This is a genomic window from Micromonospora sp. NPDC048907 (assembly GCF_055586885.1).
Genome location: NZ_JBVJHI010000001.1, coordinates 1 through 54,059 on the forward strand (window position 1 = coordinate 1; position 54,059 = coordinate 54,059).

The window sequence follows — 54,059 nt, forward strand, 5'->3', positions numbered from 1 at the left end:
AGCTGATCTGAGGCTTTGACGTAGAGTTCGGTCTTGCGCCGCTCGAGGGCGTCGTGCTCCGTTGCGTCCGCTGTTCGATCCTGATGTTTCTGATCTCTAAGGTCAGTACGCTCCTTAACGTACTGCCGTCGAATTGCGATCGCGAGCGCTGACAGGCCACCGACGCCCGCTGCGGCACCGAGAGAGTTGCGGATGATGTCCGCTCGGAGCTGAGCCTTTCTGACAGCAAGATCTGCCTCTTGCGCATCAGTCAAGGACGAGCGCGCGTCGACAGCAGGCACCTGCGCCGCAAACCACATCCAAGACGCAAGCCCTGCAATGCCCAGCACCGAAAGGATGACTGCAACGATTAGAGTGCGACGTTTAAGGGGCCGAAAGTCATGACTTTCACTGTTTCTGTCCGCAGGCATGGCGTTAGCATTTCCAGCGCTGACCACCATCGCCGCTCCTCTATCCTGGTATTTCATGGTCTGACAAGCTAATTCAGCTCGTCGTTTCGGCTTCAATCAAGCAGTTCAGCTTATGTTTGCACCGGTCATTGAGGCTCGTGTGGCAGACGAGAGGAAGGCTGGGTGAAGTAGATCTACTTCTTCTTCGCGTTCGCGGCCAGCCCAATCAGCAGAGTCACGACGAACCAAAACGGTACTTCAATCATATCGGCCACGTCCGGGTGTTCGGTCTTCAACGTCAACCACCAAGTGGTGATCAGGAAGAAGGCGAAGCTAATAGTGGCCCACTTTGGAACGGGCTCAACAACCCAATTCCGCAGATCTCGCAAGGAATCAACCCAAACAGCGCCGAGAGAAGTAGCCTCAACACCGCGATCAAGGCAAGCCCTATCTACCGCCTGTGCCAGATCAAGTAGAGATTCATCGATCGCGACTCCTGCCATGCTCGTGGTGCCACTGAGTGCCCCGGAGACCAGCGCTTCAGGTTCAAGCGCGACGAGCGAACTCCTGAGAAGCCGGTCGGTGTCGAGGCCGGCGAGGTTCCGGATCACCCGGTCGGTGGTGATGCTGAGGTTGCGGACCATCCGGTCGGTGTCGAGCTTGGCGAGGTTCCGGATCACCTGGTCGGTGGTGATGCTGAGGTTGCGGACCATCCGGTCGGTGTCGAGCTTGGCGAGGTTCCGCACCATCCGGTCGGTGTCGAGGTTGGTCAGGTTTGAGATCACCGGCTCCGAGTCCAAGACCTTCTGTCCGTCCTTCGTTAGGGTTCACCGACTACAGGGAAAAGCGGTCGCCTTCAGCCTCGGCGCCGGGACCGGGCGACAGGTAGGCATCCATCGCCCGGTCCCGGTCAGGGTTCTTACGCCGCCGCCTCGTCATCCTCCGCGCTGTGCAGCTGGTTACGCATCTCCTGAGGCGGCCTGAGCTTGGACGCCGAGGTCTTGTGGCGGGCGTCGATCACGATGGGCCGGATCTCGACCTTGTACCGATCCGACGCGATCCGGGCCGCCTTCGCGACCTTGTTGATCTGACTCTCCGACATCTCCTCGTCGGTGTAGGCGATCGCCACGAAGAAGGCGATGTGGACCTCCTCCGACATGGCGTACTGAGGGGTCTGGGCGAGGAGACCGTCCCAGAACTTCGAGTTGGACATCAGCTTCATCTCGACCACCGTTCGAGCGACCCAGCCCTGGGCGAACTGGAAGTCGACGGGGCCGCGGCCGGCGTTGGCCTCGCCGGTCATGCTGATGTCGTTCGCCTTGCAGTAGTGCTTGGCGCAGCTCCGGAAGAGAGCCTGAACCTTCTTCTCCGGCATGGACACGCCGCGGTGCCAGAGCATCTGCCACTCGTCCTGGTGCTCGATCCCGTGCCGGAACGCCTGGATCACCGCGTCAACGAAGTCGGGGAACTCCGACTGGTTGCGCGGCAGGTAGGACAGCGGCGAGCGGGCGGCGATCTGACCGCCGACCTCCCACCACCGGACTCGGAGCGCCGGGTCCCGGTCCACCGGGTAGGGCTCGTGATCCTTCTGCTCCAGGGCGGCGAGATAGGCGGCGACAACGTCCGGGTTCTGCCGGGCGAGCTTGGCCTTCTGGCGGCTGTCGACGTGCCGTGCGATGTCGTAGTTGAAGTTGCCCCGCAGCTCGTCGCTGTGGTTGCGCCAGGCGTAGCTCCAGAACCCGTTGGCTGTAACCACAGGAATGTCCTTGAGGAAGCGCTTCGGCGCCAGGAGGACGGGCCCGGGCTTGTCGACGAAGGGGTTGACCGGAAGCTCCACCTCTCGCGGGAGCCAGCAGGCGAACTCATCGCTCCACGCGGCGTTGCGGACGCGGAACGGCTGCATGGGCACGTTGTGGCGGCGGGCCACGTCCTGGGTGTAGCGGATGAAGAAGCTCTTCAGGATGTTGCAGACGGCGTCGCTGATCCGATCCAGCCCCATGCCGCCCTGGAAGAGGCCGAGCATCTCCATGTGAGGGACGTTGTCGATGCCGAGACCAAGAGCCGTCTTGACGCCCTCGAGCATGCCCTGCTGCAGCCCTCGGCCGGACCCCGAGCCGTTGGGGGTGCCGTCCGCCACGCCCAGGCAGAACTCAGCAGGCTCGGGGAACATCAGGAGCGTCTGGGCCTGCTTCCAGGCCAGGGACTTCTCGTCGCCCTTCGACTCGCGAACCAGCCGGAACACCAGACCGAAGAAGTCGAGGATGTGGTTGTGCGCCTCGAACCAGCGCTCGTCGGTGTCCGGGTAGATGAGGAACGGGTCCACGCACAGATTGGTGTCCGTGGGGAGGTAGGTGTCGAACCAGTCGTCCTGGTCCGTGAGCTGGATGCCGTAGTACTCGCTGAAACGCATGGCGCCTCCTCCGTGCCGAGCGGGTGTCCATCACCCGACTCCCGCGCACGCTGACGCCAGCCCAGAGAGAAATCCCACTCTCCTGTAGGTACACAGGGAGCGGAATCCTCTATTAGAGTTCCAACTTGAGACAGCCAATCTCTGCGGAACCCCGGCTTGGGCGAAGCGTCGACCTTCGACGGTTCGACCCGCCGGGGTTCTCGCGTTGCGCACCTTCAAGCCTACCAAACGTCACGTCACAGTCCGTGTGTCTGAATCGCTCTTCGGCAAAGTGTGACGCCTGTCACTGAACCCCAACATGTAGCAGCCCTTGGCGCTTAAGCGTCAACATCTTGTGGTGGCGGTTCTGTCGCAGGGGTGTGATAAGGTCTTCGGCTTTCGTTGGAAGACTACAGACAGTAGCGACTTAAAGGGGCTAAGCGGTCTTAAGGGTGCTTAATGCTCATTTCCTGTCGTCAGGTGTGATCACCTCTGAGGGCGGATGACCACCCAGCTGATTCCGGGCGCGACCTCACCCGCCGGTGTCAAGGGCTTCGAAGTACGACAACCGGTGACCTCGGCGACCGACTCCAGCCGAGATCGACATCGTTGAGGCGGCGCCTCCTCTAAGATCAACTAGTACATCGCCAGTACAGATCGGCACCGCAACAGGTGTAAGAAGTCGAGAGACGGTGACGGACTCGATCGAGTTCGGAGTATCTGTCGGCTCGCTTCTCTACGATGTGACGCAGGTCTGCGGGTTGGGGGTTCAAGTCCCCTGGGCTCCACCAGCACTTTCCTTGGTTGACCTCGGTTCCGAGTACAGCCATTCGTACGGCCAAGCCGTCGCGCCGTCTCCTCCTCGCCCAGTACCCGATCGATGGCCGAGGCCGCTTGACGAGCCCGCGCCGGCAGGACGTGCCCGTAGGTGTCGGCCGTCATCCGGATCGTGGAGTGCCCGAGCAGTTCCATTACCGTGCGCAGCTCCTCGCCCTGGTCGAGCAGGAACGTGGCGAACGCGTGCCGCAGGTCGTGCAGGTGCAGCCAATCCAGGCCGGCCGCCGCGCGGAGCTGCTCGAAGCGCCGTTGACGTTCCGCGGCTCCATCGCTGTGCCGATGGTGCTGGCGAAGACCAGGCCCAGATCCGACCACAGCTCCCCGGCCGCGAGCCGTTCCTTCGCCTGGCGCACCCGCTGCGACTCCTACGCCAGCAGCGAGCCATGCCCCATGTGCCTCATGGCCTGCTACTGGGCACGCATCCCCCGCCTAATCATCGAAGCCAGCAGCCACGACGTAGCCACCTACGGCATCGAAGACCTTCAGTTCTACCGCGAGGTCGCCCTGCCGGCCGACCGCCGGTCACTGCGCGAAGAGGTTGCCGAAGGAGCCCTACGCGACCAGGCCGTCGACGTACTACGCAAGTGGGCCGACATGCTGCCCTCATCGGTCGAGCCCAAGTTCTGACCAGGCGCGCGCTGCGGACCTCCGCTGCCGCCACTGGCCCGGACCGCCGACGGCATCCGGATCTGCCGATGAGCGGATGGCATTGGGCGCTGTTGCAGACCCTTGTCCCGCCGGGCACCGACCGAATGCATGATCCGCAATGCGGGAGACACCCCTACTCTGCACCGCTGTGCGGTTCTTCAAGAAGAAGCAGGAGCTCTCGGGCGGCGCCGACGAGTTAGCGATCGGCGGCTTCCTCGACGACGAGTCAGAACTTTTGAACGAGGCGCTGCTGGATCGGGAGTGGGGCGCGGCCCGCAGAATCCTCGCGGCGGCCGATAAAGAGCACTTCATGTACTACGTCCAGGTTGCTGCCGCTACCCACGGAGTCGAGGAGTGGATCGACGGACCAATACGGGCCCAGCCGGATGATCCGCTGCCGCTACTCATCGGCGGCGCCCGCGCGATCTCCTGGGCCGGCGAAGCCCGCGGAGATGGCCGGGCTAGCACCGTGCCCAAGGACGCCTGGCCCGTCTGGTTCCAGCGCTTGGAACTCGCCGAGAATCTCCTCGATCAGGCTCTGGACCGCCATCCGGCGCTGGCTGAGGCGTGGCACTACAAGATCTCCCTGAGCCGCAACCGTCAACTGCCAGCCGAGGAGCGTTGGCGGCGATTCAATCGACTTATCGAGATCGATCCGTCCCACTTGTTTGGGCACTTGACAATGCTCGACAGCCTGTTGCCCAAGTGGGGCGGCAGCTGGGACGAAGCCTTCCGGTTCGCCCGGGAGCGAACCGCGGCCTGCCCCGCCACCAATGTTCCCTTACTGATCATGAAGGTGCATCGCAACTTCCGCTGGGAGAGCGAGAACGGCGAAACCCGGTACTACCAGCGCCCGGACGTCGCCTCAGAGACCTACGACGCGGCCGAGCAGTCGTTCTGGCATGACGACTACGAGACCACAACCCTGACACCCATCCTCTGGAACCATTTCGCTTTTGCGCTGACCTACGGCCGGTACTTCAAGCAGGCCTGCACCCTCTACGACGCCATCGGCAGCGACTTCGTCCGCAAGGAACCGTGGCAGACCGTCGAGCGCTACCGCAATATGCGTGACTGGGCGCGCGAGGAAGCCGCCGACCCCCGCTACCACGACGAGTGAGCCCACTACCGGAACGCGTTCTCCCTGGCGGCAGTGTGATCGGCCCGGCCCCGAGAACGCCCGACAGAATCCCTGCGGAGCATGATCTAGTGCGCACATCCGCCGCGATCCGCGCGCCTGTTGCAGTTGACAGACGTGTGTCGCACATCAGCCGGCGGAGGACAACCGCTGGGGCCCGCGCACTGCCGAATTGACCTCTTGAGGATCAAGGCGGCCCGCAAGCGGGCCGCGCCGGCCGATTGCAGACTGCGCCAAGGACCGGATCCGATGCCTCCGGCGGGGATCTTCGACAGAGATGGGGCCGTCCACCTCCACCGTGATCCCGGGCGGAGCCGTTCGCACGATGTGCGGACTCACGGCGGAGATGGGCTTGAGGGGGAGGAGCGGTACGCGCAGCGAGGGGTCCTCAGTGATCTTCCGGCCAGTTCAAAGCAGCGAGATCTGACCGGGCAGTTCGGGCGGTCCGGACAGCACTGCGCGGAGCTTGTTAATCTGCGGAAACTCACTCGCTCCTCCCTCGCCCCATAGGCTTCGCCACTCCGAGTCGTCGCCGAGGACCCGGTCAAGTGCCTCGACTGCCAGCTGCGGCAGGTCGTCGTCCAGGTCAAGGGATTCGCCAGCAAGCAGGAAGTCCGGTGCGTAGGGCGAGGTTATCGGCTCTCCGCCGGGCATCTGAGATGCCACGATCGCGGCCGCAGCGATGGCCGATGCGGCATCGTCATGGTCGAGATAACCGGTGTTGAGTGCTGCCATTGTCAGGGCACCACGAACCACTCCCGCCCGTGCAGACGGATCGGCATCGTGGAGGTCGCCGCACCAGTCGGCGGCGCTGTCGTTGTCAAACGGACCGTCATCCCAGGCGCCCATGTGCTCCTCCAATTTCGCGGTGAGCGGATCATGTAGCCAGACCGTGGGCGGACGCAAGGCCGCGAGAGCGCTTGGCTGTACAGCCATCGGTACAGCCAAGCCGGCCGACAGGCGTGGGTGACGAGCGACAGCGACCGACAAGGCGAGCAGGTCAACGGCGCTCATCGACACCGGCCGACAGCAGTCTTGATCTTTGCAAGGCAGGGGTTAGGGGTTCACGTCCCCTGGGCTCCACCCATACGGTCCCCGACCTGCGGCGGACACACCGCAAGGTCTTTGATCTACGCGTATCCCATGGCCGGGATGACAGCGCCGAGTGTTCGTTCGACGAGCTCGCGGGTGCCGGGGTCGAACTGGTCGTTGCGATTGGCCACCCTGTGTGACTCGAACGCCGACGGGGTCGCGAAGTCGTCGACACCGAGCCGTTCGAACAGGGCGCGCCGCTGCCCGGGCCAGTCGGCCGCGAGATCCTCGGCTTTCACCTCGACATACCGCTTGTCCGTCAGATCCACCGTGGCCTTCCAGTCGAGCCATCGGTCGTAGACGGGTTTGAGCCACGCGAGCGCGCCGTCGACCGTGGGTGGTGCCCATGGCTGGTCGACGTGGGACGCGACCACCGCGACCGGGTGGCGTTTGATGTGGACGATGGTCGCCTCCGGGACGAGTTCCCAGAGGAAGTCCATGCACAGAAGGTTGAACGGCGTCTTCTCGCACCAGGCCGGCTTACCCGCATCGGCGGCGGCTCCGCCGAACATCGTGTCGACCGTGCGGCGGAGGATCCCGAGCAGTTCACGCCGGTCGCTGAAATACCTCGGGATCACCCGCCGGCGACTTCGCAACTCGAACGGCCCGGCCTGCCCGGCCCCTGCCTCGGGCACGGACTCGTCGAACGTGCACGCGACGAGCTGCGGCCACAGCCGTCGCACCGCGTCCCAGTAGTGCCGTTCGCCGACGACCTCGGGAACGGTCTTGCCGCGGTCGTCGCGCCGGCCGGGCACTCGCACGGTCAGGAAGTCGCTCAGCCTGCGCAGGGCGTCCTCGCCGACAATCGGGTCATACCGAATCGTGAGGGCGTCCGTCAGGTCCCGTAAGCCACCCGGATCGACGATGAACCGCGTCTCCATCGGGATCCGGTGGATCTGCGGGTGCTCGCCGAGAATGTCCGCGAGCTGCGAGGTTCCCGAACGACCCGTACCCGCTACGAAGATCGGTGAGGGTGCAGACATGACGGTTAGCCAAGTCCCGGCATCGCGCCCCCGCAACCGAATTGGGGTCCCCCGCCCGCAGTCCGGGCCCCGCCCCCTCCGTTCTCAACCCGCGGGCGCCGGCTCGCTGGGTCGCCGGGTGAAGAAGCGGATGATGTCGTCCGCCGCGGTGGGAGACAGCATCATGGCCTGGACCCGCGCGGACATCTCGGCGATCGCGTGGGTCCTTGTGAACATCGCCTCCTCGTACGCCCGGATGGCCGAGTCGGGGTCGGCGGCGTTGGCGGCGAGTTCGCCGGCGAGTTCGGCGGCGTCGAGCATCGCCTGATTGGCGCCCTCGCCGACCGGCGGCATGAGGTGTGCGGCGTCACCGATGAGGGTGATGCCCGGCCGGTGGGCCCAGCGCGTGCCGATGGGCATCGCTTCGATCCGGCGAGGTGTCGGCGCGCCGTCGCCGGCTTCGATGAGTGCGGTGAGGCCTGGGTCCCAGCCTTCGAACAGGTCCAGCAGAGCCCGCTTGCTGCGGTAGGTGTCGAGGCCGCGGTCTTCCGCGCGCAGGGAGATCCCGACTCGGATGGTGCCGTCGCCGAGGCGTTGCGCGGCAAGGATCTGGTTCACGCCGATGCACCACAGGTTGCCGGGGCCGACCAGCTCGGCGAGATCCGGGTGGCGCCGGTCGGCGTCGCTGATGCTCAGCTCGACCAGGGTCGCCACGTAGGAAAGCTGTGCGTCGGTCAGCAGCGACCGGACGACCGAACGCGCGCCGTCCGCGCCGATGAGGATGTCGCAGTCGGCGCGGTGGCCGCCGTCGAACGTCAGCTCGAAGCCCCCGTCCGGTCGTGGGGTCGCCGCGACGAGCCGGTGCTGCCACGCGACCGCGTCGCCCGGAAGCGAATCGAGCAGCAGGTCACGCAGCGCCCTCCGGTCGATCTCGGGCCGTCCGGAGAACGAGCCGGGTTGTGGCGTGTGGTGCACGAGGGTGCGTCCGGCCGGGTCGAGGATGCGATGTTCCTCGCCCTCCGGCCGCGCCTCGGTGCGGAACCGGCCGGCGAGACCCGCCTCGGCCAGGGCCTGTTGCCCGGACTCCGGGTGCAGGTCGAGCGATCCGCCCTGTGTTCGCGCGGTTCGGCTGGCCTCGCGCTCGTACACCGCCGCGTCGATGCCGTGCCGGTGCAGGATCCGGGCCAGCGTCAGGCCGCCGAGGCCACCGCCGGCGATCGCGATTCGCATCGTCATCCCCTTTGCCGTACGCTGTATCTCATGGATACGCCGTACGGTAGCGCACCCGTGCCCGTCTGGGAACGGCCCGAGCCTCGACCCCGGGCGGCGCCGGTGCCGCTGAGCCGCGAGAAGATCGCCGCCACGGCGATCCGGCTCGCGGACGCGGACGGCCTCGACGGGCTGTCGGTACGCAAGATCGCGAAGGAGCTCGGCGTCGGTCCGATGCGGCTCTACGACTACGTGGTCAACAGATCCGAGCTGCTCGACCTGATGGTCGACGCCGTCTACGCCGAGATCGCCGAGGCCGGCCAGCACTCCGGGTGGCGCGCCACGGTCCTGGCCATCGTCCACCGCACCCGGGACGCCGCCCTTGCGCACGAGTGGTTCGCCGACCTGCACGGCGCCAGGCCACATCTGGGACCTCACGCGCTCGCCGTGGGCGAATCCACCGCGGCGGCGCTCAGCCAGGCCCCCGGGGTACGCGACATCGACGACCTCCAGCGAGCCCTGGGCGCCCTCAACGCCTTCATCACCGGAGCGCTCCGCAGGGAGGTCACCGAGCGACGCACGGCCCGTTCCACCGGCACCGACCTGACCGCCTGGCAGACCAGCCTCGGGCCCTACCTGAACCGGATGCTCGAAACGGGTCGCTATCCGACTGTCGCCCGGCTCGTCGTCGACGGCGCCCACCTCAGCGCCGAGGAAACCTTCCACCACAACCTGACCACCATCCTGGACGGCATCACCAGCCGTCCCCACCCGTGATCGGCTGAGCCGAGAGACGTCGATCAGGCAGCCGGCGGGTGCGGGTGCGGAGCGGGACCAGGGGCTAGCTGGGCCAGCGAATCGCGTCGAGGAACTCCTCCACGGCGACCACGACCCGACCGAGCACCGCGATCGACTCGGTCAGCGGCCCGGGTACGTACATGCCGTGATCCGCGCCCTCGACCTCCAGCACATGGGGCGTCAACCGGCGGGCGATGTCACCGTCCCATACTTTGTCGCCAGTGCCACCCACGAGCAGGAACGGCGCGGTCGCGCGGCCCAGCGCGTCAGCCACCCACGGCAGGGTGAGCAGGGGCGTGAGCCACACGGCGGGCAACGATCTTTCGGCGGCGATCGCTGCCGCATTCGTGCCCAGCGACTTGCCGATCAGCAGTGGTCGACCGCCGACGGTGTCGATCAGCGGGGCGATCTCACCGCCGACCCAGCCTTCGATCTCTGGCTGGTCGAGCTGAGGGAACTCCCGCGACCACGAGTGTCGACGTACCGTCGCGCCCCGCCGTTCCGCCACGTCGCCGGCGTACATCAGCAGGGGAGCGCCCGGACCGAACCGGGCGCCGGGAATCACGACAGCGTCAGCCATGCGGACGACCTTACCGAGCTGCGGTGGGGACCGGCGGAGTGCGACTCTGCCGGTCGATGTCGCCAGCCCGCTCCGCCTCCGCTGCGAGTGTGTGCAGAAGGGCCAGGTCGGCGCGGTCGATGTCGCGCGGCTCGTACCCGCTGTGGAAGAGCAGTTGCTGCTCCACCGAGATGCAGTTGGCCGGGCGACCGGCGATGGTGCCGGTGGTGAAGCACTCCCTCGGCCAGCGGAAGCTGCTGCCATCCAGGCCGGCCTGGTGGCCGTGGCCAACCTCGTCGAACGTGAGCGGATGAAGATCCACCCGGCCTCGTCCCTCGGCGACGACCTCGACGCGTACCGGGCGCCAGTCGGTGTCGATGACGTAACCCAGCCGGCCGAGAGCAAGCAGGGCCGCTGCTTCCTGCTCCGCGGGAATCGCCAGGTCCAGGTCCCGGTGTGGACGACTCTGCTGTCCGGACAACGCGTCCACACCCCATCCGCCGCTGATCCACGCGGTGCAGCCGGCGGCGGTGAGAGCGTCCAGAACCGTGTGGACCTCGTCGGCATTCATGTCGGCAGTGGTGACCATGCTCGCTGCTCCGGCGTGACTGGTCAGTTCCGCCGGACGCGGAACTCGTTGCCGTCGGGATCGGCCAGCTCGACGGCGCCGTCCTCACCGACGTCGAGTCGGGTGGCTCCGAGGGAGACCAGCCTGTCGACCTCCGCCTGCTGGTCGCCGCCGGCCGGGGCGAGGTCGAAGCGCTGCCGGTTCCTCGCCTTCTTCGGGGTCACGGGCGGGCCTCCCCACGCGACCTTCGTGCCGCCGTGCGGTGACTGGATCGCGGTCTCCTCGTCCTGGTCCCACACCAGCGGCCAGTCCAGCGCCGCGCTCCAGAAGAGGCCCACCTCCCGGGTGCCGTCGCAGGCGAGTTCCCCGAGCAGGCCGCACCCGGCGAGGAAGCCGTTGCCCGCTTCGATCACGCAGAACTCGTTGTCCTCGGGGTCGGCGAGGACGATGTGCCCCTCCTCGGGGCGCTGCCCGACGTCGAGGTGGCCGCCGCCGAGCTCCAGCGCCGTCGCCACCGTGTGCTCCTGATCGCCGGGCCGGGCGCTGGTCAGGTGGAGGTGGATGCGGTTCCGCCCCGCCTTTTTCGTGTTGCTCGGGACGAACCGGAGGCCGACCTGCGTGTCATCGCCCGGCAGGAGCACAGCGCCGGCGTCCTCGACGACCTCCCGGTCGAGCAGCCCGGCCCAGAACCGCGCCAGGCGGGCCGGGTCGTGTGCGTCGAAGGTCACCGTCAGCGTTCGCGAGAGCATCCCTGCACCGTAGAGACGGGCCCGCAGGCCGACAAGGCGGTTTCGGCGCAGCCGGTGCGGCTGCGCCGCTCGCCGGGGTTCGTGGTGAACGTGGCGGTGCTGTGCCGCTGACGGGTCAGCCCAGCCGGCCGAGGAACTCCCGCGAGCGCCGCACCACGAGCGCCGTCGCGTCGGCATCGTAGGTGGGCAGCGAGCTGTCGGTGAACAGGTGCGCCTCGCCCGGGTAGACGTACAGCTCGCCCCGCTCGGGCCCGACGATGCCGACCAGCTCGCGGGCGGAGTCGATGTCGCCCTCCAGCGCGAAGAACGGGTCCTTGTCCATGCCGTGGATCTGCACGGGGACACCGTCGGGCCACGGCCCGACGGCCCATTCGCCGGTGACCGGCAGGCACGACTCGTAGAGCAGGGCGCCGCGGGCGCCGGCCCGGGTCTGGGCGAGCCGTTGCGCGGTGGCGGCGCCCCACGAGATGCCGGCGTAGACGAGCTCCTTCGGCAGCTCGGCCACGACCCGGTCGGCGCGCTCGTCGAGCACCGCGCCGCCGATGCGCCTGGTCAGCGCGGCGCCGTCCTCGATGGTCGGCGGGCGCTCGCCGTCGAACAGGTCGGGTGTGTGCACGGTGTGCCCGCCGGCGCGCAGCTGGTCGGCGAAGGCGTGGACGCCGTCGGTGAGCCCCTGGATGTGGTGGAAGAGGATGATCTCGGCCATCTCTAGACTCCTGTCAACGAACCAGAGCGATCGAATGATCCAGAATTCTAGAACGGTCGAGAAATGTCGGTCAATCAGCAGATCCCGGATTACGACCTCGACGAGATGCTCGTGGTCAGCGCACCCGAGCAGTTGCGCGCACTGGCCGACCCGCTGCGGTCCACGCTGCTGGAGCTGCTCCTGGAGCGGGCCGCGACGGTCAACGAGATGGCCCGTGCGGTCGACCGCCCGAAGAGCAGCGTGGCCTACCACGTGAACCTGCTGGTCGACGCCGGCCTGCTCCGGGTGGTACGGACGCGACGGGTCCGCGCCATCGAGGAGCGGTTCTACGGCCGGGTCGCCCGCACGTTCTACGTCGGCGTGCTCAACCGGCCCGAGGACAAGCAGGTCGTCGCGCGCATCAACGGCCTCGCCGAGGCCGCCGCCGAGGCCGCCGCCGCCCACGCCGCCGACGACCTGCGGTGCACGCTCGTCCACGCGCGCATCCCGGTCGATGAGGTGCGGACGTTCTGGGCGGAGGTCCAGGCGCTCGCCCGCCGCTTCGCCCAGATCCCCCGCTCCGGCGACCAGGTGTACGGGTTCGTCGCCGGCCTCTACCCGACCGACGCGCCCACCCTGCCGGACACCGACCGGGACGCGGCCGACCGGCCCGACACCGCTCAGTAGCGGGCGGCCGCGTCGGCGAGCACCTCGCGCAGCGCGTGGGAGGTCTGCCGGACGATCCCCGGGTTGGTGTCCCAGTAGTAGGGCAGGGCGATCACCGCCTGGAGCAGCGCCCAGCCCCGGCCGCGCAGCCAGGAGGCATCGTCCACCGCCAGTTCGGCGCGGAACCGGGCACGGCTGCCGCCCGTGAACAGGTTCCACGCCGGTTGCAGGTCGCAGGCCGGGTCGCCGACGTTGAGCCCGCCGAAGTCGATGACCGCGGAGAGCCGGCCGCCGACCACCAGCAGGTTGCCCGGCAGCAGGTCGCCGTGCAGCCAGAAACCCGGTCCGCGCCAGGCCGGTGCGTCCAGGGACTCCTGCCAGGCGCGCAGCACCGCGGGGCCGTCGACCCGGTCGCCGAGCCGGCGCACCGCGTCGCGGACCGCCTCGTCCAGTTCCGCGAGGTCCGCACCCCGGGCCCGGGGTGGCCGGGGGAACGCCCCGGCGGTGTCGATCCGCCGCAGCGCGGCGATGAAGGCGGCCAGGTCGACGGCCGCCGCGTCCGGGTCGTACGAGGCGGTGCTGGCGCTCTCACCGGGCAGCCACTCGTAGACCGACCAGTCGAACGGGTAGCCCTCCGCGGGGCCGCCCATGGCCAGCGGCACGGGCAGGGCGAGCGGCAGGTGCGGGGCGAGCCGGGGCAGCCACTCGGCCTCCCGGGCCGCCTGCTGCGTGGCCCAGCCGATCCGGGGCAGCCGCACCGCCAGGTCCTCGCCGAGCCGGTAGACGTCGTGGTCCGTCCCGTGCGAGGGGACGAGGCGGAGCGGCCGGTCGGTCCACTGCGGGAACTGCCCGGCGAGCAGCCGGCGGACCAGGTCGACGTCGGTGTGCACCTCGTCGGCGTGCATCTTCATCCGGGTCACGGCGATCATCCTGGACCGCCCCGGCGGTGGCCGCAAACGAGTTCACTCGGCCCGGCGGCGCCAGGTCAGCGTCATGGCGAGGACCACGAGACCGGCCGGCAGGGCCGCCACCAGCAGACCCCGCCAGGGCGCCAGCCGCAGGCGCAGGGCGAGCCGGCGGTCTGGTTCCCGGGTGACCGCGTACTGCTGGCCGGCGCCGTCGGGGTCGAGCCGGCAGGTGAGGTGGTAGCCGCCGGCCACCGGGGCGGCGAAGGTCGACATCCAGGTCCAGAGCGTGTCGTCGGTGGCCACCTCGGTCCACTCGACCACGTGCCCGGGTTCGGCCGCCGGCACCGGCCGCCCGTCCGGGCCGGTCACCTGGCAGCGGTCGCGGTCCGGTGCGCTGGTCGGCCTGGTGGCCCAGACGGCGTACCGGCCGGGGTCGAGGTCGACGGTGAGGTGCTCATAACGGGGGCCGCTGACGCGCAGCGGGAGGGGCCTGGGCTCGGCGTCCGGCGAGATGGCCCGCTGGACGGCCGGCAGCGCGGTCAGCAGGCCGAGACCCCCGACCACCACGAGGAGGGCGGCCACCGCCAGCGCCACCCGCCTGCCCATGGGGGCAGGGTAGTGCCGGGCCGGCCGCTCCGGCAGGCTAGCGTCGGGTGCGTGAGCACCGGATCCCCGCGCGTCCTGCCGGCCGAGAGCGGCATCGCCGAGGCCGCCGCCGTCCTGCGCTCCGGCGGGCTGGTCGCCTTCCCCACCGAGACGGTCTACGGGCTGGGCGCGAACGCGCTGGACGCCCGGGCGGCGGCACGCATCTTCGAGGCGAAGGCCCGGCCCAGCTTCGACCCCCTGATCAGCCACCTGGCCGACGCCGCCGACCTGCCCGGTCTGGTCGGCGCGGTGCCACCCGCGGTGGCCGCGCTGGTGGAGCGCTTCTGGCCCGGCCCGCTCACCCTGATCGTGGACCGGCCGGCGGCGATTCCGCCGATCGTCACGTCCGGCCTGGACACCATGGCCGTGCGGGTGCCCGACGAGCCCTCCGCGCGGGCGCTGATCGCCGCCGCCGGGGTGCCGGTGGCCGCGCCCAGCGCCAACCGGTTCGGGCAGCTCAGCCCCACCCGGGCCGAGCACGTGGTGGCCGGGCTGGGCGCCGCCGTGGACGTGGTGCTCGACGGCGGGCCGACCCGGTGCGGGATCGAGTCGACCATCGTGGACGCCCGGGCCGGGCGGCCGGTGGTGCTCCGGCTGGGCGCGCTGCCGGTGGAGGCGCTGGTCGAGGTGGCCGGTCCGGTCGAGGTACGCCAGGGCAGCTCGGGCCAGCCGGTCGCGCCCGGGACGCTGGCCGCGCACTACGCCCCGCGTACCCCGCTGCGGTTGGGTGCGGCGGCCGAGGGGGACGGCGGCGGGCGCGGGTTCCTGGCCTTCCGGGAGCCACCGGCGCGGGGTGACTGGGCGGCGGTGGAGGTGTTGTCGCCCGAGGGTGACCTGACGGCCGCGGCCGCGCGCCTCTTCGACGCCCTGCACCGGCTCGACGCCACCGGGGTCACCGAGATCGTCGCCGAGCCGGTACCGGAGGTCGGGGTGGGTCGGGCGATCAACGACCGGTTGCGGCGGGCCGCCGCCACCTGGCACTGACCCGTCAGAGGGCCAGCACGCCGACCACCTGGTCGCCGCTCGTCTCGCCGGTGCGCGAGAAGCCGAGGCGGTGGTAGAAGCGTTCCGGGCTGTGCGGGCCGGGCGCCCAGGTGACGAACATCCGGTCGGTGCCCCGGCGGCGCAGCTCGTCGGCGAGCGCCGCCACGGCGAACCGTCCGTAGCCCCGGCCCTGCTCGTCGGCGGCGATGTTCAGCCGCCACAGCCCCGAGCGGACATCGGTCGGGTCGTCCGCACGCCATTGGATGTCGAGGAAGGCCATCAGGAAGCCCACCGGCCGGTCGTCGTCGACGATCAGGCGCGGCCAGGCGACCGCCGGCTGGGCGTACGCCTCGGCCAGCGACCGCGCCACCGGGGCGACCAGCCCTTCCTGGTCGGGGCGGACGGCGATCGCGCAGGCGGCCAGGACGTTGTCCGGGGTGATCTGCTCCAGGCGGGGTGACGGCACGGCGGCACCCTAGCCACCGCGGAGGCCCGCCGGCGAACCCATTTCCACCGCCGCATGGCTGCCGCCGCCGGGGGTAGGAGTACGGACAACAACCCCCCGAAAGTGAGGTGTCATGCCAATGCCGACCGCACGCGAGATCATGACCAACGACGTGAGCTGTGTCCGGGAGCAGGACGACCTCCGGACCGCCGCCCGACGGATGGCCGAGCTCGGGGTGGGCTCGCTGCCGATCTGCGGCGACGACAACCGCCTCAAGGGCATGGTGACCGACCGGGACATCGTGGTGAAGGTGCTGGCCCAGGGCAAGGATCCGGCCGACGTGACCGCCGGTGAGCTGGCCCAGGGCGAGGCCGTGACCATCGGCGCGGACGACGACGCGGCCGAGATCCTGCGGACCATGGGCCAGCACAAGGTACGCCGGCTGCCGGTGATCGACGGGCACGAGCTCGTCGGGATCGTGGCCGTCGCCGACGTGGCCCGCTCGCTGCCGGAACGCCCGGTGGGTGACCTCATCGAGGCCATCTCCGAGCGCGCCTGACCGGGTCCCTTCCGCCGCCCCTCCGGCCGTGCGCCGGACGGGGCGGCGACCCACGTCAGGGGGTCAGCGGGACGGTCTCCCCACGGTGGATGGTGCGGACCTGCCGGACGAAGCCGCGCCGGCGGGCCTCCTCGACGAAGTGCCGCAGCGGGGAGCGGAACACCGGGTAGTCGTCGTAGTGGATCGGCACAGTGAGCCGGGGGCGGATCAGCTCCACCACGTCGGCGCCCTGCCGCGCGTCCATGGTGAGCAGGATGCCGGCGATCCGGGTGCCGCCGAGGTGGATCAGCATGGCGTCGATGTCCGGGAACCGTTCGGGAATCTGCGCGAGCTGCGGACGGCGCAGCGTGTCGCCGGTGACGTAGAGCCGGAACCGGCGCTGGCCGGCCTGCTCCAGGTCGACCAGGGTGCCCATCACGTCGGGCAGCAGCCGGTCCAGCGCGCCGGGCCCGTGCTGGCCGGGCAGCGCGGTCAGCCGCACCGTCTCGTCCCCGCGGTGCAGCTCGTACGACCGCCAGGTGGGCAACCCTTCCGCCGCCTGGAACCCCCAGCGGCGCAGCTTCCGCTCCGCCTGGGGTGTGGTGACGATCGGCAGGGAGCGGTCCAGCCCGCGCCGGGCCACCCGGTCGAAGTGGTCGCCGTGCAGGTGGGACAGGACCACGGCGTCCAGGGCGGGCAGCTCGGGAATGGTCAGCGCCGGGTCGGTGCTCCGCTTCGACCACAGCCCCTTGCCGAGGTAGGCCCGCTGGCCCCGGTGCAGGAAGTTCGGGTCGGTGAGGAGGGTGAACCCGCCGAGCCGCAGCAGGGTCGTCGCCGTACCGACGAAGGTCACCTCAGGCGTCATGCTCCTCGCCGTACCCCTGATCGGCCTCCCCATGCGGGCGGGTGCCGCGTTGGGGCAGGCGGTCGACCAGTCGGGTCAGCGCGCCGTTGGCGAAGGTGGCCCCGAGTGCGGAACCGGCGGCGATGCTCCATCCTACCGGCCCGAGCGGGGTGCAGCCGAAGAACTGGCTGACCCCGGGCGTCTGCACCACGATGATCAGGGCGCCGATCGAGGCGGCGGTGGAGGCCAGCACGGCGGGGCTGGTGCCGCCGGCAAGGACGGTCTGGCCGAGCTGGGTGCCGACCAGTGAGGCGAGCGCGACCGTGCCGGCCCGGCGCTCCCGGCCGGTCCACCGGGCGATCGTCCAGCCGGCGGTCGCGCCCAGCGTGGTGGCGGCGGCCCGCAGCGCGATCTCCCGGGTCAGCGTCTCGCCGAGCGACGTGTCGGGTCCCTCCCGCAGCAGGTGGTCGGCCCCGTCGGAGGCGGGCGGGCGGACCGCGATGGCCAGTGCCGGCGCCAGGTCGGTGAGCAGGTTGACCAGCAGCAGTTGCCGGCCGGTGAGCGCCGACCGGCCGGTGCCGGCGGCGGTCAGCACGCTGAACGCGATCTCGCCGAGGTTGCCGCCGACCAGGATGCTCAGCGCGTGGCGGACCGACGACCACATGGCCCGCCCCTCCACGAGGGTGGCGATGATCGTCTCCAGCCGGTCGTCGGTGACCACCAGGTCGGCGGCGGCGCGGGCCGCCGGGGTGCCGCGCTGGCCGAGCGCGATGCCCACGTCGGCCAGGCGGATGGCCGGGGCGTCGTTGGCGCCGTCGCCGGTCATCGCCACCGTCCGGCCCCGATGCTGCAACGCCTGGATGATCCGCACCTTGTGCGCCGGGGTGCAGCGGGCCACCACGTCGGTGGCCATGAGCCGCTCCGCGAGGGCCTCGTCGTCGAGCCGGTCCAGCTCGGTGGCCGTGACCACCCGCTGCTCGCCGTGGTCGGGGCTGATGGTCGCGGCGATCGCCTCGGCGGTGGCCGGGTGGTCTCCGGTGATCATCACGGTGTGCACGCCGGCCTGCCGGATCCGCCGCACCGCGGGAGCGGCGCTGTCCCGCACCCCGTCGGCGAGGGCCAGGAAGCCGACGAAGACCAGCCCGTCGACCTGCTCGTCGGTCACCGACTCGGCCGCCACCCGGCACTCGGCCACGGCCAGGATGCGGTGCCCGGCCCCGGCCCGCTCGGCGAGCATCGCGTGCAGGGCGTCCCGGCCGGCCGGGTCCAGCGGCGTGTCGCCCCCGCCGGTCCGCCGGGCCGCGCAGCGCGGCAGCACCGACTCGGGCGCCCCCTTCACGCTGAGCAGCAGCCCGTCGGCGGTGCGGCCGACCGTGGCGTGGTACCCCCGGGACGGCTCGAACGGCAGCCCGCCCACCGCCGTCCAGTCCGGAGCGCCCGTCTGCTCCACGACGTCGGCGGTGCCCGCGCCGCGGCGTACCGCGCGGTCGGTCTGCTGGGGCAGCTGGTCCGGGTCGGCCGCCGCCGGGGTGGCCCGCAGCGCGGCGGCCAGCGTCAGCCGCAGCGGCTCGTCCAGCCGGTCCGGCGGGGCGTACCGGTCGACGTCGCCGCCCACCCCGGCCAGCAGCAGCTTCCCCTCGGTGAGCGTGCCGGTCTTGTCGAAGCAGAGCACGTCGACGCGGCCCAACGCCTCGATGGTCCGCGGGTTGCGCACCAGCGCGCCGTGCTCGGCCAGCCGCCGCGCCGCCGCCAGCTGCGCGGCGCTGACCAGGAACGGCAACCCCTCGGGCACCGAGGCCACGGCCAGGTTCGCGGCGGTCGCCGCCGTCTCCACCAGGGGTACGCCCCGGAGCAGCCCCGCCCCGGCCACCGCGACGGCCGAGCCCGCGGCCAGCGGCACGGCGGCGCTGGTCAGCTTCCCGAGCCGGCTCTCCACCCCGCTGGCCGGGGGTGCCTGCCGGGCCAGGGCGAGACTGCGCCCCGCCTCGGTCTCCTCGCCGGTGGCCACCACCACGGCGGTGCCGTGGCCGGCCGCGACGGTGGTGCCCTCGTAGAGCATCGAGTGCCGCTCGGCGATCGCGGCGGCCACCACCGGCTCGGGGCTCTTGCCCACCGGCAGCGACTCGCCGGTCAGGGACGACTCGTCGGCCTCCAGCCCGTCGCTGGTCAGCACCCGGCAGTCGGCCGGGACGGCGTCGCCGGACCCCAGCACGACCACGTCCCCGGCGACCAGATCCTCGGCGGCCACCACCCGCTCCGCGCCGTCGCGCAGGACCCGGGCGGTCACCGCCGAGCGGGACAGCAGCGCGGCCAGGGATCGTTCGGTGTTGCGCTGGTGCACCGCGCCGATCAGCGCCGAGCCGCCCACCACGCCGCCGACCAGGGCGGCGTCGACAAGCGAACCGAACGTCGCGGAGAGCACCGCCCCGGCGGCGAGCACCGGGGTGAGCGGGTTGGACAGTTCCTCCACGAAGGCGCGGAGCAGCCCGGTCGGCCCCTGCCCGGGCCCGTCCCCGGTGACGGCGCGCCGGCGGCGGGCCGCCTCCTCGCCGCTCAGCCCTCCGGCGTGGGTGCCGAGCTGGTCGAGGACGGTCCCCACGGGCATCAGGTGCCAGGCCGTGAGCGCGGGCGCGGGCGTGCGGGTCCGGTCCGGCAGCCGGTGGGCCCGCCAGACGCCGTGGGCGAAGGCGAGGGCGGCGGCGCCGTTCACCGCGGCGAGGGTCGGGCGGGGCAGCCGCTGCCGGTCGGCGGTGAACGCGCCCAGCGCCCCCAGCCCGGTGCCGGCCATCGCGATCCGGATGTTCTGCCCGGTCATCCGCCGGGCCACCCCGGTCGCGTCGATGATCAGGGCGGGGATCCGCAGGTCGTCGCCGACCAGCAGGTGGGCCCCCCAGGGCGGCAGGTCCTCCGGTGCGGAGACGCCCAGCCCGCAGTCGGCGGCGCCGAGCGCCGCCCGGTCACCGGAGACCACCAGCACCACGGCGCCCTCGCGCTGCAGGTCGCGGACCGAGTCGCCGATCCGGCCGCCGCCGGGCACGAGGGCGTCGGCGAAGTCGTACCGGCCGTCGTCGTCGCCAGCGACCACGAGCCGCAGGCCGGCCTGGCGAGTGGCGGTCGCCAGGGCGTCCACCCCCGGTACGGGCTCCGGCTCGACCCGCAGCACGGCGGCGAGCCGCCCGCCCTCGGCCAGCCCGAGCAGCCGGCCGCCGTCCCCGCGCAGCCGTGCGCTGTCCGGGGTGTCCCCGGGGTCGTCGGCGTCCAACTGGTCCAGCGGGCCGAGCCGCCAGCCGTCGGCGTTCCGGACGGCGTCGGGGTCGGCCGGGTCGAACAGGGCGAACGCCCGGCCGGCCACCTGACCGGTGTCCGCACCGGGCAGCGGCGCCAGGTCGGCCAGCACACCCCGGTCGGAGCCGAGGACCGCGGCGTCCAGCAGCACCGTGTCGATCCGGTCCAGCTCGCGCAGCACGCCGCGGTCCATGGCGATCACACCGCGCCGGGCGAGCATCCAACCGAGCTGGGCGGCGTACCCCTCGCGGCCGCTGCCCGGGGCCTTCGGCAGTGACGACAGGGCCAGCGCGGCGGCCCGCTTCCCGCCGGCCACCGGCAGCGCCGCCGCCCCGGCCGCCGCCCCCGCGGCGAGGATCCGGCTCGCGTAGCGCTCGACCGGGCCGTCCGGGACCGGGCAGGGCCGCTCGCCGTCCGGCACCCGGGCGACCGCGCGGTCCGGCTCGCCGGTCAGCCTCGGCTCGGCCTTCGTCCAGGCGGCGAGCTGGGCCCGCGCCTCGCCCCACTGCACCACCCGCTGCGCGCCGTCGAGCACGATGCCGGCCCAGCCGCCCGTGAGCCCCTGGACGACTGCCTCGGCGAGCGGGAAGAGCAGGTCGGCGCGGGGATCGGCGCGCAGGCCCCGGTCGGCGAGGGCGTGCAGCTTCGGGTGCAGGTCGACGGCGCCGAGGAGGCCGGCCGCCTCGGCGGGGATCGGGGCGAACGGCAGGATCCGGGTGGCCGCCGAGATGGTCAGGCCGAGCGCATCCGAGGCCAGCGCGCCCATGGTGCGGGGCGTGCGCGGTCCCTCCTCGGGCGGATGCGGTGGCGGGATCTCGGGGTCCGGCTCGTGCGGGCAGACCCGTTCGGTCCGCGCCACCGTGGCGATCAGATCGCGCAGCTTCGGCTTCGGCTCCTCGACCGCCACGATCACCCGGCCGGACGGCGCGTTGACCCGGGCCCAGGCCACGCCGGGCATCGCTTCCAGCGCCCCCTCGACCTGCCGGGCCAGCTGGTCGCCGCCGTCCTGGCAGACGCCGTGCACCTCGATGTGGTGCCGGCCGTCGCGCGACCAGACCCGGCGCCGGGTCAGCCCGGCGAGGCGGGCCAGCCGGGCCGCCGCCGCGCCCACGGTCCCCGCCGCGTCGGCGACGCTGTCCGGCACGGCGTTCCGGGCCGTCTCCGGCAGGGCGGACCCGACGCTACGGGCGGTGTCCGGCACGGCGGTGGCGACGGTACGCGCGACCCGGGCCACCGCGTCGGGGACGGCGGCCGGCGACAGCAGGAGGCCGGCGACGCGGCCCAGCGACGTCATCGAGGCGTACGGCCGGGCTCCCGGCCCCGCTTCCCGGTGCTCCCGTCCTCGTACGCCATCTCGCCTCCCGCACCTCGTCCCGGCGAGCCCGACTTCCCGCCGCGGCGTCCGTTATGCCCCTCCGGTGGAGGAAGTTTCCGTGCTGCCCGGGGCATGGACGGGGAGGCCGGTGGAAAGCCGCTCGGAAGATCGCTGTCGTCGTCGGAACCGGGGAGGCGCGGATGAGCACGCTGACCAGAAATCTCAGCGGGTCGCGGGAAATGATCAATACCTACTGCCGGCGGGTGGAGATCCCGATGTTGGGTGAGGTGGCGGTGCCGCCGCCCGACAAGCTGGCCTACTACGCGGGGCTGGGAGTGCTCGCCGCGCTCCAGGTCATCGAGTGGCCGATGGCCCTGGTCATCACCGCCGGGCACTTTCTGGCCGACCAGCACTATTCGGGACTGGTGAAGGGGGTGGGTGAGGCCCTGGAGTCGGCCTGACGAGACGGGGCTCACCGTTGACCTCAATCCCGGTTGAGGTCCGAGGCTTGAGCCCATGACCGTCACCGCCGCGCCGCCGACCCCGCCCGCACACCTCTGGTCGCCGCGGCTGCGGGCGATGACCGTGGGCAGCGTCGCCCTGGTGTCGCTGCTCGCCTTCGAGGCGCTCGCGGTGGGCACCGCCATGCCGACCGTCGCCCGCACCCTGGACGGCCTCGGCCTGTACGCGCTCGCCTTCGGCGGCCCGTTCGCCTCGGGCGTGGTCGCCATGGTCGCCTCCGGCATCTGGTGCGACGCCCGGGGGCCGCGCCCGGCCATGTGGCACGGGGTCGCCTGGTTCGTGGCGGGTCTCGTGGTGGCGGGCGCCGCGCCCACCATGGAGGTACTGGTCGTCGGGCGGGTCGTGCAGGGCTTCGGCTCCGGCCTGCTCTCCGTGGCGCTCTACGTGATCGTCGGGCAGGCGTACCCGGAGGAGTTGCGGCGGCGGGTGTTCGCCGCGTTCGCCGCGGCCTGGGTGGTGCCGTCGCTCGTCGGTCCGGCGCTGGCCGGGCTGATCGTCGAGCACCTGGGCTGGCGCTGGGTGTTCCTCGCGGTGCCGGCGGTCGCGGTGCCGGCGGTGCTGCTGGTTCAGCCGGGACTGCGGGCGCTGGGCGCGGCGGTGCCGGCCCGGCCGCCGGCCGGTGCGCTGGCCCGGATCGGCTGGGCCTGCGGGGCGGGGGCGAGCGCCGCACTGCTGCACTACGGGGGGCAGCAGCGCGGCGCGCTCGCCGCGGGGCTGATCGGTGCGGCGCTGGCGGGGCTGCTGGTCTGCGTACCGCGGCTGCTGCCGGCGGGGTTCCTGCGGGCCGCCCGGGGGCTGCCGACCGTGATCGGCCTGCGCGGCCTGGCCTCGGCGGCGTTCGCCGGGGCGGAGGTGGTGATCCCGCTGATGCTGTCCCGGGAGCGGGGTTTCTCGCCGACCGCGGCCGGGCTGGTGCTGACCGTCGGCGCGCTCTCCTGGTCGGTGGGCTCGTGGATCCAGGGCCGGATCGCCGCGCCACGCTCCGCCGCCACCCTGCCCCGGATCGGGCTGGCCTGCATCGCCGCCGGCACGGCCGGCGTCACGCTGGCCCTCCTGCCGGCCGTGCCGGTGGCGCCCGCGGTGCTCGCCTGGGCCGTCGCCGGCCTCGGCATGGGACTGCTCTACCCGTCCTTGTCGGTGCTCACCCTGGACCTGTCGGCCCCGGCCGAGCAGGGCCGGAACAGCTCGGCACTGCAACTGGGCGACTCGCTCTCCGCCGCGACCGTGCTGGCGCTGACCGGTGCCGTGCTGGCCGCCGGCTCGGCGCCGGGCCGGGCGAGCTACGCGACGACGCTGGCCGTGGCGGCCGGCTGCGGCCTGCTGGGCGTGCTCCTCGCCGGCCGGGTGGTGCTCGCCCGCCGGTGATCCGGGCAAAGCGGCCCGGGCCGGCCGGCGGGCCGGGAGGATGGGCGGGCCATGAACTTCCTGACCATCCTGCCGCTGGCCGTGGTGATGGTGGCCGGGACGCAGGTGGTCGCGGCGGTCCTCCTCGCCTCGGCCGAGCGACCTCGGGCCGCCTCGCTCGGGTACCTCGCCGGTGCGGGCGTGGTGGTCGTCACCGGGGTGACGCTGAGCTGGCTGCTCACCAGGGTGCTCCGCGGCGCGGAGGCGCGGGCGGCAACCGACGTCGCCCGGTTCGAACGGACCGCGGTCTGGATCGACTGGGCGGTGCTGGCGCTGCTGGTGGTCCTGGCGGCGGTCGTCTTCCTGCGCCGGCACCGGACCGGCCCGCCCCGCTGGATGGAGCCGCTCCGGCGGGCCGGGCCGGGATACGCCCTGCGCCTCGGGGTGGTGCTCTTCGCGACCGCCCCGAGCGACGACCTCACCATGGCCGCCGTGGGCGCCAGCGTCGCCCGGCACGATCTGGCGTGGTGGCACCTGCTGCCGTTCGTCCTGCTGACTCTCGGGCTGCTCGCCGTGCCGCTGCTCATCCTGCTGCTGGCCCGCGGGCGGGCCGCGACGGCGCTGCCCCGGCTGCGGATTTGGGCCGACCGGCACGGCTGGGTGGTCAGCGAGGTGGTGATCGCGTTCTTCGCGCTGGTGACCGTGCTCGACCTGCTGGAGTCGAGCCGCCGGGGGTGAGCCGCCGCACAGCCGGTCACCTCGGGCCGGCCGCCGCCGTCCGGGAGGGAGCGGCACGTGGAGGGGGGAGTACGGGATGCGGGTGCTGGTGACCGGGGCGAGTGGACGGCTCGGGCGGGTGGCGCTGCCCCGGCTGCGCGACGAGGGCCACACGGTCCGCGCCGTGAGCCGGCGGCCCCGGGCCGACGCCGGAGTCGAGTGGGTGGCGGCCGACCTCGCCACCGGTGAGGGGCTGGCCGCGGCGGTCGACGGGATGGAGGCCGTGCTGCACCTGGCCTCCTCGCCGAACCGCCGCACCCACGAGATCGACGTGCTGGGCACCCGCCGGCTGGCGCTGGCCGCCGGGCACGCGGCGGTGGGCCACCTGGTCTACGTCTCGATCGTCGGCGTCGACCGGGTGCCGCTCGGCTACTACCGGCACAAGCTCGCGGCCGAGCAGGTGGTGGCGGCCGGGCCGGTGCCGTGGAGCGTGCTGCGGGCGACCCAGTTCCCGGAGTTCCTCGAGGACCTGCTGCGGGCCGCGAGCCGGCTCGGCCCGGTGCTCGGGGACCCGAAGGTGCTCGCCCAGCCGGTCGACCCCGGCGAGGTGGCGGGCCGGCTCGCCGGGATGCTGGCCGCCGGCCCGTCGGGGCGGATCGAGGAGTTCGGCGGCCCGGAGGTGCTCCGCTACGACGAGGCGGCCCGCGCCTGGCGGGAGGCCCGGCGGTCGCGCCGTCCGTTGCTGCCGGTGCGGATCCCGGGGCGGCTCGCCCGGGAGTTGCGCGCCGGCGGGCTCACCACCACCGCCACCCCGACCGGCACCCGCACCTGGGCCGACCACCTCGCCGACACGTACGGGGGAACCGGCCGGAGATGAAACCTCTTGCGGTTCGGGGCCGCCCTACCGTGGCCGCATGCTGGTCTTCCTCACCACCGTGATCCTTTACGTCTTCGGCTTCGTCTTCCTCTACGGCGTGATCCGGCTCGGGGTCCGGCACGGCATCGAGGACGTCGAGACCCACCGCGCCCAGGCCCTGCGGGCCGAGGAACTGGCGACCCACCAGGACCGGACGTTCGCCCGGGAGAACGCCTTCCTCACCGGCAGCTGAGCCGTCGACCCCGTCCGCGATCCGGACCGGTCGGGACGTCGGTGAGCGGAGCCGTCCGGCGGGTGCGAGGATCGCAGCCGTGATGGGGACGCTGAAGACCGAGCCCGCCCGTACCCGACTGGACCTGCTGGCCGCGCCGGTGGCCGCCGCGATCGAGCGGTGGCCGGACGAGGCTCCGGTGGACGTGGACGACGTGCTGGTCGCCCCGATCGACGCCGAGCTGGCCGACACGGCGGCGTTCTGCGCGGCGTACGAGGTGGGGCTGGAGGAGTCGGCCAACTGCGTGGTGGTCGCCGGCAAGCGGGGCGGCGAGATCCGGTACGCGGCCTGCATGGTGCTCGCCACCACCCGGGCCGACGTGAACGGCGTGGTCCGCCGGATGCTCGACGTGCGCAAGGCGAGCTTCGCGCCGATGGCCGAGGCGGTCGAGCTGACCGGGATGGAGTACGGCGGGATCACCCCGATCGGGCTCCCGGAGGACTGGCCGATCCTGGTCGACTCGCGCGTGATCGCCACGCCGCACGTGATCATCGGCTCCGGCGTGCGGCACAGCAAGATCGCGTTGCCCGGGCCGGCGCTCGGCGCGCTGCCCGGGGCAACCGTGGTGGAGGACCTGGCCCGACCGGCCTAGGCCGTCACCCGCATCGATCTTGTTCCACGTGAAACATCACGCGGACGCTTCGCGCTGGGCCACCTCGTGGAGTGCGGCCAGCAGGGTCTCCGGCTCCTGGGCACCGGTCACGGCGTACTTCCCGGCGAGCACGAAGGTCGGCACGCTGGAGACGCCGATCTGGTGCGCCTCGCTCAGGTCGGCGGCCACCTCCCGGCGACCGAGGTTCGACTCCAGGTAGTCCCGGGCCTCGGTCTCGTCCAGCCCCACCTCGGCGGCCAGCTTGACCAGCGCGTCGGTCGACCCGACGTCGATCCCGTCCTGGAAGTGCGCCCGGTAGAGCCGCTCGACCAGCTCGGCGGCCCGGCCCCGCTCGGTGGCGAACCGGACCAGCCGGTGCGCCTCGAAGGTGTTCGCGGCCACCGCGCGGTCGAAGTGCATCTCGATCCCCGCGCCCCTGGCGACCTGGGTGACGTGGGCGGCCATGCCCTCGGCCTGGTCCCGGCCACCGAACTTCGCGCCCAGCGCCTCGATGAGCGGCTTCGGCTCGGTCACCGGCGTCGGGTCCAGCTGGAACGGCCGGAACCGGACGGTCACCTCGCCGTCGTACCGCTCCAGGGCCTGCTCCAGGCGGCGCTTGCCGATCCAGCACCAGGGGCAGACGACGTCGGCGTAGATCTCGATCTCCATGACCAGCGACAACCCGTCGATCAGGAGATCTGTTCCCGGACCTGCCGCTTCAGCCGGGCCAGGATTGCGCTGCCGCCACGGATCCGCAGCGGGCTGATCGCCTGGGCCAGGCCCATCCGCTGGTAGAGGTCGTCCGGCACGGCCAGCACGTCCTCGGCGCTCGCGCCCGCCAGCCCCTCGGCGAGGATGCCGGCGAACGCCCGGGTGGTCGGCGCCTCCGGCGGACAGTCGAAGATGGTGCTCACCGTCCGGTCCGGGTTGACCTCGGCACGCAGGAAGAAGGCGGTCTGGCACTCCGGGACCTGCTCCAGGTCGCCCCGGTCCACACCCTCGGGCAGCGGCGGGATCACGTCGGAGAACTCCAGCAGCATCTCCAGCACCACGTCGCGCGGGGCGCTGGCGAACTCGTCGACGATCTCGGCCAGCTTGCTCGGCATCTCGGACATGACCGCCAGGCTACCGCCGGTGACCCGGCGCCCTCCGGGGTCGGCCGGGAGGCACCGGGTCGGGCGGATCACACGTTCGGGGCGGCCTCGCTGATGTCGCTCAGCGCGGAGTTCGGGTCGAGCTGCATGGCCAGGTCGCCGAGGGAGACGATGCCGACCAGCTTGCGGTCGCTGTCGCAGACGAGGACGCGCCGGATGTTGCGCTCGCGCATCAGCGCGGCCGCCTCGCCCGCGGTGCAGTGCTGCTCGATCATCACCACCTCGCGGGTGACGATCGAACCGATGGTGGTGCTCCCCGGGTCGGCCCGCTCGGCGACCGCCCGCACCACGATGTCGCGGTCGGTCAGCATGCCGGCCAGGGTGGCTCCGTCGGTGACCACGACATCGCCGATGTCCGACTCCTTCATCACCCTGGCCGCCTCGTCCAGGGGGGTCTCCGCGGGCAGGTAGACCACCTGCTTGGTCATCACGTCACTGACCCGGTACATGAGAGCCTCCGAAACACCTTGGTCGATCCGTTTGCGGTACCCCGTGGCGCGTCCGCTACACCCCGTTGCGGCGCGCCCCACGCGACTCGTCGAGCAGGCGCTCGACCAGGCCGTCCAGCGGCAACTCGATCCGCTCGCCGGAGGCCCGGTCACGCAGCTCGACGTACCCCTCGGCCAGCCGGCGGCCGACCACGACGGCGCGCGGGATGCCAATCAGCTCGGCGTCGGTGAACTTCACCCCGGCCGAGACGTGGGTGCGGTCGTCGACAAGCACCCGCAGGCCGGCGGCGGAGAGCCGCCCGCCGAGCTCCAGCGCCGCGTCGAGCTGCGGCCCCTTCCCGGCCGCCACCAGGTGTACGTCGCACGGCGCGACCTCGGCCGGCCAGACCAGCCCCCGGTCGTCGTGGTGCTGCTCGGCGACCGACGCGACCGCTCGCGACACACCGATGCCGTAGCAGCCCATCGTGGGCCGGACCGGCTTGCCCTCCGGGCCGAGTACGTCGACCGCGAACGCGTCGGTGTAGCGGCGGCCGAGCTGGAAGATGTGCCCCACCTCGATGCCCCGGCGCATGGTCAGCTCGCCTGTGCCGCAGGCCGGGCAGGGGTCGCCGGCGCGCACCTCGGCGGCCTCGATCGTGCCGTCCGGGGTGAAGTCCCGCCAGCAGGCCACGTTCGTGGCGTGCCGGCCTGGCTCGTTGGCGCCGGTCAGCCAGCTGGTGCCGGCCACCACCCGCGGGTCGACCAGGTAGCGGACCCCGTGCTTGGCGAGGATCTGCGGACCGAGGTAGCCGCGGACCAGCTCGGGGTGTTCCGGCCAGTCGTCGAAGACCGACACGGTGGCCGGAGCCAGGGCGGCCTCGACCCGCTTCAGGTCCACCTCGCGGTCGCCGGGCAGGCCGATGACCAGCAGCTCCGCCTGCTCGGCGCCCGGCCGGCGCACGGCCAGCACCACGTTCTTCAACGTGTCGGCGGCGGTCCAGTCGGTCCGGCCGGCCAGCGCGCGGGCGTTGGCCAGCTCGACCAGGGATGCGATGGTCGGCGTCTCCGGGGTGTCGTGCACCTCCGCCGCCGGGTGCGCCTCCGGGTCGCCGGCCGCCGGCGCGCGGGTCACCACGGCCTCGGTGTTGGCCGCGTAGTCGCAGGCGGTGCAGCCCACGTAGGTGTCCTCGCCGACCGGAGTCGCGGCCAGGAACTCCTCCGAGGCCGAGCCGCCCATCGCCCCGGACATCGCGTGCACCACGGTGAAGTCCAGCCCGAGCCGGGTGAAGATCCGCTGGTAGGCGTCGCGGTGCCGGTCGTAGGCCGCCTGGAGCCCGGCCTCGTCCAGGTCGAACGAGTAGGCGTCCTTCATGAGGAACTCCCGGCCCCGCAGCAGGCCGGCCCGCGGCCGGGCCTCGTCCCGGAACTTGGTCTGGATCTGGAACAGCGTCACCGGGAAGTCCCGGTACGAGCTGAACAAGTCCTTCACCAGCAGCGCGGCCATCTCCTCGTGCGTCGGGGCGAGCAGGTGCTCGGCGCCCTTCCGGTCCTCGAGGGTGAAGATGTCGTCGCCGTACTCCGTCCACCGCCCGCTGGTCCGGTAGGGCTCGGCCGGGAGCAGCGCCGGGAAGTGCACCTCCTGGTCGCCGATCGCCGCCATCTCCGTGCGGACGATCTCGGTGACCCGGTCCAACACCAGCTTGCCCAGCGGCAGCCAGGTGTAGCCGCCCGGTGCGGCGCGGCGGACGTAGCCGGCCCGGAGCAGCAGCCGGTGGCTCGGCACCTCCGCGTCGGCCGGGTCCTCGCGCAGGGTCCGGAGCAGCAGGGTCGACATGCGCAGCAGCATTGAGGCAGCGTACGGCGGGCGGCGTCGGCGGGCGATCGTATTCGTCCCCGTTCCGTCGGATCCTGACCGGCCGTGTCCGGGGTGGAGGCGCCGGTGTGCGGGTAGGAGAGAGGGATGGATGAGAGGCCTCGGCTGACGCTGACGACGACCGTGCTGGACGCGCCCGACGCGGGCGAGCTGGCCGGGTTCTACGAACGGCTGCTCGGGTGGTCCCGGGACGAGGACGAGCCGGACTGGGTCGTCCTGGCCGCGCCCGGGGGCGGTGCCGGGCTGGCATTCCAGACCGAGCCGGCGTACGTACGGCCGGTCTGGCCGGCCGGTCCGGGCGAGCCGCAGATGATGGCCCACCTGGACATCAAGGTCGACGACCTGGAGGCGGCGTCGGCGTACGCGGTGTCCCTGGGTGCCACCGTGGCGGGCTTCCAGCCCCAGGACGACGTCCGGGTGCACCTCGACCCGGCCGGCCACCCGTTCTGCCTCTACCTCTGAGCGGTCAGGGGCGCTTGGTGCGGGCGATGAAGGCGCGCCAGGTGGCCGGGGTGAAGGTGAGGACCGGGCCGGCCGGGTCCTTGCTGTCGCGGACACCGACCAGGCCGGGCAGGTTGTCGGCCACCTCGACGCACTCGCTCTGCCCGCTGCGGCTGGACTTGCGCCAGACAGCGCCGATCAGCTCCATGACGTGATCACATCCTTCATCAGCTCGATCGACTGCCGGCGAGAAAGGGCCTCACTTCGGACGGCCTCCCACCTCGACAGCAGGATAGCCACATCGTCATCGTTGTCGATCACCGTTCCGCCGAGCTGGTTCTCCAGGTAACCCACCCAGCCGCCGTCACTGCCGCGGGCGAGGGTGAACGGCCCGGTCAGTCCGATGTGCAGGCTGACGTCGGTGGGGACGACGTGCACGCTGATGTGCGAACGCTCGCTCGACTCGATCAGATGCGCGACCTGTTGGAGCATGAGCCCGCGGAAGAGTTCGTCAGCTCGTCGCAGCACGGCTTCCTCGATCACCGCCACGAACATGGGCGGATCCGGCTGAGTGAGCACTGACTGGCGGTCCATGCGGACGGCCAGCCGCTTCTCGATCTCGTCCTCGCTGAGCATGTCGTCCGTGCGGATCATGGCGCGGGCGAAGTTCTCGGTCTGGAGCAGGCCGGGGACGAGGCTCGGCTGGTAGCAGCGCAACTGCTGCGCCTGGCGTTCCGCTTCCAGCCAGGGACGGAACCAGCTCGGTTGGCCGTCGCGTTCGGCGAGCTTGAGCAGTGAGGTCAGCAGGCCGCCGGTGCCCAGCACCTCGTCGGCGCGCTTCAGGAAGAACCGGTCCAGGGGCCGCTGGCCCAGCTCGACCGCCGACACCTGCGACCCCGAGAAGTGGACCAGTTTCCCGAACTCCTCCTGGCTCAGCTCGGCCTTCAACCGCAGTCGCCGGAGTTGGGCCCGGATCAGCTCGGCGGTCGGCTCGCTCTCCATGCTTCCTCCCCGGTTTCCCGGCCGTCTCCCCGGCGTTCCCGTGCCGGGGCAACGGCCGGCCCGGCGTTCCCACGATCGGGCTCGACGGCTTCCGAGCGTAGTGGCGTCCTCAGCAGACTGTCACGCAGCGAGCCGCTCCCGTCCGGCCCGCTGCGGGGCCGCCCCCGAATCCCCCGATCGCCGGGGGTGGCCCCACCCTCGTGGCGGAGAAGCCGGAGAAGGACGTCACCGTGAGCTTCCCTGTTCCGCGCCTCGGGCCGTACCCGGATCGGCCGCGCCCCTATCCGCCGGACCGGCCGGCGCACCTGCCGGTCCGGCCGCTCTGGCTGTGCCGGGCCTGTGGGTCGCCCTGGCCGTGCGCCCAGGCGCGGCTGCTGCTCAAGGCCGAGTACGCCGACCACCCGGTCGACCTGGCCGTCTACCTGTCCGGGCTCTATTACGAGGCGACCCACGACCTGTTCCGACTGAATCCGCACGACGGCCCGAGTCCGCGTGAGCTGTTCGACCGGTTCGTGAGCTGGGGGCCGTACCGGCGGGGGATCGTTCAGAATCGGTGATCCCACCGGCAACCATGGCGCGGCAGGGTGGCGTCTGGGAAGGCGTCACGATGATGCACCACCTGACCCCAAGGATCGGCTCGTGTGGACCCTCTCCTGAGTGAGTTCGACTCGTTCGTGCGAACCCGTACCCCCGCCCTGCTGCGCTCGGCCTACCTGCTGACCGGCGACCAGCACCTGGCCGAGGACCTCGTCCAGTCCGCCCTGGCCCGGACGCACCGCTCGTGGAGCCGGCTGCACGACAGCGGCAACGCCGAGGCGTACACCCGCAAGATCATGTATCACCTGCAGGTCTCCTGGTGGCGGCGCCGCCGGGTGGCCGAGTCGATGCCGGGCGATCTGCCCGAGCCGCGCGGAGGCGACTCGGCTCCCGACCACGCCCAGCAGACCACGCTCCGGCTGACCCTCCGGGCCGCGCTGGCGAGGCTCTCCACCAAGCAGCGGGCCGTGCTGGTGCTGCGGTTCTTCGAGGACCGCACCGAGGCCGAGGCCGCCGACCTGCTCGGCGTCAGCGTCGGCACCGTCAAGAGCCAGACCGCGAAGGCCCTGGCCAAGTTGCGCACCGTCGCCCCGGAACTCGCCCAGCTCTACGTCACGGAAGGAAGCGCCCGATGAACCAGGACCGACTCCGCCTCGACCTGGCCGAGCTGGCCGAGGAGGTCACCCCGGTCGACCTGCGGGACCGGGCCCTGCGTACGTCCCGCCGGCTCGGCATCCAGCGGGCCGTCGCCACCTCGGCCGCCGCCCTGGTGGTGCTGGCCGCCGCGACCGGGACCGCGTTCGCCATCCGGCCGAACGGTGACAGCCCCGCGCCCGCGCCGGCCGGCCCGTCCGTCACCAGCACCTGGCCTCCGGTCGAGGTCACCCCGACCCCGCAGAACTCCGGGAAGCCGTCCACGGCCCCGAGCACGGCCAGCGGCACGCCCGCCGCCGGGGCGACGTTCGGCCGGCTCTTCTACGGCCCGGAGGACGGGTCCGGCCCGTCGACGGTGCGGCTGCGATCCTGGCGTCCCGGTGGCGGGCAGCCGACCAGCCTGGCCGCGCTGCCGGCGACCTGGGCCCTGAGCAACGCCAGCGTCTCGCCGGACGGTCGGCGGATCGCCTGGGTGGAGCGGGGCTCCGGCACCAAGGACGTCGGCATGCTCTACGTCTCCGACATCGACGGCTCGAACAAGACGTCGATGGCGCGCGACGCCGACGAGTACTGCGTCACACCGACCTGGTCGCCGGACTCGCGGCACCTGCTGTTCGGGACGATGCAGGCGACCGGTGGCTACGACAAGATCGGCGTTCTCGACACCCGTAGCAGCCGGCACGCCGTGCAGTGGTGGAGCAGCCGTCCCGAGGCGTGCCACGCGATCTGGTCGGCGGACGGCCGGACCATCGCGATGAACGCGGACGCCGGCGTCGCCCTGTACGACACCGGCGGCAGGAAGAAGCGTGCCGTGCCCGGTCTGTCCGCGGCCGGTGCCTGGCGGTCCCACCAGGTCACCAGCCTTGCTCCCGACGCCAGCCGGATCGCTCTCTTCCGCATCGGGAAGGATGCGGACGCCGGTGACGTCGGCCGCCTTCTGCGGGTCAACGCGGTGCTCGACACGGCGACCGGCAAGGTGGTCGACCTGCCGCTCGGTGGCCGTGAACTCAAGCAGGTGTTCTTCCAGGCGGACGGCTCGATGGTGGTCCGGGTCGAGGACGGCGACGGCCGCGTCCTGCTGCTGGTCGACGCGACGGGGCGGAAGGTCGTCGAGCAGCCGGAACCGGCGGTGCTCAGGGACATGCAGCTGATCGCCGTGGTCGGCTGATCAGGTTCGACGGGTGGGGGCGGCCCACCGGGCCGCCCCCACCTCAGCGCAGCACGGTGATCGCCCGGTCGGCCACGACGTGCTTCCAGGGCACGATCACGACGACCCCGTCCCGCTCCATGACCTTGGCGTCCTCGCCCTCGAAGCCGGCCGACGACGGCCCCTTGGCCACGGGGCTGACCGTGCCCGTCGCGGCATCGATCCGGACCAGGCGCGGCGGCACCTTCCGCCGGTCGCCGGTCTCCCAGGCCAGCAGGCCCTGCTCGTCCCGACGGATCAGCTCGACCTTGCTGGGGCTGTGCCCGGACGAGGTCCAGCGCCGCTTCCCGGTCACCAGGTCGATGGCGATGATCTGGTTGGCCGACCGCCCCGAGCCCGGCACGGTCTTCGGGAACGTCGGGTAGTAGAGCGTGTCGTCGTCGGCGAGGAACTGGTAGACGGCCGGGCCGTCGATCGCGTTGGACCGGTTCGGCGGCACGTCCCACAGCTCGGTGCCGTCGATCGGATCGGTGAACGATCCGGTTTCCCGGCCGGTCTTCGGGTCCCGCACCGTGTAGCTCTCGTGCCCCAGGCCGGGCAGGCCGATCAGCGGCTGCACGCTCAGCACGCCGTCGGTGACCTTCGCCTCGGGCAGCCGCTGCCGCCAGCGCACCTTGCCGGTGGCCGGGTCGACGGCGTCCACCTCGCCGCCGATCGAGCAGCCGTAGGTGACCACCACGAGGTCGCCGGCGGCCCGCATGTCCTTGAATCCGCAGCCCCGGCCGGGCAGCAGCTTCTCCGCGGTGGTGCGCCACAACTGCTTCCCGTCGGCGAGGGAGAAGCCGATCATGGTGTCGCCGGAGCGGACGATCACCTGCTGGCCCGCGACGGAGAGGTCCGGCGCGGCCAGCGCGTCCCGGCCCTCGCGGACCGGCGCCGGGAACTTCGCCTGCCAGGTCAGCCTGCCGCTCGTCAGGTCGAAGCCGGCGACGGTGTTGCAGGACTGCTCGGAGCCGACCGCCACCGCGCCCCGGCCCTCGGTCACCGCCTGCGCGGCGACGCAGAGCGAGGTGCCCTCCGGGGCGGGGGCGCCCCAGGCCTGCCCACCGTCGGAGAGCCGGTAGGCGAGCAGCCCGTCCCCCTGTGCCCGGACCACCGTGTCACCCGCCAGCCAGGCGCCGAACATGTCCTGCTGGTCGTAGGTGGTCAGGCCGGTGTCCTGCCGTTCGGGGAAGTCCAGCACCCAGGCGGTCTTCAGCTCGTCGTCACCGTCCGAGCCACCGCCGACCAGCCGGGAGACGCCCCAGGCGGTGCCGGCGCCGACGGCCAGCACGGCCACCAGCCCGCCGGCGATCAGCAGCGCCAGGCGCCCGCGCCGCTTGGGCGCCGCCGGCGGGGTCGGGGCCGCACCCGGCCAACCCGGCGGCGGGTACGGGGGCTGGCCGGCCACGGGATACGCGGGCTGACCGGCCTGCGCTGCCGGCGGCCAGCCGGCCGGTGCTCCGGGCTGCGGCTGCCAGGGAGACTGCGGGTTCGTCATCGTTCGCTCCTCGGATTCCCGCTCAGCGCGCCTGCGCCCGCACGTACGCCGCCCAGCCGGTCTGGAACTCGGCCAGCGGGACGCCGAGCACCTGCCGGCTGGCCTGGTCGGCGGTCGCGCCCCGGTAGCGGGCGGTCACGAACTGGAGCAGCTTCTGCTCGCCGTGCTTCTCCGCGAGGTGGGTCATCGCCGCGTGCCCGAGCCAGTAGTGGAAGCTGACCCGCCCGGGGGAGTCCCAGTCGATGTTGCTCGGCAGGGTGCCGTCCCAGTCGCCGGAGCGGACGATCGACCGGGCCTGCGCGCTGCGGTCGCTGGACCGCAGCGGCTCGCCCCGGTGGGCCAGGTATTCGGCGAAGCCCTCCACGACCCAGTTCTCGATGCCGTCGAAGGAATCCTGCTTGTCGGCGTCCTCCAGGCTGGCGACCAGGGAGTGGCCCACCTCGTGGCGGAAGATCTCCCGTGGCCCCCGGGTGTTGCCGGCGGCGAAGAACGACCGGTCGGCCACGTCGATCACGATCCGGCTGCCGCCGATGTCGATGTCCTGCTTCAGGTCGGCGGAGATCATGCCGATCGAGACGCCGGACTCGGTGGTCTTCTCCTTGTTGATCCGGTAGAGCGAGCCCAGGTCCTGCTTTCCCTTGACCAGGCTGATGACGAAGCCCTTCGGGATGTTCGCGGTGACCCCGCCGGCCTGCCAGGCGGCGAAGTCGTCGGCCACCGCCGCCTCGGCGGCCGGCGCGTACCGCTTCGCCTGGGCGGCCAAAGCGGCGTCGGTGATGACCAGGGTGTGCGCGGTGCGCTCGACGTGGATGTCCCGCCACTTGTCCCAGGGGCCGGGGTAGTAGACCGTCTTCGAGTTGCCCAGCGCGGCGGGCGCCCCGGTGACCGCGGTGACCTTGAGCGGGGCGCCCTGGCTCTCCCGGACGACGGTCCAGCGGTACCACTCGGCGACCGGGGTGAGGTCGTACCCCTCGAACTGGTGCACGAAGGAGACGTCGAGCTGGAAGCTGACCCCGCGGCCGAAGCTGTCGGTGGTCCGCCCCTGCTGGGCGACGGTCCGGTACTGGCCGACCGCCAGCGGCAGCTTGCCCAGGTTGGCGAAGAGCCGGGTCTGGCCGGCGACCAGGTCCTTGCGGGCCGGGTCGAAGGGGGCCAGGTAGCCCTTCAGGTCCTTGTCGGCGAGGGCCTTGCTGTGCCGGGCCAGCAGGTCGTCCAGCTCCTGCTGGGTGACGGTCACCCCGTTGGCCGCGGCGGCGGCCTTCGGTGCCGCGTCCTCGCCGCGCTTGCTCAACCCGACACCCACGCCGATCGCCGCGCCGGCACAGAGGGTCAGCGCCAGCGCCCCGGCACACAGCCCGATCCAGAGGCCGCGCCGCGACTTGGGCGGGGGCGGGGCCGGCGGGTACGGCCCGAAGCCCGGCTGCGCCAGGCCGCCCGGGTACGCCCCCGGCTGCCCGTGGCCGGGCGGCGTGGGGAAGCCCGGTGGTGCGGCCGGATACGCCTGGCCCGGCGGGTGCGGCTGACCGTCGGCCGGGAAGGCGGCCGGGTGTCCCTGGGTCATGCGTTCCTCGTTCGCGCCGTCGCTGACCAGCCCCGGCGGCGGGCGCCTCCCACCCCGGGCCGGATGACGGGCAACATCATCCCCGGTCCCGCGGACGGATTCTGCCCCGGATCCACCAAGCGGGACATTTGTCCCGATGACTCTGCTCACGCCTCGCCGTCGATGACCTCCGCCACGTCCCGCGCGGGGGTCGGGCGGCGGGAGCCCGGTCGGTGCGAGACTGGCCGACGCAGCTCTGCCGGGTCAGTCAGAGGGAGGCGCAGTGCGCTGGCGCAGCTTCGTGGCGGTGGGCGACAGCTTCACCGAGGGTATGGACGACGCGTATCCGGACGGCACCTACCGCGGCTGGGCCGACCTGGTCGCCACCCGGCTCGCCGCCGAGGCAGGCCCCGACTTCGGGTACGCCAACCTGGCCATCCGGGGCCGGCTGTTCCCGAACATCGTGGCCGAGCAGGTGCCGGCCGCCCTGGCCATGAAGCCCGACCTGATCAGCTTCGCGGCCGGCGGCAACGACGTGCTGCGCCGCACCTTCGACCCGGACGCCTTCGTGCCGCGCTTCGACGCGGTGATCGGCCGGCTGCGCGCCGGCGGCGCCGACGTGGTGCTGTTCCGGTTCGCCGACGTGATGGCCCGGCTGCCCGGGCAGCGGCTGGTGGCACCCCGGGTGGCCCTGCTCAACCGGGTGGTCGGCGAGGTCGCCGAGCGGCACGGCGCCATCCTGGTCGACCTGTACGCCGACGACACCTACCTCAACCCGATGCTCTGGAGCACCGACCGGCTGCACCTGTCGGCGGCCGGGCACCGGCGGGTGGCCGGGCAGGTGCTCAGCGCGCTCGGCGTGGGCTGCGACGAGGAGTGGCTCATGGTGCCGCCGCACCCGGCGCCCACCCCGTGGCTGGCCGCCCGGGCCGCCGACCTGCGCTGGGCCGGCCAGCACCTGGCCCCCTGGATCAAGCGGCGGCTGACCGGCCGCTCCTCCGGCGACCTGATCACCGCCAAGCGGCCGGTGCTCGGGCCGATCACCCTCGACTGACCGGTGCGGACCCTGCACGCCGCGTCCCTGCTGCGGCGCACCCTCGACGACGAGCCCCGGCCGGGGCACGCCGTGCTGGTGAGCGGCGACCGGATCGAGGCGGTCGCGCCGCTGGACGAGCTGACCGGGGCGTACCCGGAGGTGCGGGTGCGGCGGTGGACCGGCGACCTCGGGCCGGCGCTGGTGCACGACGGGCCCTGCCGCCCGCGCCGAGCCCGCGCGAACGGGTGCACGCCCTGTTCCGGCTCGGCGCCGCGGCGGTGCTCGCCGAGCACGTCACCGACCCGGCGCTGCGGGCCGCCGCCGCGCGCAACGAGGTGGCGGTGCTCGCCGCCGCCCGGCCCCCGGCGCTGGTGGTCGGCGGCCGGGCCGACCTGGCGGTGTTCGCCGCCGACGGCTCCTGCCTGGCCACGGTGGTCGCCGGGCGGCTGGTGCACCGCCGGGCCTGACCGGTGTTCGCCCCACCACACGGGATGGCCGGTCCCGGCCCGGTGATCCGGCGTACCTTGGGGCTCATGCCTGTGCCGAGTGATCCGAACCCGCACCTCCAGTCGTACGCCGACCCGCAGCGCCTGGTCACCACGGAGTGGCTGGCCGAGCACCTGGGCGACGAGGGCCTCGTGGTGGTCGAGTCCGACGAGGACGTGCTCCTCTACGACACCGGCCATATCCCCGGCGCCGTGAAGGTCGACTGGCACACCGAGCTCAACGACCAGGTGACCCGGGACTACCTCGACGCCAAGAGCTTCGCCGAGCTGTGCGCGGCCAAGGGCATCGGCCGCGACGACACGGTGGTCTTCTACGGCGACAACTTCAACTGGTGGGCCGCGTACGCCCTCTGGGTGTTCGCGCTCTTCGGCCACGCCGACGTCCGGCTGCTCGACGGTGGCCGGATGAAGTGGGTGGCCGAGGGCCGAGAGATGTCGAGGGACGCGGTGAACCGGCCGCGCGCCGACTACCCGGTGCCGGAGCGCGACGACGCGCCGATCCGGGCGTTCCGCGACGAGGTGATGGCGCACGTGACCGCCGGCCGGCCGCTGGTCGACGTGCGGTCGCCGGGTGAGTACACCGGCGAGATGCTGCACATGGCCGCCTACCCGCAGGAGGGCGCGCTGCGCGGCGGGCACATCCCGGGTGCGGTGAGCAAGCCGTGGAAGGCCGCCGCGAACGAGGACGGCACCTTCAAGCCGGTGGACGAGCTGCGCGCCATCTACGTCGACCAGCTCGGGCTGAGCCCGTCGGACGACGTGGTGGCCTACTGCCGGATCGGGGAGCGGTCCAGCCACACCTGGTTCGTGCTGCACCACCTGCTCGGGTTCCCGCGGGTCCGCAACTATGACGGCTCGTGGACCGAGTGGGGCAACCTGGTCCGGGCCCCCGTCGTGCGGGGCGAGGAGCCGGGCAGCTTCGCCGGCTAGGCCGGTCGACCGGTCAGGTAGCGCTGGAGGGTCGGGGCGATCCAGGCGACCAGGTCCTCCGGCGCCATCTCCACCACCGGCGGCAGCCGGACGATGTAGCGGGTGAAGGCCAGGCCGAGGGTCTGACTGGCCACCAGGCCGGCCCGCCGGGCGGTGGTCGCCGGGTCGGTGCCGAAACCGGCCACGGCCGCGGCGAGCTGATCGGCGAAGAGCAGGCGCATCCGCTCGGCCGCTCCCGGGTTGGTGCTGGCCGCCCGCAGCAGCGCCGCGAGGGTTTCGTCCCCCTCCCACCGGGCGAGGAAGTGGCGCACCAGCGTCTCCCCGAGCCGGTCCGGCGGCACGGCGGCCAGGTCGGGCAGGCGCAGGTCGAACTCGGCCGCCGCGGCGAACAGCCCCTCCTTGCTGCCGTAGTAGCGCATCACCATGGACGGGTCGATGTGCGCCTCGGCGGCGATGGCCCGGATGGTGGCCCGCTCGTAGCCGTCGGCGGCGAACCGCTCCCGGGCGGCGCGCAAAATGGCCGCCCGCGTGGCGTCCGAGCGGCGTGTGCGTGGTGCCGTCTCAGTCATGCCCACAACTGTAGGCCAACAAGCGTTGACATGGAAACGGCGCCGCGCCTACCGTTGTCAACATCTGTTGGCAAACAGTTGTTGACACACTTGGAGGTGGGCCATGCTTCCCGAGCGCACCGACGTCCTCGTGGTGGGGGCCGGGCCGACCGGCCTGGCCGTCGCCGCGACCCTGGCCGGGCACGGGGTGACCGCGACCGTGGTGGACCGGCTCGCCACCCCGCCGGTCACCTCGCGGGCGGCCGTCGTGCACGCCGGCACCCTGGAGGTGCTGGACCGGATCGGCGTCGCCGCACCGCTGGCCGCCCGGGGGCTGCCGTCGACCCGGTTCACCGTGCGCGACCGCGACCGGGTGCTGCTCACCGTCCCGTTCGACCGGTTGCCGTCCCGCTACCCGTACGCGCTGCTGGTCTCCCAGGCCGAGACCGAGGCGGTCCTCACCGACCGGCTCACCGCGCTGGGCGGCCGGGTGCTCCGGCCGTACGAGCTGACCGGCCTCGACCTCGACGGCGCCGGCGCCACCGCGACGTTCGCGGGCGGCGAGACGCTCCGGGCCCGGTGGGTGGTCGGCGCCGACGGCATGCGCAGCCCGGTCCGCGAGCTGGCCGGCATTAACTTCGGCGGGCCGGCCGACCCCGGCGAGTCGTTCCTGCTCGCGGACGTCCGGGTGGACAGCGCGCTGCCCCGCGACCAGGTCAACCTCTTCCTGGCCCGGCAGGGGCCACTGGTCTGGGCGCCGCTGCCCGGCGGGCTGGTCCGGCTGGTCGCCGCGGTGGACGACGCGCCGCGCGAGCCGGGGGCGCGGCACTTCCAGGCGCTGCTCGACGAGCGGGGGCCGGCCCGGCGGCCGGACCGGGTCACCGACGTCCGCTGGAGTTCCCGGTTCCGGATCCACCACCGGATCGCGAGCAGCTACCGGTCCGGCCCGGTGCTGCTCGCCGGGGACTCGGCGCACGTGCACAGCCCGGCCGGCGGGCAGGGCATGAATCTCGGCCTCCGCGACGCCGTCGCCCTCGGCGACACCCTCGCCGCGGTGCTCGTCGGCGGTCCCGACACGCTCCTCGACGGGTACGCCGCCGCCCGCCGCCCGCTCGCCGAGGAGGTGCTCGGCTTCGCCGCCGGGCTCACCCGGCTCGCCGCCCTCCCGCCGGCCGCCCGCCCGCTGCGCGACCTGGTGCTCCGGGTCGCCTCCGGCCTGCCCCCGGCGCGGCGGCGGCTCGCCGTGCGGCTGGCCGGGTTCGAGCCGGACGGCCGCTGACCGGGTCAGGCGGCCCCGCGCAACGTTCCCCACGCGCCGGCGGTGACCAGGGCGAACACGCCCGCCGCCGCGCCGACCACCCAGCCCACCCCGTACGCCTCGCCGGCCAGCCCGGCCAGCGCCGCCCCGAGCGGTGCGGCGGCCAGGCCGAGCACGCGCTGCGCCGCGCCGACCCGCCCGAGCAGTTCCGCCGGCACGTGCCCCTGCCCGTACGCGGACCACAGGCTGTTCCAGATCGTCGTGCCGGCGGCGAACGCGGCCAGCGCCACGCCCCCGGCCAGCGGGCCGCGCGCCAGGGCGAGCCCGGCCAGCGCCACGGTCTGCCCGAGCAGCACCGCGCGCAGCGCGGGCAGCGTGCCGAGCCGGGCCGCCACCCGCCCGGCCACCAGTGCACCGAGCAGCCCGCCGACCACCACCCCCGCAGCGAACAGCCCGTACGCCTGCGCCGGCACCCGCAACGCCCCGAGCGCGTAGAGCACCAGCACGGCCATCAACCCGCTGATCGCCAGGTTCGACCCCGCCGCGGCGAGGGTGACCCCCCACAGCACCCGGTCCCGGCGCACCCACCGCACCCCCGCCCACGCCTCCCGCCACACCCCGGGCCCCGCCGGCCGGGGCGGCGCCGCCGGCAGCGGGCGGAGAGCGAGGGCGAGGGCGGCCGCGAGGGCGAAGGTGAGCGCGTCCACCGCGAAGGGGAGCGCCGCGGCCAGGGCGAAGAGGACGCCGGCCAGCGGTGCGCCGAGGAGCCCGCCGGCCACGGCCGTGCCGGCCTGGAGCCGGCCGTTGGCGGCGGGCAGCGCCGCCTGCGACACCAGCGACGGCAGCAGCGCGAAGGCGGACGCGTCGAAGAGCGTGCCCAGGGTGGCGAGCAGGAACGCGGCGGCGGCCAGCGCGGCCACCCCGGCCCGGCCGGAGGCGACCAGCCCGGCCAGCGCGGCCACCACCACGGCCCGGGCCCCGTCCACCGCCGCCATGGTGCGACGCCGGTCCCACCGGTCGGCGTACGCGCCGCCGAGCAGCCCGAACAGCAGCGGCGGGAGCTGTCCCGCCACGGTCACGGCGGCGATCGCCCGGGGGTCGCGGGTGAGCGCGGCGGCCAGCAGGGCCAGGGCCGGCGTACGCAGCGCGTCGCCGAACCGGGACGAGACGGCGGCGGACCAGAGCAGCCGGTAGTCGCGGCCGAGCACGGTGGTGGTCATGCCGAGGGACCATGCGGCCTGAACCGGGTCGAGGGTCAAGCGGCGGTGGTGTGCGCAACCGGCGGGTAACCGAGACTCCACCAGCTTGGGCGCGCGGTCTAGGCTGGCCCGGTGGCGGTGGAACAGCAGGCGCGGGGTGGGGCGAACGGCGCGACGGGTGCGGGCCGGCGCCGGTCCCGGCGCGACGAGATCCTGGAGATCGCGGTCGGGCTCTTCGCCGCGCGGGGCTACCACGGGGTGTCGATGGACGACATCGGCGCGGCCGCCGGTGTCACCGGCCCGGCGCTCTACCACCACTTCGCCGGCAAGGAGGCGATGCTTGCCGCCGCGCTGATCCCGGTCAGCGAGGGGCTGCTCGCCGGCGGCCGGGAACGGGCCGCCAACCACCCCGACGACCCGCGCGGCACGCTGGAGTCGCTGATCGACTTCCACGTCGACTTCGCGCTGGCCAACCCGGCGGTGATCGCCCTGCACCTGCATGAGCTGGACCGCCTCCCGGACGAGCCGCGCCGCCGGATCCGCCGGCTCCAGCGGATGTACGTCGAGGAGTGGGTCACCGTGCTGACCGCCCTGCACCCCGGGCTGCCGGACGGCGAGGCGCGGGTGCTCGCGCACGCCGCGTTCGGTCTCATGAACTCCACCCCGTTCCTCGGCGGCGAGGTGGACCGCCGCCGCCGGGCCGAGCTGCTGCGGGGCGCCACGCTGGCCGCGCTGCTGGCTCCCACCGACCCGGCCTGACACCCGACGCGCCTTAACGCCCGTTAAGCGCGCGCGTCGTCGGCGTGTTAAGAAGGGGCCCCTGCTATGCAAGAGGCGTCAAGAAGGGACCCTTCCTTGTTCGAATCGCTGTTGGTGGCCAACCGGGGCGAGATCGCGCGCCGGATCATCCGCACCGCGAAGAGGCTCGGGATCCGGGCGATCGCGGTGCACTCGGAGGCCGACGCCGGCCTGCCCTTCGTGACCGAGGCCGACCAGGCCGTCTGCGTCGGCCCGGCCAATCCCGCGCTCAGCTACCGCAACGTCGAGGCGATCCTCGCCGCCGCGAAGGACACCGGCGCCCAGGCGATCCACCCCGGCTACGGCTTCCTGTCGGAGAACGCGGACTTCGCCCGTACCGTCCAGGCCGGCGGCCTGATCTGGGTCGGGCCCGGCGCGGACGCGATCACCGCGATGGGCGACAAGATCAACGCGCGGAACCTGATGGCGGCGGCCGGGGTGCCGGTCGCGCCGGGCACCACCGAGCCGGCGGCCGACCTGGACGCGGCGGTCACCGCCGCCGCGGAGATCGGCTACCCGGTGATGGTCAAGGCCGCGGCCGGTGGCGGCGGCATGGGCATGGGCGTGGCGACCGACGAGGCCGCGCTGCGCACCGAGTACGACAAGGTGCGCTCGTTCGCCGAGCGGATGTTCGGCGACGGCTCGGTGCTGATCGAGCGGTACTTCCCCCGTGTACGCCACGTCGAGGTGCAGATCCTCGGCCTGGCCGACGGCCGGGTGGTGGCCCTCGGTGAGCGGGAGTGCTCGGTGCAGCGGCGCAATCAGAAGCTGGTCGAGGAATCCCCGTCCCCGGCGGTCTCGCCCGAGCTGCGGGAGCGGTTCCTGGCGGCGGCGGTCCGGGCGGGCGAGGCGGTCAACTACCGCAACGCCGGCACCGTCGAGTGCCTTCTCGATCCCGCGTCCGGTGAGTTCTTCTTCCTGGAGATGAACACGCGGCTGCAGGTCGAGCACCCGGTCACCGAGTACGTCTACGGCGTCGACCTGGTCGAGGAGCAGTTGCGGGTGGCCGCCGGCCTGGCCCCGACCTTCGACCCGGACGCGCTCGCGCCGCACGGGCACGCCATCGAGCTGCGGATCAACGCCGAGGACCCGAAGCGCTTCCTGCCCGGCCCGGGCGCGATCAGCACCTGGAACGAGCCCACCGGCGAGGGCGTACGCGTCGACTCCGGCTACGTCGCCGGCAACACGGTCACCCCGTTCTACGACAGCCTGCTGGCCAAGCTGATCGTCAGCGGCCGGGACCGCACCGAGGCGGTCGAGCGGGCGAGGGCCGCGGTGGCGCAGTTCGAGATCGCCGGCCCGAAGAACAACCTCCCGTTCTTCGCCGAGCTGCTGGAGAACCCGGAGTTCCTGTCGGGCGACTACGACACCGGCATCGTCTCCCGCATGCGCTGACGTCCGCCCACTCGGGGTTGATCATGAAGTTAGCGGCAAATCTCGTCCGTTTTGTCGCCGCTAACTTCATGATCACCGGCGCGGACCGGCCGGGTGGGATGCTGGGAGCATCCATCACGTAACACCGTCACAGTGAGGTGACCCCTTATGGCGGAACTGCCGGAGTTCGTCTCCATCCGGGAGGTCGGGCCGCGGGACGGGCTCCAGAACGAGGAGCCGATCCCGACCGAGGCCAAGGTGCGGCTGCTCGATGCCCTCTCGGGCACCGGCGTGCGGCGGATCGAGGCGGTGTCCTTCGTGCACCCGAAGGCGATCCCGCAGATGGCCGACGCCGACGAGGTGTGGCAGCGGGCCGCGAAGGTCGACGGCGTGCGCTACTCGGCGCTGGTGCCGAACACCCGGGGCGCGCGGCGGGCCCTCGCCGCCGGCTTCACCGAGATCGAGGTGGTGGTCTCGGCCAGCGACACCCACAACCGGCGCAACGTCAACCGGTCCACCGAGGAGTCGCTCGACGACATCGCCGAGCTGATCGACCTGCTGCACGGCGCGGGCGCGACCGCCGAGGTGATCGTGGCGACCAGCTTCGGCTGCCCGTACGAGGGTGACGTCGACCCGAAGCGGGTGGCCGGCATCGTCGACCGGGTGGTCCGGGACGGCGCCGACCGGGTGGCCTTCGGCGACACCACCGGCATGGGTACGCCCCGGCGCGTCCGCAGGCTGGTCACCGCCGTTCGCGACCGCAACGCCCACGTGCCGGTGCTCCTGCACTTCCACAACACCCGGGGCACCGCGCTGGCCAACATGCTCACCGCCATGGAGCTGGGCATCACCGAGTTCGACGCCAGCGTGGGCGGCCTCGGCGGCTGCCCGTACGCCCCCGGCGCCAGCGGCAACCTCGCCACCGAGGAGGCCGTGCACATGCTGCACGACATGGGCATCGACACCGGGATCGACCTGGCCGCCCTCATCGAGGCCGCCGAGCTGGCCGAGCGGCTGGTCGGCAAGAAGCTGCCGTCCGGCGTCCTCCGCGCCGGCCCCCGCACCCGCCTAACCCCGATCCCCTCCTGACCGACCACCCACCCCACCCCACCCCCCGCCCGCGGGCGTTGATCATGAAGTTATTGCCGCGACACGCCGCGGCGGAGGGCAACAACTTCATGATCAACGGCGGGTGGCGGGAGGGGGCGGCAGGGTGGCAGGTCGCCGGAGGGGGCCGGATGCGCTAGCCTAACGATCGTTCAGGTCGGTCGGCGCGCTCACGAGGCGGCCGGTGGCAATGGGAGTCGGCGTGACGCTCGACGGTGAGGCTCTGGAGCAGCTGCGCAAGCGCGCCCGGGCCGGCGGTGCGGACAAGTACCACGCGGCGAACGCCGCGAAGGGCAAGCTCTTCGCCCGCGAGCGGGTCGCGTACCTGGTCGACGAGGGTTCCTTCGTCGAGGACGGGCTCTACGCCAACGCGATGGCCGAGGGACTGCCCGCCGACGGCGTGGTCACCGGCACGGCCACCATCGACGGCCGGCCGGTCTGCCTCATGGCGAACGACTCCACGGTGAAGGCCGGCAGTTGGGGCGCCCGGACCGTCGAGAAGATCATCCGGATCATCGAGCGGGCCTACTCGACAAGCGTGCCGATGGTCTACCTGGTCGACTCGGCGGGCGCCCGGATCACCGATCAGGTCGACCTCTTCCCCGGCCGGCGCGGCGCCGGCAAGATCTTCTGGAACCAGGTCCGCGCCTCGGGCGCGATCCCGCAGGTCTGCGCCCTGTTCGGGCCGAGCGCGGCGGGTGGCGCCTACATCCCGGCGTTCTGCGACGTGGTGGCCATGGTCGACGGCAACGCCAGCATGTACCTGGGCTCCGACCGGATGGTCGAGATGGTCACCGGCGAGAAGACCACGCTGGAGGCGATGGGCGGGGCCAAGGTGCACTGCGCGGAGTCCGGCGTGGGGCACTTCCTCTGCAAGACCGAGGCCGAGGCGCTCGACGTGGTCAGGCGCTACCTGTCCTACCTGCCGACCAACTGGACCCAGAACCCGCCCGCCGTCGAGGCGGCGCCCGCGCCGGAGAAGGCCGACCTGGCCGCGCTGGTCCCGGTCAGCGAGCGGCAGGCGTTCGACATGCGCCGGTACGTCAAGGGCCTGCTCGACGAGGGCAGCTTCTTCGAGATCCAGGCGCTCTGGGCCAAGGAGCTGACCATCGGCTTCGGCCGGCTGAACGGCGAGGTCGTCGGCGTGGTCGGCAACAACTCGATGTTCAAGGGCGGCGTGCTCTTCGTCGACTCGGCCGACAAGGCGACCCGGTTCGTGCAGCTGTGCGACGCGTTCAACGTGCCGCTGCTGTTCCTGTCCGACGTGCCCGGCTTCATGGTCGGCAGCGCGGTGGAGAAGCAGGGCATCATCCGGCACGGCGCCAAGATGATCACGGCGATCTCCGAGGCGACCGTACCCAAGATCTGTGTGGTGGTCCGCAAGGCCTACGGCGCCGGCCTCTACGCGATGGCCGGCCCCGGTTTCGAGCCGGACGCGACGATCGCGCTGCCCACCGCGAAGATCGCGGTGATGGGGGCGGAGGCCGCGGTCAACGCCGTCTACGCCAACAAGATCGCCGCGATCGCGGACGAGGCCGAGCGGGCCGCGTTCGTCGCCGCGAAGCGCGAGGAGTACGAGCGCGACATCGACATCGTCCGGCTCGCCAGCGAGCTGGTGGTGGACGCCATCGTCGAGCCGCACGAGCTGCGTGCCGAACTGGTCCGCAGGTTCGCCGCCGCGCGCGGCAAGGAGCGGCACTTCGCGAGGCGCCGGCACGGCGTCACCCCGGTCTGACCGCACCCCGACCCGCACCACCCGACCCGGCGCCACGAGCGCCCGGCGGCCCGTCCAGACAGGCGTCCCATCAGGAGGATCAGATGGACTTCCGGCTCAGCGAGGAACAAGAGGCGCTGCGGGAGAGCGTGCGGGACTTCGCCCGCGAGGTGGTCGCCCCGGCCATCGCCGAGCACTACGAGCAGCACACCTTCCCGTACGAGATCATCCGTCAGATGGGCAAGATGGGCCTGTTCGGCCTGCCCTTCCCGGAGGAGCACGGCGGCATGGGCGGCGACTACTTCGCGCTCTGCCTGGCCCTGGAGGAGCTGGCCCGGGTCGACTCCAGCGTGGCCATCACCCTGGAGGCGGCGGTCTCGCTCGGCGCGATGCCGATCTACCGGTTCGGCAGCGACGAGCAGAAGGCTCGCTGGCTGCCGAAGCTGCTCAGCGGCGAGGCCCTCGCGGGCTTCGGGCTGACCGAGCCGGGCACCGGCTCCGACGCGGGCGGCACGCAGACGCGGGCCGTGCTGGACGGCGACGAGTGGGTGATCAACGGCTCGAAGGCGTTCATCACGAACTCGGGCACCGACATCACCTCGCTGGTCACGGTCACCGCGGTGACCGGCACGAAGCCGGACGGCTCGAAGGAGCTGTCCACCATCGTCGTGCCGTCCGGCACGCCGGGCTTCACGGTCGCGCCCGGCTACTCCAAGGTCGGCTGGACCGCCTCGGACACCCACGAGCTGACCTTCGACGACTGCCGGGTGCCGGCGGAGAATCTGCTCGGCGAGCGCGGCCGCGGCTTCGCCCAGTTCCTGCGCATCCTCGACGAGGGGCGCATCGCCATCGCGGCCCTGGCCGTCGGCCTCGCCCAGGGCTGCGTCGACGAGTCGATCAGGTACGCGAAGGAGCGCGAGGCGTTCGGCCAGCCGATCGGCGCGTACCAGGCGATCCAGTTCAAGATCGCCGACATGGAGATGAAGGCGCACACCGCCCGGCTGGCCTACTACGACGCGGCCGCGCGGATGCTGGCCGGCGAGCCGTTCAAGCGGCAGGCGGCCATCGCCAAGCTGCACGCCAGCACCATCGCCGTGGACAACGCCCGCGAGGCGACCCAGATCCACGGCGGCTACGGCTTCATGAACGAGTACCCGGTGGCCCGGTTCTGGCGCGACTCGAAGATCCTGGAGATCGGCGAGGGCACCAGCGAGGTGCAGCGCATGGTCATCGCCCGCGATCTCGGCATGTGAGTGGAACCCGCCCGGGCCGGTCGGACCCGGGCGGGCTCCACCGTCTGTCGGATATCGGCAGTGGACGGTCGGCTGCCCGACGATGGGCTGTGGAGCGTCCGACCCGATCCGTACTCTTCGTGCCCATGACTCCGGCTCATGATCGTTCGCGGAGCCCGGGCGGTCGCACCCCGCTGCCCGACCTGTTGCGCGGGCATCGGCTCGCCGCCGGGCTCACCCAGGCCGAGCTGGCCGCTCGTGCCGGCGTCGGCGTGCGTACCGTCCGTGACCTGGAGCGGGGCCGGGCCACCCGGCCCCAGCGCACCACCGTCGACCTGCTCTCCGACGCCCTGGGCCTGACCGGCCCGGCCCGGCAGGCGTTCCTCGCGGCCGCCCGTCCGGTCCAGACCGCCGCGGCCGACCCGCCGGCCGGCGGTCCCGAGGCCGCCGCGGCCCACTTCCCGGTGAGCGGTCCCGACGTCGCCGCCGCGCCGGGTCCGGCCGCGCGGCACCTTCCGGTCACCGGCGCCGGCGCCACCGATTCGGGTACGCCGATCGCACTGCCCCAGCCGGTCCCGCTGATCGGCCGGGACCGCGACGTCGACGAGGTGGCCGCCCTGCTCTCCGAGCGACCGGTGGTGAGCCTCGTCGGGCTGGCCGGTGTCGGCAAGACCGCGCTCGCCCTCACCGTCGCCTACCGGGCGGCCGCCGACCACCCGGCCGGTGTGGCCGGGGTGCTGGTCGGCGAGGGCTCCGACGCCGCCGACGTGCTCGCCGCCTCCGTCGCGGTGCTCGGCGTGAACCGGCTGGCCGACCTCTCCTGCCGGCTCGGTGGCCGGCCCGCGCTGCTGCTGGTGGACGCGGTGGAGCGGGCGCCCGGTCCGGTGGCCGAGGCCCTGCGCGCCCTGGTCGCGGCGGCGCCGACGCTGCGGGTGCTGGTCACCGGCCGGCGCCCGGTGGGGCTCCCCGGCGAACTGGTCCGCCCGGTCGCGCCGCTCGACGTGCCACCGGTCGGCCAGGAGCCGGCCGACGTGGCGGAGTTGGCCCGCTGGCCCGCGGCGACCCTGTTCATCGCCCGGCTCGCCCAGGCGCGCCGCGAGCCGCCGACCCGGGCCGAGCTGCCGGCGCTCGCCGCGCTGGTGCGCCGCCTCGGCGGGCTGCCGCTGGCCATCGAGCTGATGGCCGCGCGCGGCCGGATCCTCGACGTCACCGAACTTCTCGACCGCTACGGCGACCGGGTCCTCGACCTGGCGGGCGGGCGCCCCGGCTGGGAGGTCGCCGACCTCGCCGCCGGCACGGTGACCCTGCGCGAGGCGGTGGCGACCAGCTACCACCTGCTCGCACCCGCCGAGCGGGCGGCGCTGCGCCGGCTCTCCGCGTTCCGCAACCGCTGGTCGGTGGAGCTGGCCGAGGACCTGCTCGCCGACGGCGAGGAGCGGTGGGACGCCGTTCCCCTGCTGGACCGGCTGCGGGAACTCGGGCTGCTCAGCGTCCGGGGCGCCGGCCCGTTCCGGTTCCGCCTGCTGGACGCCGTCCGCGACTTCGCCACCGAGCAGGCCGCCGTCGAGGGCGAGCTGACCGGGATCCGGCGCCGGCACGCCGTGGTCGTCGCCGGGCTGGTACGGCGGACCGCCCCGAACCTGGTCGGTGCGGAACTGCCCGACGCCGTGCACCTGCTCGACGAGGCGACAAGCGACATCACGGCCGCCCTGGCGCACGCCGCCGAGGACGATCCGGCGACCGCGCTGCTCCTGGCGGCGGCACTGCCCCGCTGGTGGCGGCTGCGCGGGCGGGACGTCTCCGGGCGCCGCTGGCTGCGCCGGCTGCTGGCCGACCCGCGTACCGCGGACGCGTCGCCGGTGCTGCGGGCCTGGGCGCTGCTCGGGGCGGCCCGGCTCGCCGCCGAGCACGGCGCCGGCGGCGTGGAGCTGCCGGCCGCCCGGAACGCGCTGGCGATCTTCCAGGCGGCCGGGGACGTGACCGGGGAGCTGTCGGCCCGGTCGGTGCTCTGCGTGCTGCTCAGCGCCGCCGGCACGCAGGGGCAGGCCCGGGAGCAGGCCGAGGCGGCACTGGAGCTGGCCACCCGGCACGGCCGGGTACGCGAGATGGCCGTCGCCCACCAGCACCTCGCCTGGCACGACGTACGGGTGGCGGACCTGGCCGGCGCGCGGCGCCGGCTGGCGACTGTCGACCGGCTGGCCACCCAGTGCGGGGAGCAGCGGCTCCGCCTGCTGGCCCGGGCCGACCTGGCCGAGGTGATCCGGCTGGAGGGCCGGTACGTCGACGCCGTGGAGCAGGGGTGGCGGGTGGCGGGCGCGCTCGTCGAGCTGGGCGAACCGGGGCGGTGGCGGCGGGTGCTCGGCACGGTCGGGCTGGCACTCGCCCTGGAGGGGCGGGCGGCGGAGGCGCTGGAGGTGGTGGCCGAGCTGCGGCCCGCCCACCCGGTGCCGGGGCGACGCCGGCCGCGGGGCGTGGAGACCGTGGACCCGCCCGGGGAGCGCCGGGACGTCCCGCCGGAGGAGGTGGTCTGCGCGGTGATCGAGGGCCATCTCGCCCTGCACCGGGGAGACCGGGAGCTGGCCGCGGAGTGGTTCAGCGCGGCAGCCGACTCCGCGGCCGGCGGCGGGGAGCGGCGCGACCTGGTGGAGGCGCTGGTGGGGCTGGCGGCGAGCACCACCGACGTGGCGGTGCTGGACCGGCTGGACCGGGCCTGCCGGGCCACCGGGATCAGGCTGGTGCCCCGCGAGGAGGCCCTGCTCTACGCGCTGGTGGCTCGCCGGGAACGCGCCGGCCGGGGCGGCTGAGGGGCGGGAACAGAAGGCGCGGGGGTGGCGCGAGCGAAGAAGCCCCCTGGTGCTGCCCCTCGCTCATCGCTCGCGCCGGCACCCCCCGGTGCCCCCCCGCTGCCCGGAAGCCTATCCAGCCAGCACGGAAGATTTTTCGGATATTGCGGCGTTTTGACCCGGTGTCCCGCTGGTTCTGCCGGTCTTTCTGCCGGTGACCGACCGGTACGTCCCGGACCGTCCGGCGATCAGCAGCCGGCGGGCGCCGGCTCGGTGCTGCCGGCGGTCGCCCCGGGGTGCACCGCGTCACGGACCCGGCGCAGCCCGTCCAGGAGCGCCTCCAGTTGGGGCGGGGTGAGCTGACCGGTGAACCACTCCTCGATGATGCGCAGGTGCCCGGGCAGGGTGTCGTCCAGCCGGCTCAGGCCGGCCGCGGTGACCACCGCGTACGAGCTGCGCCGGTCGGAGGGGCAGGCCCGGCGGCGAAGGAGGCCGTCGCGCTCCATCCGGTCGACCACGCGGGTGACCCCGCTGGTGGACAGGGAGGTCTGCGCCGCGAGGTCGGTCATCCGCAGTTGGTGACCCGGCGACCGGGTGAGCCGCATCAGCACCTCGAACTCGACCGGGGAGAGGCCGTGCTCCTCGAACTGGGCGGCGAACCGGGCCGACAGCCCGGCGCTGGCCTCGAAGAGAAGGCCGATGGCGGTGATCCGGGGATCGTCGAACACGTTCTGGTCCACGCTGCCATCCTAGCAGTCCTTGACACGGGGAATATTGCTATGCCTATAGTTGCTCAGTCAGTCGTTGGGTTACTAAACAATCTTCCCTGGAGGACAGCAGCATGACCAGCAGCATCGAAGCGGTTACCCGCGACTGGGAGGGTCTCACCATCCCGACCGCCGGCACCTACCTGCTGGACGCGGCTCACAAGCGCGTCGGGTTCGTCGCCCGGCACATGATGGTCAGCAAGGTACGCGGCGAGTTCGCCGAGGCGACCGCCACCATCACCGTGGCCGAGGACCCCACGCAGTCGTCGGTGACCGCCACCATCCAGGCGGCCAGCATCAACACCGCCCAGACCGACCGCGACGCGCACCTGCGCAGCCCGGAGTTCCTCGACGCCGAGCAGTTCCCCACCCTGGAGTTCCGCAGCACCGGCGTGAAGTCCCGCGACGGCAACGAGTTCGTCCTCTCCGGTGAGCTCACCATCAAGGGCGTGACCCGCCCCGTCGACCTGGACGTCGAGTTCGAGGGCGTCGGTCGCAGCCCCTTCGGCCAGGACATCTTCGGCTTCTCGGCCTCTACCGAGATCGACCGCGAGGAGTTCGGCCTGACCTGGAACGTCGCCCTGGAGACCGGCGGCGTCCTGGTCGGCAAGAAGATCAAGATCGAGATCGAGGGCGAGGCCGTCCGCCAGGCCTGATCCTCCGCGTACGACCCCACGGGCCCGCGCCGTCACCCGACGGCGCGGGCCCGTCGTCGTACGCGGTGGGTGCGAGTTGTCACCTGTTGTTCGCGGTCTGACCCCGGTGCCGCGGCCCCCGGCTGGGTAGGAGTGCAGACCTGCGCCCAGCCTCCGATCGGCGGCCCCGGGCGCACTTACGCACTCAACGTGAATGGTTCACAATGCGTTGCGGAACCGTACGGTTCCGTGGCGCCGGCGCCGGGAGGACAGATGGGCAGAGACGTCGAGCAGGGCGCCTTCTCCCGGGAGGACCGGGTCCGCTACCGGCAGAAGGTCCGGCGGTGCCTGGACGTCTTCGCGCTGATGCTGGACGACTTCGGCTTCGACGCCGACCGGCCGATGACCGGGCTGGAGATCGAGCTCAACCTGGTCGACGCCGCCGCCGAGCCGGCCATGCGCAACGACCAGATCCTGGCCGACATCGCCGACCCGCTCTTCCAGACCGAGCTGGGGCAGTTCAACCTGGAGCTGAACGCCTCCCCCCGGCTCATCGAGGGCACCGGCTTCGCCGACTACGCGCACGACCTGCGCAGCAGCCTGAGCCGCGCCGACGAGCGCGCCGCCAAGTCCGACGCCAAGATCGTGATGGTCGGCATCCTGCCCACCCTCACCGAGCGCCACCTGGTCGCCGACAACCTGTCCACCAACGAGCGCTACCGGGTGCTCAACGACCAGATCGTCGGGGCCCGGGGCGAGGACATCGAGCTGGACATCCGCGGCGTCGAGCGGCTGCGTACGCACACCGACTCGATCGCGCCCGAGGCGGCCTGCACCAGCCTCCAGTTCCACCTCCAGGTCGCGCCGGACAGCTTCGCCGACTACTGGAACGCCTCCCAGGCCATCGCGGGCGTGCAGGTGGCGATCGGGGCCAACTCGCCGTTCCTCTACGGCCGGCAGCTCTGGGCGGAGACCCGGATCGCCCTGTTCGAGCAGGCCACCGACACCCGCCCGGACGAGCTGAAGGCCCAGGGCGTACGCCCCCGGGTGTGGTTCGGCGAGCGCTGGATCACCTCGATCTTCGACCTGTTCGAGGAGAACGTCCGCTACTTCCCGCCGCTGCTGCCGATCTGCGAGGACGAGGACCCGGTCGAGGTGCTGCACGCCGGCGGGGTGCCCCAGCTCGGCGAGCTGCGCCTGCACAACGGCACCGTCTACCGCTGGAACCGCCCGGTCTACGACATCATGGACGGCCGCCCGCACCTGCGCGTGGAGAACCGGGTGCTGCCGGCCGGGCCGACCGTGGTGGACATGCTGGCCAACGCGGCCTTCTATTTCGGCCTCGCCCGCGGCCTGGCCGAGGCAGACCGGCCGATCTGGAGCCAGCTCACCTTCAGCTCGGCCGAGGAGAACTTCCACGCGGCCGCCCGGCGCGGCATCAACGCCGCGCTGCACTGGCCCGGGCTCGGCGACGTGCCGGTCACCACGCTCGTCCTCGACACGCTGCTGCCCACCGCCGCGGAGGGGCTGGACCGGTTCGGTGTCGCCCCGGCCGAGCGCGACCGCCTCCTCGGGCTGATCGAGGAGCGGTGCCGCTCCGGCCGCAACGGCGCGGTCTGGCAGACCGAGACGGTGTGGGCGGCCGAGCGCCACCGCGGCATGGACCGGGAGGCCGCCCTGCACCACATGGTCCAGCGCTACGCCGAGCTGCAACGCGGCAACGAGCCCGTCCACACCTGGCCGGTCGACTGACCGCCGCGGGGCACTCACGCGTCCGGCGGCCCGGGCAGGTCGAGCCGGGTTTCGCCGTGCGCTGACCGGCGGCCGGCGTCAGCGGTTGCGGCGGCGGGCCTTCGGGTCGGTGGCCGGCGCGCTCGCGG

Annotated in this window: 55 protein-coding genes and 1 pseudogene (1 of these 56 running past the window's edge); 28 read left to right on the forward strand and 28 right to left on the reverse strand. The window is 72.7% G+C overall.

Annotated elements, in window-relative coordinates; translation table 11 throughout:
• From ACZ6PY_RS00005 to ACZ6PY_RS00020, 4 genes and pseudogenes are all read right to left on the reverse strand, one after another.
• Nucleotides 1–467 (reverse strand): annotated as a pseudogene (locus tag ACZ6PY_RS00005) (hypothetical protein); the annotation flags it as partial.
• A 116-nt stretch (nucleotides 468–583) separates the two neighbouring features.
• Entirely contained in the window at nucleotides 584–1,174 is a 591-nt protein-coding gene (locus ACZ6PY_RS00010; RefSeq protein WP_466067817.1) for a hypothetical protein, read from the reverse strand.
• A gap of 134 nt (nucleotides 1,175–1,308) precedes the next feature.
• Nucleotides 1,309–2,799 (reverse strand): hypothetical protein, encoded by a 1,491-nt coding sequence (locus ACZ6PY_RS00015; protein ID WP_466067819.1) that lies wholly within the window; start codon nucleotides 2,797–2,799, stop codon nucleotides 1,309–1,311.
• Between the two features lie 615 nt (nucleotides 2,800–3,414).
• On the reverse strand, nucleotides 3,415–3,831 hold the full coding sequence (locus tag ACZ6PY_RS00020; RefSeq protein WP_466069332.1) for a tyrosine-type recombinase/integrase: 417 nt from the start codon (nucleotides 3,829–3,831) through the stop codon (nucleotides 3,415–3,417).
• On the opposite strand from ACZ6PY_RS00020, the gene ACZ6PY_RS00025 reads away from it, so the two are divergent.
• Together ACZ6PY_RS00025 and ACZ6PY_RS00030 are read left to right on the forward strand one after the other, a co-directional pair.
• On the forward strand, nucleotides 3,733–4,242 hold the full coding sequence (locus tag ACZ6PY_RS00025) for a tRNA-specific adenosine deaminase (RefSeq protein WP_466069419.1): 510 nt from the start codon (nucleotides 3,733–3,735) through the stop codon (nucleotides 4,240–4,242). The genes ACZ6PY_RS00020 and ACZ6PY_RS00025 overlap by 99 nt on opposite strands.
• A 169-nt stretch (nucleotides 4,243–4,411) precedes the next feature.
• On the forward strand, nucleotides 4,412–5,383 hold the full coding sequence (locus ACZ6PY_RS00030; RefSeq protein WP_466067821.1) for a hypothetical protein: 972 nt from the start codon (nucleotides 4,412–4,414) through the stop codon (nucleotides 5,381–5,383).
• 426 nt (nucleotides 5,384–5,809) lie between these two features.
• Here ACZ6PY_RS00030 and ACZ6PY_RS00035 read toward each other — a convergent pair whose 3' ends face one another.
• The 3 genes from ACZ6PY_RS00035 to ACZ6PY_RS00045 form a co-directional block, all read right to left on the reverse strand.
• On the reverse strand, nucleotides 5,810–6,415 hold the full coding sequence (locus ACZ6PY_RS00035; RefSeq protein WP_466069334.1) for a DUF4259 domain-containing protein: 606 nt from the start codon (nucleotides 6,413–6,415) through the stop codon (nucleotides 5,810–5,812).
• Nucleotides 6,416–6,531: 116 nt separating this feature from the next.
• On the reverse strand, nucleotides 6,532–7,476 hold the full coding sequence (locus tag ACZ6PY_RS00040) for a sulfotransferase family protein (RefSeq protein ID WP_466067823.1): 945 nt from the start codon (nucleotides 7,474–7,476) through the stop codon (nucleotides 6,532–6,534).
• Nucleotides 7,477–7,560: 84 nt separating this feature from the next.
• Complete coding sequence (locus tag ACZ6PY_RS00045; protein WP_466067825.1) at nucleotides 7,561–8,685, reverse strand: FAD-dependent oxidoreductase; 1,125 nt, start codon at nucleotides 8,683–8,685, stop codon at nucleotides 7,561–7,563.
• Between the two features lie 30 nt (nucleotides 8,686–8,715).
• Between ACZ6PY_RS00045 and ACZ6PY_RS00050 the strand changes: the two genes are divergently transcribed.
• Entirely contained in the window at nucleotides 8,716–9,441 is a 726-nt protein-coding gene (locus ACZ6PY_RS00050) for a TetR/AcrR family transcriptional regulator (protein WP_466067827.1), read from the forward strand.
• A gap of 64 nt (nucleotides 9,442–9,505) precedes the next feature.
• Here ACZ6PY_RS00050 and ACZ6PY_RS00055 read toward each other — a convergent pair whose 3' ends face one another.
• From ACZ6PY_RS00055 to ACZ6PY_RS00070, 4 genes are all read right to left on the reverse strand, one after another.
• Entirely contained in the window at nucleotides 9,506–10,042 is a 537-nt protein-coding gene (locus ACZ6PY_RS00055; RefSeq protein ID WP_466067829.1) for an alpha/beta hydrolase, read from the reverse strand.
• A gap of 10 nt (nucleotides 10,043–10,052) precedes the next feature.
• On the reverse strand, nucleotides 10,053–10,610 hold the full coding sequence (locus ACZ6PY_RS00060) for a nucleotidyltransferase domain-containing protein (protein ID WP_466067831.1): 558 nt from the start codon (nucleotides 10,608–10,610) through the stop codon (nucleotides 10,053–10,055).
• Nucleotides 10,611–10,633: 23 nt separating this feature from the next.
• Entirely contained in the window at nucleotides 10,634–11,338 is a 705-nt protein-coding gene (locus ACZ6PY_RS00065) for a VOC family protein (protein ID WP_466067833.1), read from the reverse strand.
• A 115-nt stretch (nucleotides 11,339–11,453) separates the two neighbouring features.
• Nucleotides 11,454–12,044 carry a dienelactone hydrolase family protein gene (locus tag ACZ6PY_RS00070; protein ID WP_466067835.1) on the reverse strand — a complete coding sequence of 197 codons (591 nt, stop codon included), beginning with the start codon at nucleotides 12,042–12,044 and terminating at the stop codon, nucleotides 11,454–11,456.
• 63 nt (nucleotides 12,045–12,107) lie between these two features.
• On the opposite strand from ACZ6PY_RS00070, the gene ACZ6PY_RS00075 reads away from it, so the two are divergent.
• Nucleotides 12,108–12,710: a helix-turn-helix domain-containing protein gene (locus ACZ6PY_RS00075; protein ID WP_466067837.1), complete on the forward strand. Its 603-nt coding sequence runs from the start codon at nucleotides 12,108–12,110 to the stop codon at nucleotides 12,708–12,710.
• Here the strand turns inward: ACZ6PY_RS00075 and ACZ6PY_RS00080 are convergent.
• Together ACZ6PY_RS00080 and ACZ6PY_RS00085 are read right to left on the reverse strand one after the other, a co-directional pair.
• Nucleotides 12,704–13,600 (reverse strand): aminoglycoside phosphotransferase family protein, encoded by an 897-nt coding sequence (locus ACZ6PY_RS00080; protein WP_466069336.1) that lies wholly within the window; start codon nucleotides 13,598–13,600, stop codon nucleotides 12,704–12,706. The genes ACZ6PY_RS00075 and ACZ6PY_RS00080 overlap by 7 nt on opposite strands.
• A gap of 51 nt (nucleotides 13,601–13,651) precedes the next feature.
• Entirely contained in the window at nucleotides 13,652–14,203 is a 552-nt protein-coding gene (locus tag ACZ6PY_RS00085; protein ID WP_466067839.1) for a hypothetical protein, read from the reverse strand.
• A 75-nt stretch (nucleotides 14,204–14,278) separates the two neighbouring features.
• On the opposite strand from ACZ6PY_RS00085, the gene ACZ6PY_RS00090 reads away from it, so the two are divergent.
• Nucleotides 14,279–15,226 carry an L-threonylcarbamoyladenylate synthase gene (locus ACZ6PY_RS00090; protein ID WP_466069338.1) on the forward strand — a complete coding sequence of 316 codons (948 nt, stop codon included), beginning with the start codon at nucleotides 14,279–14,281 and terminating at the stop codon, nucleotides 15,224–15,226.
• Between the two features lie 4 nt (nucleotides 15,227–15,230).
• Here ACZ6PY_RS00090 and ACZ6PY_RS00095 read toward each other — a convergent pair whose 3' ends face one another.
• Nucleotides 15,231–15,692 (reverse strand): GNAT family N-acetyltransferase, encoded by a 462-nt coding sequence (locus ACZ6PY_RS00095; protein ID WP_466067841.1) that lies wholly within the window; start codon nucleotides 15,690–15,692, stop codon nucleotides 15,231–15,233.
• 118 nt (nucleotides 15,693–15,810) lie between these two features.
• Between ACZ6PY_RS00095 and ACZ6PY_RS00100 the strand changes: the two genes are divergently transcribed.
• Nucleotides 15,811–16,230 carry a CBS domain-containing protein gene (locus ACZ6PY_RS00100; RefSeq protein WP_466067843.1) on the forward strand — a complete coding sequence of 140 codons (420 nt, stop codon included), beginning with the start codon at nucleotides 15,811–15,813 and terminating at the stop codon, nucleotides 16,228–16,230.
• Nucleotides 16,231–16,285: 55 nt separating this feature from the next.
• Here ACZ6PY_RS00100 and ACZ6PY_RS00105 read toward each other — a convergent pair whose 3' ends face one another.
• Both ACZ6PY_RS00105 and ACZ6PY_RS00110 read right to left on the reverse strand, forming a co-directional pair.
• Complete coding sequence (locus tag ACZ6PY_RS00105; RefSeq protein WP_466067845.1) at nucleotides 16,286–17,074, reverse strand: MBL fold metallo-hydrolase; 789 nt, start codon at nucleotides 17,072–17,074, stop codon at nucleotides 16,286–16,288.
• Nucleotides 17,064–21,632: an HAD-IC family P-type ATPase gene (locus ACZ6PY_RS00110; RefSeq protein WP_466067847.1), complete on the reverse strand. Its 4,569-nt coding sequence runs from the start codon at nucleotides 21,630–21,632 to the stop codon at nucleotides 17,064–17,066. The genes ACZ6PY_RS00105 and ACZ6PY_RS00110 overlap by 11 nt, the downstream gene beginning before the upstream one ends.
• A 221-nt stretch (nucleotides 21,633–21,853) precedes the next feature.
• On the opposite strand from ACZ6PY_RS00110, the gene ACZ6PY_RS00115 reads away from it, so the two are divergent.
• The 6 genes from ACZ6PY_RS00115 to ACZ6PY_RS00140 all read left to right on the forward strand — a co-directional run bounded on the left by ACZ6PY_RS00115 (nucleotide 21,854) and on the right by ACZ6PY_RS00140 (nucleotide 25,976).
• Nucleotides 21,854–22,114, forward strand: a complete 261-nt coding sequence (locus ACZ6PY_RS00115; RefSeq protein ID WP_466067849.1) for a hypothetical protein — start codon at nucleotides 21,854–21,856, stop codon at nucleotides 22,112–22,114.
• A gap of 55 nt (nucleotides 22,115–22,169) precedes the next feature.
• A complete protein-coding gene (locus ACZ6PY_RS00120; protein WP_466067851.1) occupies nucleotides 22,170–23,540 on the forward strand; it encodes an MFS transporter in 1,371 nt (456 codons plus the stop codon).
• A gap of 51 nt (nucleotides 23,541–23,591) precedes the next feature.
• Nucleotides 23,592–24,257, forward strand: coding sequence for a GAP family protein (locus ACZ6PY_RS00125; RefSeq protein WP_466067853.1), 666 nt, complete (start codon nucleotides 23,592–23,594; stop codon nucleotides 24,255–24,257).
• Between the two features lie 76 nt (nucleotides 24,258–24,333).
• Nucleotides 24,334–25,113: an SDR family oxidoreductase gene (locus ACZ6PY_RS00130; RefSeq protein ID WP_466067855.1), complete on the forward strand. Its 780-nt coding sequence runs from the start codon at nucleotides 24,334–24,336 to the stop codon at nucleotides 25,111–25,113.
• 37 nt (nucleotides 25,114–25,150) lie between these two features.
• Nucleotides 25,151–25,345, forward strand: a complete 195-nt coding sequence (locus ACZ6PY_RS00135; protein WP_466067857.1) for a hypothetical protein — start codon at nucleotides 25,151–25,153, stop codon at nucleotides 25,343–25,345.
• A gap of 82 nt (nucleotides 25,346–25,427) precedes the next feature.
• A complete protein-coding gene (locus ACZ6PY_RS00140; protein WP_313724714.1) occupies nucleotides 25,428–25,976 on the forward strand; it encodes a YbaK/EbsC family protein in 549 nt (182 codons plus the stop codon).
• A 36-nt stretch (nucleotides 25,977–26,012) separates the two neighbouring features.
• On the opposite strand, the gene ACZ6PY_RS00145 is transcribed toward ACZ6PY_RS00140, so the two are convergent.
• From ACZ6PY_RS00145 to ACZ6PY_RS00160, 4 genes are all read right to left on the reverse strand, one after another.
• On the reverse strand, nucleotides 26,013–26,645 hold the full coding sequence (locus ACZ6PY_RS00145) for a DsbA family oxidoreductase (protein ID WP_466067859.1): 633 nt from the start codon (nucleotides 26,643–26,645) through the stop codon (nucleotides 26,013–26,015).
• 20 nt (nucleotides 26,646–26,665) lie between these two features.
• Nucleotides 26,666–27,091 carry a SufE family protein gene (locus ACZ6PY_RS00150; protein ID WP_262284967.1) on the reverse strand — a complete coding sequence of 142 codons (426 nt, stop codon included), beginning with the start codon at nucleotides 27,089–27,091 and terminating at the stop codon, nucleotides 26,666–26,668.
• A 68-nt stretch (nucleotides 27,092–27,159) separates the two neighbouring features.
• Complete coding sequence (locus ACZ6PY_RS00155) at nucleotides 27,160–27,579, reverse strand: CBS domain-containing protein (RefSeq protein ID WP_466067861.1); 420 nt, start codon at nucleotides 27,577–27,579, stop codon at nucleotides 27,160–27,162.
• Between the two features lie 55 nt (nucleotides 27,580–27,634).
• Nucleotides 27,635–29,404, reverse strand: a complete 1,770-nt coding sequence (locus ACZ6PY_RS00160; RefSeq protein WP_466067862.1) for a proline--tRNA ligase — start codon at nucleotides 29,402–29,404, stop codon at nucleotides 27,635–27,637.
• Between the two features lie 114 nt (nucleotides 29,405–29,518).
• Between ACZ6PY_RS00160 and ACZ6PY_RS00165 the strand changes: the two genes are divergently transcribed.
• Complete coding sequence (locus tag ACZ6PY_RS00165; protein ID WP_466067864.1) at nucleotides 29,519–29,893, forward strand: VOC family protein; 375 nt, start codon at nucleotides 29,519–29,521, stop codon at nucleotides 29,891–29,893.
• A 4-nt stretch (nucleotides 29,894–29,897) separates the two neighbouring features.
• Here ACZ6PY_RS00165 and ACZ6PY_RS00170 read toward each other — a convergent pair whose 3' ends face one another.
• Nucleotides 29,898–30,080 (reverse strand): DUF397 domain-containing protein, encoded by a 183-nt coding sequence (locus ACZ6PY_RS00170; RefSeq protein WP_466067866.1) that lies wholly within the window; start codon nucleotides 30,078–30,080, stop codon nucleotides 29,898–29,900.
• A complete protein-coding gene (locus tag ACZ6PY_RS00175) occupies nucleotides 30,071–30,874 on the reverse strand; it encodes a helix-turn-helix domain-containing protein (RefSeq protein ID WP_466067868.1) in 804 nt (267 codons plus the stop codon). The genes ACZ6PY_RS00170 and ACZ6PY_RS00175 overlap by 10 nt, the downstream gene beginning before the upstream one ends.
• Before the next feature lie 230 nt (nucleotides 30,875–31,104).
• Here ACZ6PY_RS00175 and ACZ6PY_RS00180 point away from each other — a divergent pair, with 230 nt between their 5' ends.
• The 3 genes from ACZ6PY_RS00180 (at nucleotide 31,105) to ACZ6PY_RS00190 (ending at nucleotide 33,233) form a co-directional block, all read left to right on the forward strand.
• Nucleotides 31,105–31,431 (forward strand): hypothetical protein, encoded by a 327-nt coding sequence (locus ACZ6PY_RS00180; RefSeq protein ID WP_466067870.1) that lies wholly within the window; start codon nucleotides 31,105–31,107, stop codon nucleotides 31,429–31,431.
• An 84-nt stretch (nucleotides 31,432–31,515) separates the two neighbouring features.
• Nucleotides 31,516–32,046: a SigE family RNA polymerase sigma factor gene (locus tag ACZ6PY_RS00185; protein ID WP_466067872.1), complete on the forward strand. Its 531-nt coding sequence runs from the start codon at nucleotides 31,516–31,518 to the stop codon at nucleotides 32,044–32,046.
• A complete protein-coding gene (locus ACZ6PY_RS00190; RefSeq protein WP_466067874.1) occupies nucleotides 32,043–33,233 on the forward strand; it encodes a TolB family protein in 1,191 nt (396 codons plus the stop codon). Before ACZ6PY_RS00185 ends, ACZ6PY_RS00190 begins: the two co-directional genes overlap by 4 nt.
• A 43-nt stretch (nucleotides 33,234–33,276) precedes the next feature.
• On the opposite strand, the gene ACZ6PY_RS00195 is transcribed toward ACZ6PY_RS00190, so the two are convergent.
• Both ACZ6PY_RS00195 and ACZ6PY_RS00200 read right to left on the reverse strand, forming a co-directional pair.
• A complete protein-coding gene (locus ACZ6PY_RS00195; protein WP_466067876.1) occupies nucleotides 33,277–34,752 on the reverse strand; it encodes a PQQ-binding-like beta-propeller repeat protein in 1,476 nt (491 codons plus the stop codon).
• 22 nt (nucleotides 34,753–34,774) lie between these two features.
• Entirely contained in the window at nucleotides 34,775–36,313 is a 1,539-nt protein-coding gene (locus ACZ6PY_RS00200) for a hypothetical protein (RefSeq protein WP_466067878.1), read from the reverse strand.
• A 262-nt stretch (nucleotides 36,314–36,575) separates the two neighbouring features.
• On the opposite strand from ACZ6PY_RS00200, the gene ACZ6PY_RS00205 reads away from it, so the two are divergent.
• From ACZ6PY_RS00205 to ACZ6PY_RS00215, 3 genes are all read left to right on the forward strand, one after another.
• Nucleotides 36,576–37,346: an SGNH/GDSL hydrolase family protein gene (locus ACZ6PY_RS00205; protein ID WP_466067880.1), complete on the forward strand. Its 771-nt coding sequence runs from the start codon at nucleotides 36,576–36,578 to the stop codon at nucleotides 37,344–37,346.
• A 155-nt stretch (nucleotides 37,347–37,501) separates the two neighbouring features.
• Complete coding sequence (locus ACZ6PY_RS00210; RefSeq protein WP_466069421.1) at nucleotides 37,502–37,795, forward strand: hypothetical protein; 294 nt, start codon at nucleotides 37,502–37,504, stop codon at nucleotides 37,793–37,795.
• Between the two features lie 66 nt (nucleotides 37,796–37,861).
• Nucleotides 37,862–38,764, forward strand: a complete 903-nt coding sequence (locus ACZ6PY_RS00215) for a sulfurtransferase (RefSeq protein WP_466067882.1) — start codon at nucleotides 37,862–37,864, stop codon at nucleotides 38,762–38,764.
• On the opposite strand, the gene ACZ6PY_RS00220 is transcribed toward ACZ6PY_RS00215, so the two are convergent.
• Nucleotides 38,761–39,333, reverse strand: coding sequence for a TetR/AcrR family transcriptional regulator (locus tag ACZ6PY_RS00220; protein ID WP_466067884.1), 573 nt, complete (start codon nucleotides 39,331–39,333; stop codon nucleotides 38,761–38,763). The two genes, ACZ6PY_RS00215 and ACZ6PY_RS00220, sit on opposite strands and share 4 nt — an antisense overlap.
• 103 nt (nucleotides 39,334–39,436) lie before the next feature.
• Here ACZ6PY_RS00220 and ACZ6PY_RS00225 point away from each other — a divergent pair, with 103 nt between their 5' ends.
• Entirely contained in the window at nucleotides 39,437–40,591 is a 1,155-nt protein-coding gene (locus tag ACZ6PY_RS00225; RefSeq protein ID WP_466067886.1) for an FAD-dependent monooxygenase, read from the forward strand.
• Nucleotides 40,592–40,596: 5 nt separating this feature from the next.
• On the opposite strand, the gene ACZ6PY_RS00230 is transcribed toward ACZ6PY_RS00225, so the two are convergent.
• Complete coding sequence (locus ACZ6PY_RS00230) at nucleotides 40,597–41,790, reverse strand: MFS transporter (protein ID WP_466067888.1); 1,194 nt, start codon at nucleotides 41,788–41,790, stop codon at nucleotides 40,597–40,599.
• A 111-nt stretch (nucleotides 41,791–41,901) separates the two neighbouring features.
• On the opposite strand from ACZ6PY_RS00230, the gene ACZ6PY_RS00235 reads away from it, so the two are divergent.
• From ACZ6PY_RS00235 to ACZ6PY_RS00260, 6 genes are all read left to right on the forward strand, one after another.
• Complete coding sequence (locus ACZ6PY_RS00235; protein ID WP_466067889.1) at nucleotides 41,902–42,528, forward strand: TetR/AcrR family transcriptional regulator; 627 nt, start codon at nucleotides 41,902–41,904, stop codon at nucleotides 42,526–42,528.
• Between the two features lie 96 nt (nucleotides 42,529–42,624).
• Nucleotides 42,625–43,962 (forward strand): acetyl-CoA carboxylase biotin carboxylase subunit, encoded by a 1,338-nt coding sequence (locus tag ACZ6PY_RS00240; protein ID WP_466067890.1) that lies wholly within the window; start codon nucleotides 42,625–42,627, stop codon nucleotides 43,960–43,962.
• Between the two features lie 147 nt (nucleotides 43,963–44,109).
• A complete protein-coding gene (locus ACZ6PY_RS00245) occupies nucleotides 44,110–45,030 on the forward strand; it encodes a hydroxymethylglutaryl-CoA lyase (RefSeq protein WP_466067892.1) in 921 nt (306 codons plus the stop codon).
• Nucleotides 45,031–45,250: 220 nt separating this feature from the next.
• Entirely contained in the window at nucleotides 45,251–46,783 is a 1,533-nt protein-coding gene (locus tag ACZ6PY_RS00250; RefSeq protein WP_466067894.1) for an acyl-CoA carboxylase subunit beta, read from the forward strand.
• 83 nt (nucleotides 46,784–46,866) lie between these two features.
• Nucleotides 46,867–48,015, forward strand: a complete 1,149-nt coding sequence (locus tag ACZ6PY_RS00255; protein ID WP_466067896.1) for an acyl-CoA dehydrogenase family protein — start codon at nucleotides 46,867–46,869, stop codon at nucleotides 48,013–48,015.
• Between the two features lie 125 nt (nucleotides 48,016–48,140).
• A complete protein-coding gene (locus ACZ6PY_RS00260; RefSeq protein WP_466067898.1) occupies nucleotides 48,141–50,798 on the forward strand; it encodes an ATP-binding protein in 2,658 nt (885 codons plus the stop codon).
• Nucleotides 50,799–51,025: 227 nt separating this feature from the next.
• Here ACZ6PY_RS00260 and ACZ6PY_RS00265 read toward each other — a convergent pair whose 3' ends face one another.
• Entirely contained in the window at nucleotides 51,026–51,517 is a 492-nt protein-coding gene (locus tag ACZ6PY_RS00265) for a MarR family winged helix-turn-helix transcriptional regulator (RefSeq protein ID WP_466067900.1), read from the reverse strand.
• A 101-nt stretch (nucleotides 51,518–51,618) separates the two neighbouring features.
• On the opposite strand from ACZ6PY_RS00265, the gene ACZ6PY_RS00270 reads away from it, so the two are divergent.
• Complete coding sequence (locus ACZ6PY_RS00270) at nucleotides 51,619–52,200, forward strand: YceI family protein (protein ID WP_466067902.1); 582 nt, start codon at nucleotides 51,619–51,621, stop codon at nucleotides 52,198–52,200.
• A 252-nt stretch (nucleotides 52,201–52,452) separates the two neighbouring features.
• Nucleotides 52,453–53,931, forward strand: coding sequence for a glutamate-cysteine ligase family protein (locus tag ACZ6PY_RS00275; protein WP_466067904.1), 1,479 nt, complete (start codon nucleotides 52,453–52,455; stop codon nucleotides 53,929–53,931).
• A 78-nt stretch (nucleotides 53,932–54,009) separates the two neighbouring features.
• Here ACZ6PY_RS00275 and ACZ6PY_RS00280 read toward each other — a convergent pair whose 3' ends face one another.
• Nucleotides 54,010–54,059 carry the 3' end of a hypothetical protein gene (locus ACZ6PY_RS00280; RefSeq protein WP_466067906.1) on the reverse strand. It continues 1,465 nt past the right edge of the window, so the window shows 50 of its 1,515 coding nt (coding positions 1,466–1,515); the start codon falls outside the window, past its right edge; the stop codon is at nucleotides 54,010–54,012.

Excerpts from the sequence above, each read along its gene's own strand:
- ACZ6PY_RS00245 (WP_466067892.1), top strand. The coding sequence starts at position 44,110 with ATGGCGGAACTGCCGGAGTTCGTCTCCATCCGGGAGGTCGGGCCGCGG.
- ACZ6PY_RS00040 (WP_466067823.1), bottom strand. The coding sequence starts at position 7,476 with ATGTCTGCACCCTCACCGATCTTCGTAGCGGGTACGGGTCGTTCGGGA.
- ACZ6PY_RS00150 (WP_262284967.1), bottom strand. The coding sequence starts at position 27,091 with ATGTCCGAGATGCCGAGCAAGCTGGCCGAGATCGTCGACGAGTTCGCC.
- ACZ6PY_RS00120 (WP_466067851.1), top strand. The coding sequence starts at position 22,170 with ATGACCGTCACCGCCGCGCCGCCGACCCCGCCCGCACACCTCTGGTCG.
- ACZ6PY_RS00080 (WP_466069336.1), bottom strand. The coding sequence starts at position 13,600 with ATGAAGATGCACGCCGACGAGGTGCACACCGACGTCGACCTGGTCCGC.
- ACZ6PY_RS00060 (WP_466067831.1), bottom strand. The coding sequence starts at position 10,610 with ATGGTCACCACTGCCGACATGAATGCCGACGAGGTCCACACGGTTCTG.
- ACZ6PY_RS00125 (WP_466067853.1), top strand. The coding sequence starts at position 23,592 with ATGAACTTCCTGACCATCCTGCCGCTGGCCGTGGTGATGGTGGCCGGG.
- ACZ6PY_RS00110 (WP_466067847.1), bottom strand. The coding sequence starts at position 21,632 with ATGACGTCGCTGGGCCGCGTCGCCGGCCTCCTGCTGTCGCCGGCCGCC.
- ACZ6PY_RS00255 (WP_466067896.1), top strand. The coding sequence starts at position 46,867 with ATGGACTTCCGGCTCAGCGAGGAACAAGAGGCGCTGCGGGAGAGCGTG.
- ACZ6PY_RS00140 (WP_313724714.1), top strand. The coding sequence starts at position 25,428 with ATGGGGACGCTGAAGACCGAGCCCGCCCGTACCCGACTGGACCTGCTG.
- ACZ6PY_RS00170 (WP_466067866.1), bottom strand. The coding sequence starts at position 30,080 with ATGGAGCTGATCGGCGCTGTCTGGCGCAAGTCCAGCCGCAGCGGGCAG.
- ACZ6PY_RS00200 (WP_466067878.1), bottom strand. The coding sequence starts at position 36,313 with ATGACCCAGGGACACCCGGCCGCCTTCCCGGCCGACGGTCAGCCGCAC.
- ACZ6PY_RS00105 (WP_466067845.1), bottom strand. The coding sequence starts at position 17,074 with ATGACGCCTGAGGTGACCTTCGTCGGTACGGCGACGACCCTGCTGCGG.
- ACZ6PY_RS00050 (WP_466067827.1), top strand. The coding sequence starts at position 8,716 with ATGGATACGCCGTACGGTAGCGCACCCGTGCCCGTCTGGGAACGGCCC.
- ACZ6PY_RS00260 (WP_466067898.1), top strand. The coding sequence starts at position 48,141 with ATGACTCCGGCTCATGATCGTTCGCGGAGCCCGGGCGGTCGCACCCCG.
- ACZ6PY_RS00075 (WP_466067837.1), top strand. The coding sequence starts at position 12,108 with ATGTCGGTCAATCAGCAGATCCCGGATTACGACCTCGACGAGATGCTC.
- ACZ6PY_RS00160 (WP_466067862.1), bottom strand. The coding sequence starts at position 29,404 with ATGCTGCTGCGCATGTCGACCCTGCTGCTCCGGACCCTGCGCGAGGAC.
- ACZ6PY_RS00225 (WP_466067886.1), top strand. The coding sequence starts at position 39,437 with ATGCTTCCCGAGCGCACCGACGTCCTCGTGGTGGGGGCCGGGCCGACC.
- ACZ6PY_RS00045 (WP_466067825.1), bottom strand. The coding sequence starts at position 8,685 with ATGCGAATCGCGATCGCCGGCGGTGGCCTCGGCGGCCTGACGCTGGCC.
- ACZ6PY_RS00195 (WP_466067876.1), bottom strand. The coding sequence starts at position 34,752 with ATGACGAACCCGCAGTCTCCCTGGCAGCCGCAGCCCGGAGCACCGGCC.
- ACZ6PY_RS00165 (WP_466067864.1), top strand. The coding sequence starts at position 29,519 with ATGGATGAGAGGCCTCGGCTGACGCTGACGACGACCGTGCTGGACGCG.
- ACZ6PY_RS00015 (WP_466067819.1), bottom strand. The coding sequence starts at position 2,799 with ATGCGTTTCAGCGAGTACTACGGCATCCAGCTCACGGACCAGGACGAC.
- ACZ6PY_RS00065 (WP_466067833.1), bottom strand. The coding sequence starts at position 11,338 with ATGCTCTCGCGAACGCTGACGGTGACCTTCGACGCACACGACCCGGCC.
- ACZ6PY_RS00085 (WP_466067839.1), bottom strand. The coding sequence starts at position 14,203 with ATGGGCAGGCGGGTGGCGCTGGCGGTGGCCGCCCTCCTCGTGGTGGTC.
- ACZ6PY_RS00230 (WP_466067888.1), bottom strand. The coding sequence starts at position 41,790 with ATGACCACCACCGTGCTCGGCCGCGACTACCGGCTGCTCTGGTCCGCC.
- ACZ6PY_RS00220 (WP_466067884.1), bottom strand. The coding sequence starts at position 39,333 with ATGACTGAGACGGCACCACGCACACGCCGCTCGGACGCCACGCGGGCG.
- ACZ6PY_RS00145 (WP_466067859.1), bottom strand. The coding sequence starts at position 26,645 with ATGGAGATCGAGATCTACGCCGACGTCGTCTGCCCCTGGTGCTGGATC.
- ACZ6PY_RS00275 (WP_466067904.1), top strand. The coding sequence starts at position 52,453 with ATGGGCAGAGACGTCGAGCAGGGCGCCTTCTCCCGGGAGGACCGGGTC.
- ACZ6PY_RS00035 (WP_466069334.1), bottom strand. The coding sequence starts at position 6,415 with ATGAGCGCCGTTGACCTGCTCGCCTTGTCGGTCGCTGTCGCTCGTCAC.
- ACZ6PY_RS00190 (WP_466067874.1), top strand. The coding sequence starts at position 32,043 with ATGAACCAGGACCGACTCCGCCTCGACCTGGCCGAGCTGGCCGAGGAG.
- ACZ6PY_RS00155 (WP_466067861.1), bottom strand. The coding sequence starts at position 27,579 with ATGTACCGGGTCAGTGACGTGATGACCAAGCAGGTGGTCTACCTGCCC.
- ACZ6PY_RS00135 (WP_466067857.1), top strand. The coding sequence starts at position 25,151 with ATGCTGGTCTTCCTCACCACCGTGATCCTTTACGTCTTCGGCTTCGTC.
- ACZ6PY_RS00175 (WP_466067868.1), bottom strand. The coding sequence starts at position 30,874 with ATGGAGAGCGAGCCGACCGCCGAGCTGATCCGGGCCCAACTCCGGCGA.
- ACZ6PY_RS00215 (WP_466067882.1), top strand. The coding sequence starts at position 37,862 with ATGCCTGTGCCGAGTGATCCGAACCCGCACCTCCAGTCGTACGCCGAC.
- ACZ6PY_RS00270 (WP_466067902.1), top strand. The coding sequence starts at position 51,619 with ATGACCAGCAGCATCGAAGCGGTTACCCGCGACTGGGAGGGTCTCACC.
- ACZ6PY_RS00055 (WP_466067829.1), bottom strand. The coding sequence starts at position 10,042 with ATGGCTGACGCTGTCGTGATTCCCGGCGCCCGGTTCGGTCCGGGCGCT.
- ACZ6PY_RS00100 (WP_466067843.1), top strand. The coding sequence starts at position 15,811 with ATGCCGACCGCACGCGAGATCATGACCAACGACGTGAGCTGTGTCCGG.
- ACZ6PY_RS00115 (WP_466067849.1), top strand. The coding sequence starts at position 21,854 with ATGAGCACGCTGACCAGAAATCTCAGCGGGTCGCGGGAAATGATCAAT.
- ACZ6PY_RS00070 (WP_466067835.1), bottom strand. The coding sequence starts at position 12,044 with ATGGCCGAGATCATCCTCTTCCACCACATCCAGGGGCTCACCGACGGC.
- ACZ6PY_RS00130 (WP_466067855.1), top strand. The coding sequence starts at position 24,334 with ATGCGGGTGCTGGTGACCGGGGCGAGTGGACGGCTCGGGCGGGTGGCG.